The organism is Phenylobacterium sp., from assembly GCF_965284355.1.
Classification (GTDB): Bacteria; Pseudomonadota; Alphaproteobacteria; order Caulobacterales; family Caulobacteraceae; genus Phenylobacterium.
Map to the genome: position 1 here is coordinate 776,047 of NZ_OZ260078.1, position 54,792 is coordinate 830,838.

Sequence of the window (54,792 nt, forward strand, 5' to 3'; positions counted from 1 at the left end):
TCGCCGCCTTCGCCCACTTCGCCGGGCCGGTCCGCGAGACCCTGCTGCTGCTGATCCTGGCGGCCGCCATGGTCTGCGTGGTGTTCACGGCCACCTGGCTGCCCAGCCTGCTGATCGTGGCGCCGGTCGCGGTGGCGGGCCCCCTCATCGCCCTGTTCCTCGACCCCGCCGATCAGCCCACCGCCCGGCTGGCGCTGGGCGCGGCGGCTCTCGGGCTGGCTCTGGCCCTGGTCGTCAACCGCATCCTGCGCCGCCAGTACGCGCTGGCGGCCGAACGCGAGCTGCTGTTGGCCGAGCGCGGCGCCCAGGCCGAGGCGGCCCGCAGGTTCGCCCGGGTGAAGTCCGACCTGGTCGACAGCCTCTCCGACGAGTTGCGCGACGGCCTGACCGGCGTGGCCCATGTGCTGGCCGCCGCCGCCCGCGGTCGCGCCGCCCCCACCCGCCAGCAGATCGGCGTGGCGCTGGACGCGGTGAACGAGCTGCTGGCCATCGTGGGCGACGTCCCGGCCGCGGCTCCCGCCGACGAGCCGGCGCGACGCCTGCGCATCCTGACCGTGGAGCCCGACCCGCTGACCGCGGCGACCCTGCGCGCCAGTCTCGAGCAGCTGGGCCACCAGGTGGTCCACACGTCCAAGGCCGCCCGCGCCGTCGAGCTGGCCCGGATCTGCGACCTCGACCTGGCGGTCTGCGGCGACCCCGCCGCTATCGGCCCGCTGCGCGCCCTGCCCGGCGGCGCCGGCGAGACGCCGATCGTCGCGATCGTAAGCTCCGAGCCCGGCGAGGCCGAAGCGGCCCTGGCCCAGGGCGCCGACGCCCTGGTCCGCCGCCCGCTGGCCATGCCGGCCGTCGCCCGCGCCATCGCCGACGCTCTGTCAGCCACGCCCGCGGCGAACGATCGCCAAGTCGCCTAGGCGCCGCCCCGTCATATCCCGTACCCTGGCTCCCAAAAGAGAACTGGGAGTCTGCTCGTGCTGCTCAAGGGCCTGAAGGTTGTCGATTTCTCCGCCTACATCGCCGGCCCCGGCGCGGCGTGCATCCTGTGCGACTGGGGCGCCGACGTGATCAAGGTGGAGCGGCCCGAGGGCGACAACATGCGCCACATCTTCGCGGACCTCGCGAACGACATCGGCGCGAACCCCACCTTCGAGTTCGACAACCGCGGCAAGCGCGGGATCGTGCTCGACATCACCAAGCCCGCCGCCCGCGACGCGCTCGCCAAGCTGGCGGCCGAGGCCGACGTGTTCCTGACCAACGTGCGGCCGGTGTCGCTGAAGAAGTACGGCCTGGACGACGCAACCCTGCGCGCCGCCAACCCGCGCCTCGTCTACACGGTGATCACCGGCTACGGCCTGGAAGGGCCAGACGCCCATCTGCCCGGCTTCGACGTCACCGCCTTCTGGGCCCGCTCGGGCATCGGCTACATGACCGCGCCCAAGGGCGCCGAACCCTTCATGCGCACCTCCGGGATGGGCGACCACACCACCTCGCTGGCTACGGTTTCGGCGATCCTGGCGGCGCTCTACGAGCGCGAGCGCACCGGCGTGGGCCGCGTGGTGCAGACCTCGCTGCTGGCGTCGGGCGTCTACCTGATGGGCTCGGACATGGCCGTGCAGCTCAAGATGGGCCGACTGGCCTCGATTCGCTCGCGGGACAATCCGATCAACGCCGTGGCCAACCACTTCCGCAGCTCGGACGGGCGCTGGTTCGTGCACAACCCCCGCGGCTCGAGCGGCGGCTGGGAGAAGTTCGCCGAGGCCGCCGGCCGGCCCGATCTGGTCACCGACGAGCGGTTCGCCACCGGCAAGGCGCGCCGCAAGCACGCCCGCGAGCTGTCGGCCGAGCTGGACGCCGCCTTCGCCGCCCTGCCGTTCGACGAGATCGCCCGCCGGCTCGACGCCGCCGACCTCGTCTGGGCGCCGTTCCAGACCCCGGCCGAGGTGGCCCAGGACGCGCAGGCCGATGCGGCAGGCTGCTTCGTGCCGGTCGATGACGGCCAAGGCGGGACCTATCGCTCCCCCGCCGCCCCCGCGGTGTTCCCGGGGCTGGAACAGGAGACCCGTCCGCGCGCGCCCCGCCTGGGCGAACACACCCGCGACGTCCTGGCCGAACTGGGCTACGGGGCGAGCGAGATCGACGCGATGATCTCAGAGGGCGCGGCGGCCTAGAGCGTGACCGCTTCAGCATGGAGCGTATCCGGAGTTGACGAGGTAGTTGGCGCACTCGGCGGCTGAGAAGTGGTCGAGGAGGAGGCCGATGCGTCGCCAGGTGGCTTCGACGGTGCGCTCGGCGGCTTTGCGCAGGAGGGTCTTCAGCTTGGCGAAGACCTGTTCGATGGGGTTCAGGTCGGGGCTGTAGGGCGGCAGGAAAATCAGGTGCGCGCCGGCGCGCCGGATGGCCTGGCGGACGGCCTTGCCCTTGTGGCTGCCGAGGTTGTCCATGATCACCACATCGCCGGGGGCGAGCGTCGGGACGAGGACCTGTTCGACGTAGGCCCGGAACCACTCGCCGTTGATCGGCCCATCCAGGACGAAGGGCGCGTCGATCCGATCGCATCGCAGTGCGGCCAGGAAGGTCAGGGTCTTCCAGTGGCCGTGAGGAACCTTGCCGACCAGCCGCTGGCCACGCGCGCAGCGGCCGTGGGTGCGGGTCATGTTGGTCTTCGCCCAAGTCTCGTCGATGAAGACCAGGCGGCGCGGATCAAGCCGGCCCTGATGGCGTCGCCAGCGGTCCCGCTTCCTGGCCACGTCCGGTCGGTCCTGCTCGATGGCGTGCAGGCTTTTTTTTGAAGGTCACGCCCTGGCGCAGGTAGAAACGCCACACCGCGTCGTAGCTCACAACCACGCCGCGGTCGGCGAGCTCGGCCTGGATCGCCCGGAGCGTCAGGTCCGGCTGCTCCGCGATCCGCGCCAGCAGCCAGTCCCGCTCGCCCGCCAGCACCAGCGGCCGATGACCGCCCATCCGCCGCGCTGCGGCGCTGCCTTCGCTCCGCAGACGCTGCGACCAGCGCACCGCCGTCGCCACCCCGACCCCGAACCGCTCCGCCGCCTCACGGCACGTCCCGCCCGCCACCACGAAGCGCGCCACTCGATCCCGCAGATCAAGCGAGTAGGGTCGACCCATGCGAGCTGGCCTCCCATCCAGCCCACATCTTGAATCATGATCCGCCCAAACCCGGAATCCCGATTCAGCTAAGCGCGGTCACGCTCTAGCTCTCGCGGTTGTCCGACAGGACCTTCAGCATCTCGCTGGTGAACAGCGAGCCGGCCAGGCGGCTGCCGACGCCGGCCTGATCGGCGGGCTGCGAGCCGCGCAGGATCAGCGCGATCAGGGCGTCCTGCTCGCGCTGGCGGACCTGCTGGCGCAGCGAGGCATACTGGACGAAGCCGCCGTCGGCATCGGGCCGTTCCTGCGTGGAGCTGACCGCCTGCTGGGGGCCGCCGGTCTTGGTCAGATTGGCGTAGACTTCACCGACCGAGCGCTCGCGCCCGTCCCGGAAGAAGATCGAGCGGTTCGACCGCGCCGCGTCCGGGAACAGCGAGGCGGCCGAGGCGCCGGGCTGGCTCTCCACCGCCTTGATCAGACGCGCCGAGCCCTGCGGGCCCAGGAAATGGGCGGCGTACAGCTCACCCGCGGTCGGGTCACGACCGACGCGGCCCTTCAGGTACGCGGCATGGTCCGACGTGAGCTCGCCGGCCATGAGCGAGGCCGCGTGGGGATCGAGGCGCAGGTCCATCACCGCCCGGCGCGCTTCCCCGCCCTGCACGCGATAGCGCCCGTCCGACCCCTTTGTGATCAGGTCCGCGTACCGCGCGTAGCCATGCTTGGCGCCGTGCTGTTTCAGCGTGCTGAGCCAGGTCTGCTCGACGAACTGGAAGAGGCCCGCGGCCGACGAAGTCGAGGCCTGGGCGCGGGGGTTGAAGCTCGACTCCCGGCCCGCGGTCTTCATCAGGAATCCGAAGTCGACGCCCGTCGCCTTCGAGGCGCGGTCGATCGCTTGTTCGACGATGGCGCGGATTCCCTGGACGGCCATGGACGCAGGAGTCCGCGATCATGGTTAACGCGGGAATAACCCTGTTCCGACTTTCCCCGGGGCCCCGCCCGACTCCGCCAAATTACCGACGTAATCCGATCCGCAGACTACGCGCGTAACAAAACCGGGAGCCCGAGATGGTCATCCGCCAAGCCCTCCCCTTCGACTTCGCGCCCCGGGGCCGGCGCACACCTGGCAAAACCACCCTCATCGTCACGGTCTCGCTGGGCGTCCATGCCGCCGTGGCCGCCTATCTGGCGATGATGCAGTTCGCGCCGCCCGAGGCGCCTGAAGTCATCGATAGCCCGCCGATGACCGTCGATGTCTGGACGCCGCCGAGGCCGCCCCCGTCCCCCGAGGAGGCCAGACCGGTCACGAAGCCTGTTCAGCTACATGCGCCGACGCCCACATCGGCGCCCACGGACGTCGCGCCCCTCCCGGTCGACCCCAAGCCGGCGCCCGAAGCGCCCATCGGTCCGCTGGCCAGCCTCACGCCCGGCCTGATCGCTCAGCCCTCGCCGCCGGACCCGATCATCCGCAATCCCACCTGGCTGAAGCGGCCCGGCGCCCGGGAGTTCGAACGCTTCTATCCGGACCGCGAGATGCGCATGGAGACCGAGGGCCGCGCGGTGCTGAACTGCATGGTGACCGCCAGCGGTTCGGTCACCGGCTGCAAGGTGGCCTCGCTGACTCCGGCCAACAGTGGCTTCGGCGACGCCGCGCTCAAGCTCTCGCGCTACTTCGTGATGAGCCCGCGCACCGTCGATGGACAGGCCGTCGAAGGCGGCCAGGTCTCGATCCCGATCACCTTCAACCTGAAGTGAGCCCCCTACTCGCTGGGCCTGTCAGTAGCTCTTGGGCAGGCCCAGCACCTTTTCGGCGATGTAGTTCAGGATCATCTCGCGGCTCACGGGCGCGATGCGGGCGATCATCGCCTCGCGGAAGTAGCGCTCGACGTGGAACTCCTTGGCGTAGCCCATGCCGCCGTGCGCCAGCACCGCCGCCTCGCACGCGTTGAAGCCCGCTTCGCCGCCCAGGAACTTGGCCGCGTTGGCCTCGGCCCCGCAGTCGCGCCCGACGTCGTGTAGGGCGGCGGCCTTGAAGGCCATCAGGTTCGCCGCCTCCAGTTCGGCCCAGGCCTTGGCCAGCGGATGGGCCACTCCTTGGTTCTGGCCGATCGGCCGGCCGAACACGACCCGCTCCTTGGCATAGGTCGCCGCCCGCTTCAGCGCCGCGCGCCCCAGGCCCACGGCCTCGGCGCCGATCAGCACCCGCTCGGGGTTCAACCCCTCCAGCAGGTAGTAGAAGCCCCGCCCCTCCTCGCCGACCAGATCCTCGGCCGGCACGTGCAGGTCGTCGATAAAAACGGCATTCGATTCAACGGCCTTCCGTCCCATCTTGGGGATCGGTGTGGCCGTGATCCGGCTGCGATCGAAGTCTGTGTAGAAGAGGCTCAGGCCCTCGGTCGGCCGCTTCACCTGATCCTTCGGCGTGGTGCGCGCGATGATCAGCATCTTGGTCGCGCGCTGGGCGTTGGTCGTCCACATCTTCCGTCCGCGGATGACATAGCCGTCGTTTGTGCGGTCGGCCCGGGTGGTCAGGCTGGTGGTGTCCAGGCCGGCGTCGGGCTCGGTGACGGCGAAGCAGGTCTTGTCCTGGCCGGCGATGATCCGCGGGATGGCCCGCTGGCGTTGCGCGTCGGTCCCGAACTTCACCACCGGCATCAGTCCGAAGATGTTCAGGTGCATGGCGCTGGCGCCCGAGAAGCCCGCCCCGCTCTCGGCGACCGCCTGCATGACGATGGCGGCTTCGGTCAGTCCCAGGCCCGACCCGCCCAGTTCCGTCGGCATGGCCACGCCCAGCCAACCGGCCTCGGCCATCGCGGCCACGAAGGCCTCGGGGAACTCGCCGCTTTCGTCGGTGTGCCGCCAGTAGTCCGCATCGAAACGTTCGCACAGGCGCAGGACCGCATCGCGGATCGCCTGCTGATCGTCCGACAGCCAGAAGCCGCTCATGCCCGTCTCCCAAACCGACTTGGATCCAGCCGCGCCGCCAGGGGGCCGGGATCACGCCCCGTCACGCAAGCGGCCACCACCTGGGCCACCAGGGGCGCCAGCAGCCATCCATTGCGCCGCGCGCCGACGGCCAGCATCACGCCCGTCTCGCCGCCTCGCCCCGCCATCGGCAAGCCGTCCGGCGTCGCCGCGCGAACCCCCGCCGAAATCTGCACCGGCGCGCCGGCGAGGCCGGGGAACAGCTTGAGGCCCGCCGCCAGCAGGGGCCGGCCCTTGGCTTCATCGATGGATGCGTCCGCCTGTCCGGGCTCCATGGTGGCGCCGAAGATCATGCCTCCGCCGGGCGACGCGTAGACACCCTCGGCGCGCACGACGGCGCCACTCGAGGCGCCGGACACCCGCACGATGTGCCCCTTGATCGGCGATAGCGCCGCCAGTTCGGGCGCGACGTCAGCCAGCCCGCCGGCCGCCCCCGTCGCGACGACCAGCACGTCGGCGCCGCCGCGGGCTTGGACAGGCTCGGAAACGAACGCCACTCCAGCCTCCTCGGCGGCCGCCACCAGCGCCGCCAAGGCCGAGGGCACATCGACCCGCCAGTCCTCGCGGGACAGCAAGGCCCGATCGGAGGGCGGCGCCAGACCGGGAGCAAGCGCCCGCGCCGTCGCGCCGCCGATCTCGGTGGGCCGCTCGCCGAGGCGGGCGAAGGCGGCCGCCAGGTCGTCCAGCCAGAGGTCGCGGCCAATCGCCAGCGCGCCCGACCGGTCCAGCGCGATCCCCGCGCGCACCGCCAGTCCTGGCCACAGGTCGCGGGCCGCCAGCAGCAGGTCCACGTGGGGTCGCGCCGTCGCGTCGAGCACCGCCTCGAACACCGGCGCGATCATGCCGGCCGCAACGCTCGAGGCGTTCGGCCCGCCCGGATCGGCCACCGTGACGGCGCAACCCGCGTCCGCCAGCGCCAGGGCGGTCGTCAGTCCCAGGACGCCTGCGCCGGCGACGGTGACTCGTGGGCTTGCGCTCATGCGCCTAACCACCCGTTGGGCTACCGAAAATCAAGGGTCGGAACCACGGGTGCGCGCCTGGGTTCCCGAACCATGGCCGAAGCCCTCGCCCCGCCGTTGCCCGACGATATCGACCGCCTATGCGATGCGGTCCTGACGCTCGCGTGCGACAACGACGTACGGCTGGCGGCGGCCGAGAGCTGTACAGGCGGCCTCCTAGCCTCGCTGCTCACCGACATTCCCGGGAAATCGCACGCGTTCGAACGCGGGTTCGTCACCTACACCGACGAGGCGAAAGTCGAGCTCCTGGGTATCCCGCGCGATCTGATACGTCACGCAGGAGTCGTCTCGGAAGCGTGTGCGAGGGCCATGGCCGAGGGCGCGCTGACGCACTCTCACGCCGACATGGCGGTCTCGATCACCGGCTTCACAGAGGGTGCGCCAGGCCGACCCGCAGGACTGGTTCACTTCGCCTGCGCCAGGCGAGGTGGCGACGATACGCGCCATCGCGTCGAGCGGTTCGGCGACGTCGGCCGGGCCGACGTCCGCTTGAACGCCCTGCGCGTCGCCTTGACTCTGCTTCGCGACGGACTTGAGCGTCCAGCACGCGCGTGATTGCCGCGCCCGCCTGAGGCATTTAGCTTTCCGGCACCGTGTTTCGAAGGCGACGCAATCGGCAATGGACCGGAACGGCGAACGCTATAGAAGCCTCGGTATGTTTGGGGGAGGCGTTCTTTGATCCGCGACGTCCTGGTGTGGCTCGCCACAAAGGTCGGGAAAGGACCCGGCGAATACGATCCATCGTGGAGCGAGGCGCTCGCCAGCACGCTCAACGTCTGGGGCCTGCTGGAAGGCACGCACGTGCTGTCCCTGATGCTGTTCGCGGGGACCATCTTCCTGGTGGACTTCCGCCTGCTGGGCGTCGGCTTCAAGAAGACGCCGATCTCGGTGATCAGCGACCGGGTGCTGCCGCTGACCATCTTCGGCTTCGTGCTGATGGTGGTGACCGGCGTCGCACTCTTCTACGCCAAGCCTCTGCTTTATTACCACAATCTCTGGTTCCGCCTGAAGCTGATCTTCCTGGCGATCGCGGTCATCAACATCTTCATCTTCCACTATCGGGTCCAGAAGGACCGGGATGCGTGGGACACCGCTGAGACGCCGCCGCTGAAGGTTCGCATGTCGGCGACGGTCTCGATCCTGGCCTGGGTGACGGTCATCACCTTCGGCCGCTTCATCGCCTACGACTGGTACGAGTGCGGCAAGCCGCTCCCCCATTGGGCCAACGTCGCCCAGGAGTGCGCCATCTCGGAACGGGGCGCCATCGACCTCTCGGAGGTGTCGCAATGACCATCGCGCCCCAGGACTTCTTCCCGCAGATCGCCGGCTGGGTCGCCCAACTGGACGACACCTTCCCGGGCGCTTGGGTCAAACCCTACTTCGCGCAATGGGAAGTGCTGCACCTGCTCTCGCTCGCCCTGCTGGGCGGGGCCAGCCTGCTGCTCAACCTGCGCCTGATCGGCGCCGGCCTCACCGACGAGCCTCCGTCGGAAGTGCGCCGCGGCGTGCTGCCCTGGCTGAATCTGGGGGTCGTAGGCATCCTCGCCACCGGCCTGCTGATCGGCACGTCGAACCCCGAGCGGCTCTACACGTCCGAGGCGTTCACGGCGAAGATGCTGGGCCTGGCCGCCGCCATCATCCTCACATACGGCGTCAGCCTCCCGGCCGCGAAGGCCGACGGGCGGCTGGGCAGAGGCGCGGCCCTGGCCGCCGCCCTCGGCATGGCGGTGTTCGGTCTGTCGATCGGCGTGTTCGCGGTCGCCAAGCTGGTGAACCCCGGCCTTTGGCACGTGATCATCGCCGGCGCGCTGCTGGTGCTGTTCGTGACCCGCGGTCTGACCCGGATCATCTACCTGGCGGGCCTCGTGGCGCTGATGGTCACCCAGGCAGCGCTGCACCACGTCATCTACAAGCCCGACGACTATGCCCACCTAGATCCGGCCAACAAGATCATGATCCTGGTCTACTTGGCGCTGATCCTGGCGGCGGCGGGCGTGCAGATCGTCAGTTCGGGTCGTGGCCCGCAGGGGGCGGGTCCCGCCACGAAAGCCCTGGCCTACGCCTCGATCCTGGTCTGGGTCACCACGGCCGCGGCGGGGCGCTGGATCGCCTTCGCCTGAACCTACTCAGCAGCCGCCACCGGGTGGCGGCTGCCCCAGCCCTGGTGCCAGGCGGGCTCGCCCGCGTAGCGCTGGGCCAGGAAGTCGACGAAGGCCCGCACCTTGGCCGCGAGATGACGCGCGTGCGGATAGACCGCGTGCACGTAGATTTCCTCTGGCTCATAGTTGCACAGTACCGGAACCAGCCGGCCTGAGCGCAGCTCGTCCGCCGCGGCGAACGCCGGCGTTCGCAGGATGCCCATGCCTCGGACGGCGGCCTCCACGCAGGCCTCGGCCCCGTTGAAGCGCAGCCGGCCGTGGACCCGCACCTCCATGGCCTCAGCCCCCCGCCCGAAACGCCAGACGGTGGCGTCGCGGGCATTGGTGTCCAGGATCGCCTCGTGCGCGGCCAGTTCGCCCAGGGTCAGCGGCGTTCCCGCCCCCGCCAGGTAGGCCGGCGCGGCGCAGGTGACCATGCGGACGGCCGCCAGCTTGCGCGCCACCAGCGACGAGTCCTGCAGGTGGCCGATCCGCACGGCCACGTCGAACCCCTCTTCCACGAGGTTCACCATCCGGTCCGAGAAGCTCACGTCCAGCGACACCGCCAGGCATTGCGAGGCGAAATCCAGGAGCGCGGGCGTAAGCTGGCCCTTGCCGAACGACACCGGGGCCGAGACCTTCAGGTTCCCCGACGGCCCGGCCTGGTCCTTCACAGAGCTCTCCAGGGCGTCGAACTGCTCGATCAGGTCGCGCGCGCGCTCCAGATAGGCCTGACCCGTGTCGGTCAGGGAGACGTCGCGCGTGGTGCGGTTCAACAGGCGCGCGCCCAACCGGTTCTCCAGCCGCGCCACCAGCTTCGACACCTGCGCGCCCGAGACGCCCAGCTTGCGCGAGCCCTGGGTGAAGCTCTTGGCCTCCGCCACCGCGGCGAAGGCCCGGATCTCGTCCAGACGGTCCATGGCATTCTTTCCTATTCGGCGACACTGTCCTTCGAAGCGGCCGGATTATCAACCGCGAGAGAAGCGACCATCTTCCCGTCATCGCCGAGCGATCGGCAACCCGACACCCTCTCGCAAGGACCGCCCCCCAATGACCCAAGTTCGCAACGTCGCCGTCATCCTCGGCTCGCTCCGCAAGGACAGCGTGTCCCGCAAGCTCGCCAAGGCCTTCGGCTCGCTCACGCCCAACCTGAAGTTCAATGTCGTCGAAATCGGCGACCTGCCGCACTTCGACCAGGACCTCGAATCCGATCCGCCGGCGCAATGGGTGCGTTTCCGCAAGGAGATCGCCGCCGCCGACGCCGTGCTCTTCGTGACGCCTGAGTACAACCGCTCGGTGCCCGGCGTTCTGAAGAACGCCATCGACGTGGGCTCGCGCCCCTACGGCTCGAGCGTCTGGAACGGCAAGCCCGGCGCGGTGATCAGCCAATCGCCCGGCGCGATCGGCGGCTTCGGCGCGAACCACCATCTGCGCCAGTCGCTGGTGTTCCTGAATGTGCCGCTGCTGAGCCAGGAAGCCTACCTGGGCAACAGCTTCTCGCTCTTCGACGAGAATGGCGAACTGATCAACGAAGGGACGGCTGAGTTCCTGCGCGCCTACGGCGCCCAGTTCTCGGCCTGGATCGAAACCATCGCCCCGGCGGCCGACACCACGAAGGCCGCCTGACAACCACTTTGAACAGCGTGCGCCCTGCCACCCTCCCCCACCGGGCGGGGCGCATGCGGAGGTCCCAGGTAAAGCCATGACCCTGCCCACCGTCTTCCTCCCCCACGGCGCGGGGCCCTGCTTCTTCATGGAGTGGACAAGGGGTCCGGCCGACACCTGGGACCGAACCGCGGCCTATCTGCGCGGGCTGGTCGCCAGCCTCCCGGAACGCCCGACCGCGATCCTCGTGATCTCGGGCCACTGGGAGGCCCCGGCCTTCACGGTCGGAACGGGCCAGTGGCCGCCGCTCGACCACGACTACGGCGGCTTCCCAGAGCACACCTACCGGCTGGCCTTCGACGCGCCGGGCTCCCCCGGCCTGGCGCGACGGGTCCGCAAGCTCCTCGACGGCGCGGGCTTCGCCACCGCCGAGGATGCCGGCCACGGCTGGGACCACGGCGTGTTCGTGCCGCTGAAGCTGGTGACGCCCGACGCCGATATTCCCGTGGTTCAGCTCTCGCTGAGAGGTGATCTCGACCCGGCCGCGCACCTCGCCGCCGGCCGGGCGCTCCGGCCGCTGCGTGACGAAGGCGTGCTGATCGTGGGTTCGGGCATGAGCTGGCACAACATGCGCGGCTTCTCGCCCGCGTTCACCGAACGCTCCGCCGCCTTCGACCGCTGGCTGGAGGGCGCGATCAGCGATCCCGTCGGTCGTGACGCCGCGCTGGCGAACTGGGAGCAGGCGCCTCACGCGCGTGAGGCTCACCCGCGCGAGGAACACCTTTTGCCCCTGATGGTGGCCGCTGGCGCCGCCCCGGGCGAACCGGCCGTCGTCGCCTTCCGCGACACGGTCATGGATGTGGTGGTCTCGGCCGTGGAGTTCGGCCGGGCGACCTGAGCCCCCTCCGCGAGAGGGACCGGAGGCCTTCTGAGCCCCCCGACGACGGCGCGCACACACCCGCCGTTCGAAGGCCTCCGGATCTCGCCCCTAGAGCCCGTCCCGGTTGGCTTGAATCAAGCCAACCGGGAGAAACGGGCTCGTCGTCATCATGCTGGAGCGCATCCTCATCGCCTGCGGCGCCTCATCCTCGGCGGGATGCGCTCTAGGCGGCCGTCGCCGCCTCGGAGGCGTCATCATCGCCGTCCACCGCCGCCTGCAGCGCGTCGAACAGCCGTCCGGCCTCGATCGGCTTGGCCACGAAGGCGTCCATGCCCGACTGCAGGTACTCGGCGATCTGGTGGCTCATGGCGTTGGCGGTGAGCGCAATGATCGGGGTGCGTCGCCGCCCCTCGGCCCGCTCGCGGGTGCGGATCCGCGCGGTGGCCGTCGGGCCGTCCATCACGGGCATCTGCACGTCCATGAGGATCACATCCCAGCGCTCGCGCTCCCAGGCCTCGACCGCCTGGCGGCCGTCGGCGACGATCTCGGGCTCGACGCCCACCTGAGCCAGCAGGGTGCGCAGCACCAGCTGGTTCATCGCGTTGTCCTCGGCGGCCAGCACGCGCAGCGGACGCGCGTCGCGTGACGTCTGGACCTTGCGCTTGCGCGCCTTCGGCTTGGGCGCGGCGCGCGCGACCTTCTTCAGGGGCAGCGACACCGTGAAGGTCGAGCCCATCCCCGGCGCGCTGGTGGCCGTGATCTCGCCGCCCATCAGTTCGGCCAGCTCGCGACAGATGGCGAGGCCCAGCCCCGTGCCGCCGAACTTGCGGGTGGTGGACGCGTCGGCCTGTTCGAACTTTCGGAACAACCCGCTCAGCTGGCGCGGCGTCATGCCGATGCCGGAGTCGAAGACGGTGATCGAGAGGCGATCTTTCGCCCGTCCGATGCGCACCTTCACGCCGCCCTTTTCGGTGAACTTCAGGGCGTTGGACACCAGGTTCCAGAGGATCTGGCGCACCCGCACCTGGTCGCCCTCGTAGACCCCCTGCGCGGTCTGATCGACGCTGAGCTCGAAGCGCAGGCCCTTGGCGTCGGCGATGGTCTGGAACGTCGCCTGCACGGTCTTGGCGAGCGCATCCACCGCAAAGCGCGAGTCCTCGAGCTCGAGCTTCCCCGCCTCGATCTTCGACAGGTCCAGCACGTCGTTCAGGATGGCCAGCAGGCTCTCGCCCGACTGCTGGATCACATCGATGCGCTCGCGTTGCACCGCGCTCAGATCGTCGCCTGCAGCCATCGCCTGGGCCATGCCCAGCACGCCGTTCAGGGGCGTGCGGATTTCATGGCTCATGGTGGCCAGGAAAGCGCTCTTGGCGCGGTTGGCCGCCTCGGCCTCCTCCTTCGCCTGCACCAGTGCGGCTTCCGCCTGCTTGCGGGCCGTGATGTTCCGCATGGCGCCGACCAGGCGGATCGGGCGACCGTCGTCGTCCTGGATCAGCTTCGCCGCGCCGGTCGCCCAGACCTCCTTGCCGTCGCTGCGGACGACCCGGTACTCGGGCTGGCGCAGATCGCCCTCGCCGTGCCGGACATCCCAGCTGGCCATCAGGTGCGGCCTGTCGCGCGGGTCGATGATCGACCAGATGTCCCGCGCCAGCTCCTCATAGGTCTTGGGCGTCTCGAAGAAGGTGTCCTCGGCGCCCGCCTTGGTCAGCTCCTGGCGCACGTAATCCAGCTCGAACACGTGCAAGTCCGACAGCTCCAGCGCCATCCGCATCAGCTCTTCGGATCGCTTCTTGCGCTCCAGCGCCTCGACGATCTCGGTGATTTCGTACGAGGTCGCGATCAGCCCTCCGACGGCGCCCTCGTCATCGTACCAGGGCGCCAGCAGCACCCTCATCCATTCGTCACCGCCATCGACCCGCGGCGACTTCAACCGCTCGACGGTTCGGCTGTGTCCCTCGAGGCAGTGGCCGATAGCTTCGCGCCACGGCTCGAACACGTCGGGCCGAAGCTCGTAGATGGACCTGCCAACGACCTCCACGCCGTCAAGGCCGCGCCATTCGATCCACGGACGGCTCGCGTAGAGCACGCGCGTCTCCCGATCGATCATGACCATCGATACGGGCATGGCGTCGACGATGGCCGACATGGTGCGCTCGTATCGCGCCTTGGAATCGGCGGCCTTCAGGCGGACCCACTCGTCGGCGACGAAGTCCGCGAGATCCTGCAGGCGGCGCGCAAGGCTGCCGTCGTAGGGGCGCGGATCGTCGCCTGCGACCCACAGTGCGCCCGGCGTCGAACCGTCCTCCAGCCGGATCGGCGCGCCGGCGAAGAAGCGAACGCCCCCCTTGCGGATCACCTCCGGCTCGTCGCGGAAGCGCCCATCCGCCCGCGCGTCCTCGACCCAGACCACCTCGCTGGTTGCCATCACGGCGCGCACGCCGGAGGCCTTGCTGACCTGCTCGATATCGCCTGAACGACTGCGCCAGTAGCCCTCGGCGGTCTTCAGCGTGATCTGGGCGTTGACGTCGCCGAACAGACTCTTGGCGAGCCGTGTGGCGCGATCGAATACGGCCCTGGACTGCTCCAGGCCGGCCGGCGTCGCGCCCGCACCGTTCTCCGTCCCCTGCGCCATGGTCGTTCCACACCGCCGCGTTCGAGCGCGGTCCTGCGGGAGAGTGTTATCGGTCGCCGGTTAAGTCCGCCTTTAAGTCTTTGACGTCGCGGAAGCCGCCAGCGCGTGCAGCACGATGCCGCTCGTCGTGGCCACGTTCAGCGAGTCGAAACCGCCCGCCATGGGGATGCGTACGGTCCTGCACCGCGCCAGGACCGCGGTCGGAAGGCCGGGCCCTTCGGCGCCGAACACCGCCGCCGCCCGCGCCGCCGGCCGCAGGTCGCGCAGGTCGGTGTCGCCCGCGGGCGATAGCGCCACCGTCTCGAAGCCGGCGTCCGCCAGCCGTCCGATCAGCGCCGCGGCGTCGCCGACCCTTGCGAACGGCGTCGTCAAAGCGGCGCCGACGCTGACTCGGATGGCCTTCCGATAGAGCGGGTCGCAGCAGGTGTCATCGAGCAGCACCGCGTCGGCGCCGAACGCGGCGGCGTTGCGGAAGATACCGCCCATGTTGTCGTGGTTGGCGATGCCGACCAGCCCCACCACAAGCGCCCGCGCCGGCAGGCCCGCCAGCAGCGCCACCGCGTCGCGCTCAAGCCGCCGGCCGATCGCCAGGATGCCCCGGTGGATCGGAAACCCGACGACCGCATCCATAGCCGCTTGTGTGGCCGCATAGACCGGCGTGGCCTCGGACAGCCCGGTCAGAACCCCGGCCAGGCTGTCCAGGCGATGCTCGGCGAGCAGCACCGACTGGATGGCCTCCGGCATGGCGACCACCGCCTTCTCCAGCACCACCCGCCCCTCGGCCACAAACAGCCCCTCGCGGCCCACCAGGTCGCGTTCGCGGACGGCGCGGTACGGGGCCAGCCGGGGATCGTCCGGATCGTCGATGCGGACGATCAAGGCGCTACCAGATCTTCACGCGGTCGGCGGGCGCGAGGTACAGCTTCTGGCCTTCCTTGACCCCGAACGCCGGGTACCAGGGATCCTGATTGCGCACGGTCAGCGCCCGCCAGGGGCCGGGCGCGTGCACGTTGGTCACGACTTGCCGCCTCAGCGCCGCCTCACGGAACTTCGAGCGGTAGTTCTGGGCCCAGCCGAAGTAGAAGCGCTGGTCGCCCGTGAAGCCGCCGATTACCGGCGCCGCCTGCCCCTTCAGCGACAGGTGATAGGCGTCATAGGCCGTGGCCAGGCCCGCGACGTCAGCGATGTTCTCGCCCAGCACCTGCTGCCCGTTGAGGTTCAGGCCCGGCAGCGCCTCGTAGGCGCTGTACTGGTCGGCCAGCTTCTTGGTCTCGGCCTTGAAGCGGGCCAGGTCGGCCGGCGCCCACCAGTTCTTTAGGTTGCCGTTCTCGTCGAACTGAGCGCCGAGGTCGTCGAAGCCGTGGCTCACCTCGTGGCCGATCACCCCGCCGATCGCGCCGTAGTTCACCGCCGCGTCCGCGTTGGGATCGAAGAACGTCGGCTCCAGGATCGCGGCCGGGAAGATGATCGAGTTCTGGCTGGGGGCGAACAGCGCGTTCACCGTCTGGGGCGACATGAACCACTCGCCGCGGTCCACCGGCTTGCCCAGCTTGTTCACGTTGCGGCGGTACTCGAACAGGCTGCCGCGCCGCCAGTTGCCGTAGGCGTCGCCGCGCACGATCTCGAGGCCGGAGTAGTCGCGCCACGTGTCGGGATAGCCCACATAGACCCGGAAGTTGGCCAGCTTCTTCTTGGCGCGCGCCTTGGTCTCGGGCGTCATCCACTCCAGCTTGTCGATACGCTGGTCGAAGGCCTTCAGGACGTTGGCGGCCATCTCCTGCGCCTGGGCCTTGGCTTCCGGCGAGAAGTGGCGCTCGACGTAGAGCTTTCCAACGGCCTCGCCCATGGCGGCGGAGGTGTTGTCGACACCGCGCTTCCAGCGGTCCCGCTGCTGCGGCGTGCCGCTGAGCGCCGTGCCGTTGAACGCGAAGTGCTCATCCACGAACGCCCTGGAGAGGAACGGCGCCCCGCGCTCCACGACGTGGAACGCCAGGTAGTCGCGCCACGCCCGTATCGGCTGGTCGCCGGCCAGCTTCGACATGCCGGCAATGGCGGGCGCCTGCCAGGCGCCGAAGCGCGACTGGCCGGCGAGACCGGCGGCGCCCAGGAACGCGTCCCAATCCAGGCCGGGCGCCTTCTTCGCCAGATCGGCCCGGGCCCAGACGGTGTTGGACTTCGCCACGTCCGAGCTCTCGTCCACCGACACGTGCGTCTTCGCGATCGCCGTCTCCAGAGCCATCACGCGCTTGGCCGCGCCCTCGGGGTCGGGATAGCCGGCCAGCTTCAGCATGGCGGCCACGTGGGCCACGTACTTTGCCCGCAGTTCCACGAACCGCGCGCTCTGGCCGAGGTAGTACTCCCGGTCGGGCAGGCCCAGGCCGCCCTGCATCAGGTAGGCGCGGTACATGGTGGTGTCGTCGAGGTCCTCGGCCACCCACAGGCCGAACGGGCGGTCGGTATAGAAGTTCGTGGCGTTCAGGGCGTCGGTGTCGGCCCGGATGCTGGCGCCCAGCACGCGCGCGAGGTCCTTGCGCGTCCGGATCGCGGCGATCTCGTCCAGCTCGGGCTTCAGCGGCGCGGCCCCCAGCTGCTCGATGCGCTCGGCGTCCATGAAGCTGGCGAAGTAGTCGCCGATCTTGCGGGCTTCCGAACCGGCCGGCTGTTCGGTCTTGGCCGTGTCCTCGATGATCGCGCGGGTGCGCTCCGCCGCCTTCTCGGCGATCACCGCGAAGGCGGTGATGTTCGAGCGGTCAGCCGGGATTTCGGTGCGATCCACCCACTTGCCGACCGAGTATCGGAAGAAGTCGTCGCCGGCGGCCGCCGACGCGTCCATGCCCGAGACGTCGAACCCGAACTCTCCCACCTGGGCCCTGGGCTTCGGTGGCGCGGGCGGCGGTGGCGGCGGGGCCTCGGCGAGTGGCGGCGGTGGAGCCGGCGGCGCGGTGGTCGCACAGGCGGAGACCAGGACGGCCGCCGCAGCGGCGGCGAACAGGGACGGGCGAGGCATCATCGGAAACGGGTACTCCCAGGCGGCCCCGAGGGCTCACGACTCTGCCCGCTTCATACACCCGCCGTCCCGCAACGCGAGCTTGACTGCGATCAGCGGTCTTCCGCCGTCTCCCGAACGCGCACGATCAACGACTGGCTGGCCGTGGCCATCAGCTCGCCGTCCTGGGCGAACAGCGACATCGACCCGTGCGCGAAGCCGCCATGGACGCCCGAAATCCGGATGTCGCACAGCACCCACTCGGTCGGCACGATGCGGCGGATGCGCAGCGTGTTGTCCAGGCTGTTGCCGCCGGCGTTCTTGCCCAGCGCGTTGCCCACGCCCTGAGGCACGAAGTCGGCCATCACCGCCAGCATCGCCGCGTCGATCGCCAGGTCTTCCTTGGGCCGGGCCCACAGGATCGTGCGCCCATCCGGCTCGGCCGCCCCGTCCCGGTCGAAGCCCGACCGGCCCTTGGCGAAGCGCACGTCCATTCGCGAATGCACGCCCTCCTCCGACCCGCGCCAATGCTGGCGTCCGGGACAGTCATCGGGCTGAGGCACATCCGGCGCCTCGACCCACTGCTCCGAGAACGGGCTCTCCCGTGAGCCCAGCGCCGCGCTGACGGTGATGATCTCCTTGTCGTCCACGTGGCTGATCGAGCGGGCCTGGGTGTTGTACTTGCCCTCGACCGGCGTCCAGACGTCGATGTCCACCACGCTGCCGGGACGCGCATAGCCCAGGTACTGGGCCGTGGCGCAGATCAGGGGTCGGCCTGTGGTGCGCTCCATGGCCGCCACCGCAGAGGCCATGCCGACGCCGCCGAACATGAACTCGTTGCCGGGCGGGCCGACGCAGATCCTGGGCTCCACGGGCATGTACCAGCGGTGCGGATTGTGGGTGGGCGTCAGGTCGAAGAAGAGCTTTTCCATCGCGCCCTCCAAAAGCGCGACGGGGCTTCAGATGCAAGCGTGGCGCGCACGTGTCCTGCGACGATCTGCAACGTGCGCGAGAAGTCGAAAACCCCTGCCTAACCACACCCGTTAAGCCTGAAGTGAACCCTCAGGTTTACAGTGATCACTCATATGAGCGTTCAACCCGTCCATATCCCGGCCCTTTGGCCCTTGAAGCGCCCGTTCTACATGCCGCTGGCGTTCCTGCTGGGCGTGGTGGTGCTGGGGCTGTCGCTGACACCCTTCGCGCAGGCGTTCCTGCCACGCGTGCTGCTGTTCTATGTCGGCACCAGCGCCGCCTACAGCCTCATGCCCTTCGTGCGCCGGGGCGACATCCCGCTGGTGGCGGCCTGGGTCGTCCTGCTCTCGGAACTGGCGCCCTGCTTCACCGGCCAGCTCCTGTCGCCCGCCAACGTGCTGGCCGACGCCCTGGGCGTCCTGATGGCCACGGCTCCGATCTTCATCGCCCGCCTGCGCCAGGTCCTCCAGGGCGACGTCCGCCCCGGCGGCCGCCGCGCCTCGGAGATCCGCGGCGCCTAGCTGCGCGTAAACACCGGGTCCTTCCGCTCGCGGAAGGCTGCGAGGGCCGCCTTGTGGTCGTTCGACTGGCGCAGCACCCGAAGTTCGTCGTTCCAGATCCTGCCCGACTCCTCCGGCGACAGGTCCAGCGCGCGGTGCGCCGTGCGCTTGGTGGCCTCCACCGACAGCGGCGCGCGGGTGGCGATCCGTTCGGCGATGGCGATGGCGGCGGCCCGCAGGTCGTCCGGCGCGTGCAGGCTGGTCACCAGGCCGTAGCGCTCGGCCGTCTCAGCGTCGTGCGGCAGGCCGGTCAGCAGCATCGACTTGGCCCGGCTCTCCCCGATCAGGCGCGGCAGCCGATAGGTCGATGCCAGCAGCCCGACGTTCACGCCCGCGCAGACAAACGTCGCCTCGGTCGAAGCCAGGCGGATATCGCAGCACAGCGCCAGCTCGAAGCCGCCGCCAATGCACCAGCCGTTCACGGCCGCCACCACCGGAACGCGGCTCTGCTCCAGCCGGTCCAGCAGTCGCGGGAAGCCCGACAGGTCCTCGCCCTTGCCGCTGACGTCCTTTAGGTCGTCGCCCGAGCAGAAGGCCCGCCCCTTCCCCGTGACGATCAGGCAGCGAAGGGCGTCGTTGGCCTCCACCTGGTCCAGCGCGGCCATGAAGGTCTCGCGCATGTCCGCGCCCAGCGGGTTCATGGGCGGGTTGTCGATCGTCAGCAGCATCACCGCCGGACTGATCGTCTCGATGTGCACGGCGCCACTCACGCGGTCGCGGCCCTTCCCGGCGCGCGCGCTCCCGCCATCAGAAGTTGGCCCGCCGCGAGATCGCCCCGTCGACGACCATGTTGATGCCCGTCGTGAACGCCGAGCGCGGGCTGGCCAGGAACACCGTCGCCGCGGCGATCTCTTCCGGCGTCGCCATGCGACCGGTCGGGTTGCGCTTGATCATCTGGTCGAAGAACTGCGGCATGCCGGCCTTCACGTTCCCCCAGACGCCGCCCTCGAAGAACACGGTCCCGGGCGAGACCACGTTGCAGCGGATCTTCTTCGGCGCGTTCTCGCGCGCCACGCCCTTGGCGTAGTGGATCTGGGCCGCCTTCATCGCGCCGTAGGAGCTGGGATTGTCGGCCTCGGCCGCGGAGATCGACGAGGTGATCAGGAACGCCGCGTCGCCGTTCGCCTCGGCCGCCTTGTCCAGGAACGGCTTGGCCGCTTCGAAGGTGCGCACTGCGCCCATGATGTCGACGTCGAACATCGCCTTCCAGCTGGCCTCGTCATTGCCCTGGACCAGGGCGCTGGCGTTGGAGACCAGAATATCGATGCCGCCCAACGCCTCGCCCGCCGCTGTGACGAACGCCTTGATCGCCGGTCCGTCGGCGATGTCGACCGCCTGGCCGAACGCCTTGACGCCCTTGGCTTCCAGCTGCCGCACCGCGTCGGCGACCTGAGCCGGGTTGCGCGCACAGATGGCGACGTTCGCGCCCTCGTCGGCGAAGCACTCCGCGATCGACCAGCCGATCCCGCGGCTCGCGCCCGTGATCACCACGTTCTTGCCTTTGAGCTGAAGGTCCATCGCGCACTCCCATTGTCAACGAGGCGCGACCTTGCCCGAACGGCTAGCTTTCGAACAAGTGTTGGTATGTCTGGCGCAGCAGGTTCTTCTGCACCTTGCCCATGGCGTTGCGCGGAAGCTCGTCCACGAACACGACCCGCTTGGGCGCCTTGTAGGCCGCCAGCTGCCGCCGCGCCTCGGCGATCATGGCGGCCTCGTCGCCGTTCCCCATCACCACCGCCACGACACCCTCGCCGAAGTCCTTGTGCGGCACGCCGATGACCGCGCTCTCGGTGACGCCCGGCAGTTCGTCCAGCACCAGTTCCACTTCCTTGGGATAGACATTGTAGCCGCCCGAGATGATCAGGTCCTTGGCCCGGCCCGAGATCCAGACGCGGCCATCGGCGTCCTGGCGGCCCACGTCGCCGGTGATGAAGAAGCCGTCGGCCGTGAATTCCTCGGCCGTCTTCTCCGGCATCCGCCAGTAGGCCGAGAACACGCTGGGCCCACGGATCTGGATGACGCCCGTCTCCTCGCCGCCGCCGATCCGAAGTTCGACGCCCGGCAGCGGATAGCCCACCGAGCCCGCAATGCGGTCGCCGTCCAGCGGGTTGGTGGTGATGATCACCGCCTCGCTCATCCCGTACCGCTCGAGAATGCGCTTTCCCGTCCGCGCCTCGAACTCGGCGAAGGTGGAGGGCAGGAGCGGCGCCGACCCGCAGACGAACAGGCGCACGCCCTCGGCCTTGGCGCGTGTGAAGCCGGGGTTGTCCAGCAGGCGGGTGTAAAAGGTGGGCACGCCCATCATCACGGTGGCCCGGTCCAGACCCGCCAGCACCTCGGCGTCGGCGAACTTGGGCAGCCAGACCATGGGACAGCCGCTCAACAGGGCGCAGTGCAGCGCCACGAACAGCCCGTGGACGTGGAAGATCGGCAGGGCGTGCAGCAGCACGTCGTCGGGCGTGAAGCCCCAGGCCTCGTGCAGCGCGAACGCATTGGCCGCCAGCGCCCCGTGGCTCAGCATCGCCCCCTTCGAGCGCCCGGTGGTGCCCGATGTGTAGATCAGCGAGGCCAGGTCGCCATCCTCGCGCGGAACGCTCGCCGTCATGGCGGCCAGCGCTCGCGCCTCGGCCACCCAGGCCGGAGGATCGGTGATGAAGACCTTCGGCTCGGCGTCGCCCAGGAAGTAGTCGACCTCGGCGACGGTATAGGCGCTGTTCAGCGGCAGGTAGACCGCCCCGGCCTTCAGGACGCCCAGGTAGACCATGATGGACTCCGGGCTCTTCTCGGCCTGCAGCGCCACACGGTCGCCGGGGGCCACACCCTCGGCCGCCAGCCGCCCCGCCACATGCGCCGCGCCCGATTCCAGCTCGCCGTAGCTGATCGCCCGCCCATCGCTGAGCAGGAAGCAGGGCTTGGAACGGTCGGCCGGAAAGCGGCCGGCGAGAAGGTCGTAGAGGTTCATATCCCTCCCTTAATGGCGAGGCGCGGGACGCGAAAGCGGCTGGGGCAGCGAGGGGGGTCGCCTTCCGTCCAATGCACGTCCCCGCCCTGCTCGCTTTCGCGAGCGGTCCCTCCCCTTTAAGGGAGGGGCATGCGCCCCGCTGAAGCCCTCGCCCGCATCCGCCGCTACGACGGCCGCCTGAAGGCCTTCGTGCAGGTGTTCGACCCGCCGCTGTTCGGCGAGGACGACGACGGGCCCACGGTCGCCATCAAGGACCTGTTCGATGTGGCCGGCGTGCCGACCGGCGGCGGCGCCCAGGTCCCGCTAGACCCCAAGCCTGCCCATCACGCGATCGTCGTCGAGCGTCTGCTGCAGGGCGGCTACTCCGCCGTTGGCAAGACCCACACCGTCGAGCTGGCCTACGGCGGCTGGGGCACGAACCGCGCCGTCGGTGCGCCATGGAACCCCTGGGACGCCAAAGTCCATCGCGCGCCGGGCGGCTCGTCGTCCGGCTCTGCGGTCGCCGTGGCCGCCGGCCTCTGCGATGTGGCCCTGGGCAGCGACACGGGGGGCTCCGTACGCATCCCGGCCGCCACCTGCGGCGTGGTGGGGCTTAAGCCCGGCCGCGGGCTGGTCAGCCTCAAGGGCGTTCACCCGCTCAGCCCGTCGCTGGACACCGTCGGAACCCTGGCCCGCGACGTGACCACGGCCGCCCGCGCGCTCGCGGTGATCTCGGGCCCGGACGGCGACGCCGCCGTGCGGCACCCCTTCGACGCCGAACATGGCTCACTGCAGACGTCCGCGGCCGGCGCCTGGCCGCCATCCCGGGCGAGGGCCTGGGCGAACTCCATCCCGAGGTAGCGCGTCTCTACCTCGAGGCGCTCGAACGGCTCCGCGGGGCCGACGTCGCCATCGAGATGGTCCAGCCGCCACAGGCGCTGGAGACGTCTTTCACCCCCAACGGCCTGCTGATGGGCGGCGAAGGTTGGCGGATCTGGAAGGACCGCATCCTGGCGCACGCCGAGGTCATGGACCCCTGGATCGTCCGGCGCTTCGAGGCCGGCCGCGACGTCTCCGACGCCCGACTGGCGCAAGCCCATGCCGAGCGCGCCGCCGGACAGTCCGAGTTCCACGCCTGGCTTTCCCAGTACGACGGCCTGCTCTCGCCCACCTGCCCGATCCCGGCTCCGCCGCTGGACACGATCGACGAAACCACCTCGCCGCTCAGCCGCCTGACGCGGGCGGCCAATTACCTGGACCTGCCGGGGATCAGCGTGCCCTGCGGCCTGACCGACGAGGGTCTGCCGGTCGGCCTGCAGATTCTGGGACGGCCACAGGACGAGTCCTCGGTGGTGGCGCTAGGCGTCGCCTTCGAGCGCGTATCCGGCTGGAATGGAAGATCGCCCGACCTGAGCGGCTTCGAGGCTTAGCCCGCGCCTCGGGTCTGTCCACCCAGGAGCCGCAGCACCAGCCATCCGACCAGCGCCCAGCCGGCGCCCAGGCACCAGCCGGCCAGCACGTCGCTGGGCCAATGGACGCCCAGGTAGACCCGGCTGAAGCCGACGCCGACGACGACCAGGGCCGCCAGCGTCAGCGCCAGGGCCTTGCTGCGCTGCTTCATCTCCAGGCTGGCGATCAGCATGGCGAGGGTCAGGAACGCCGCCGTCGACATGGTGGAGTGCCCGCTCGGGAAGCTGCCCGAGTAGACGAACACCTCGTGCGGGACGAGATCGGGCCGCGGGCGACTGAACAGGTCCTTGGTTAGGTTGCTCGACAACGACGCCGCCATGACCGCGCCGGCCATCACCAGCGCGTGGATCCGCTTTTTGTGAAACAGGAAAGCCAGGACCGCGACCACGGTCACCACGACGACCAAGGTGGTCCCGCCCAGGGCGGTGATGTCGCGCACAGCTTCCTCGACGCCGTGCGACCCGATGGGATTGTTCAGATCGCCCGGCGTCCGCAGGGCCAGCATCAACTGGCGATCGATGACTTGGGTTTCGCCCTCGACCATCTCGTCGGCGAGGCCGAGGAAGGCCAGCAGGGTCGCGGCCACCAGGAACAGCCCGATCAGGACGCGCGCTTCGAACCGCTTCAGAAACGACCAGAGGCGCGGGAGGAGGTTCGTCATCCGCAGAGACTAGCGGGTGTCGCGATCAGGCCGCCAGTCCGTCGCCTGCGCCGCTCAGCAGCTGTTCCACCGCCGCCTGTGCCGCCGACTGGGTCGGATGCACGCCCCTGGCGACCGTCACGCCCTCTTCGTCATAGACGCTCCATCGCCAGACATCGTCGTCATGGCTGAGCGAATACGCGAACGACTGACTCTCAAGCATGCCCGTCCTCCGATGGCCCGGCGGGATGAACTCGCAGGAAACCAAACGGTTTCGCACTGCACAATCGCATTCGCGTCATCGGCGAATCCGGGCGGTCGCCGCCTGCCGAACCGTCAGTCCCGGTCCAGCAGGGCCTTTCCGGCCGTCGTCACATCGGCGCAACCGGTCAGGATCATGGCCACGGCCAGCTCGGCCCGCAGGGTGCCCAGCATCTTCTCGATCGCCTTTTGGCCCCCTGCCCCCAGCGCCCAGGCCCAGGGCCGGCCGACGAAACAGGCCCGCGCGCCCAGCGCCAGGGCCTTCAGCACGTCGAGTCCTGAACGGATGCCGCCGTCCATGTAGACCTCGAGGTCGCCGCCCACCGCATCGGCGATCCGCGGCAGCGCTGAGATCGAGGACTTCACGCCGTCCAGCTGGCGACCGCCGTGGTTGGACACCACCAGCCCCTGGGCGCCCGCCTTCACCGCGTCGCGGGCGTCCTCGACGTCCAGCACGCCCTTGATGACGATCGGGCCGTCCCAGTTCTCGCGCACCCAGTCCATGTCCTTCCATGTGACCGAGCGGTCGAAGTTGCGCGAGATCCAGGCCAGGAAGTCGGTGACCCGCCGCCCCTCCTTCACCGCATCCTGCACGGTGCCCAGCGTGTGGGGTCGGCCGTGGACAAACAGGTCCCAGGTCCAGGCCGGGTGCGTGATCCCCTCCCACGCCTGGGTCATCATCGCCTGCAGCGGTGTGGCGCCGGTGAAGCCCGAGCGGATGTCGCGGTAGCGAGAGCCCGGCAGCGGCAGGTCTACCGTAAACACCAGCACCGGGCAGCCGGCGGCTTTCGCCCGGCCCAGCAGGTCCTTCATGTAGCCCCGGTCCTTGAGCATGTAGAGCTGGAACCAGGGCGGCGTGCCCGTCGCGGCGACCTCCTCGATCGAGCAGACGCCGACGGTCGACAGGCAGAACGGCACGCCGGTCGCCGTCGCCGCCCGGCTGGCTTGGACCTCGCCGCGATGGCCGTACATGCCGGCCATGCCCACGGGAGACAGCCCGACCGGCATCTTCAGGGTCTGGCCCAGGGTCTCGACCGCCATGTTCAGCTGGGTCATGTCGCGCATCACCCGCTGGCGCAGCGCGATGGCCTCCAGGTCGGCGACGTTGCGGCGTAGCGTCTCCTCGGCGTACGAGCCGCCGTCGATGTACTCGAAGAAGATGTTGGGCAGCCTGCGCCGCGCCAGCTCGCGATAGTCCGAAACCGAAGCCGCCCGCATCCGCATGGTCCTCCCCGCCGGGAGGTTGTGGAGCGCTATGGACGGGCGTGCAAGGTCAGGCGCAAGGCGCTTCGCGGGCCGGGCCGTAGCGATCATCCCACCAGGACTTCCAGCGCGCCTCAAGCGCCGAGAACTCCGCGTCCGACAGCCCGTACGTGGTCAGGATCAACGCCCCGCGGCCGTCCGGCGAGGTCTCGGTCATCGACTTGTCCGTGACGATCAACATGCCGTCGCCCCATTGCGGGACCGTGAAACCGAACTGCCAGGGCGTGCGATGCCAGGCCTGGCCCTGCACAGCCTCGCCCGTCGGCAGGGTCACGTTCAGGGGCTGGCCTGGCGCCGTGTCGGACACCCTGGTCAGCCCTAGCGCCGCCATGGGCGCCTGGCCGCCCGCCTTGGCCGCCCCTTCCAGGTAGAGCGTGCGCCGCGGACCTAGCGCGTGCTGCTCCATGGCCAGCTTCAGTTGCTGCACGAAGCTGATCCAGCCCTCGGTCATGTCCTCGTAGACGCCGTCCCAGCTGTCGGTCTCGGCCACGGCCCGGACCACCCGCAGCACTGTCTGGCCGCCCTGGTCGATCAGTTCGAAGCGGTCGTTCACGCCTTCGAAGAACAGCACCCTGTTCGCCTCGTCCCGCTTGGCGTGGGAGACGAAGATGAACTCCACTTCGTCCTTGAGTCCGGCGGCGTCCCAGCCGAACCAGTTGTAGATCTTGGCCGGGTCGCCGATCGCGTCCCACACGGCGTCGGCCGGCGCGGCGATGGTCAGTTCCACGAGCAGGCGATCGGGCATCGTGCGTTCCGTCAGTTCAGGGGTTTGGGTTCGGTCAGGGCGGCGACGGCGGGATGGCCCGCCGCGGTGAGGCGGTAGCGGCGGCGGGCGCCCTCGGCCGGGTAGGCCTTCGCAATGTCGGCCACGGCTTGCGCCAGCTGCTGCGTGAAGGCGTCGTATTCGGCAGGGCTCGCAAAGCCGACGTCGGCTTCGACAGTCACGGTCAGCAGACGGCTGCCTTCCCGCTCGGCCTCGCCGCGCATCCGGCCGACCTCATGCACCAAGCGCGCCGCCGTCCGCACCAGATGCTCGGCCGAGTGCTGGTCCTGGGCGCTCACGGCGGCCGGCGCGTGCTCGCCGACCAGCATCGGATCGATCAGCAGCGAGCGCGCCCGCGCCAGGTAGAGGGTCTCGGTGAAGCCGCGCTTGCGTCTCGCGCCGACTTCGACGATCAGCCCCGCCGCCTCCAGCACTTTGAGATGGTGACGCACCTGCTGACGCGGCAGATCCAGCGCCTCACCCAGCCCCGCGGCCGACATCGGTTCGGTCAGGCGCGCCAGCAATTGCCGGCGCAGGGGCGACAGCGCCACACGCGCGGCGGCCGCCTGATCCACGAAGTCCATCGCATTTCGCGCGTCGGGCTGAGCGTCCGTCATGCCCCAAATCTCCAATAGACAGTTTAATTTGTCAATTGGACCAGTCGCAATGCGTCGGTCTCGGCCGCAACTCCAAAGCGATCAGGCCTTGGCGGCTTCCTCCGCCGGCGCAGCCGCGGGGAACCGGGGCGCCATGGTGATCCAGACCTGGTGGCCGCGGGCCATCAGCCGCCCTTCGCCGTCGAACAACGCGACGCCGGCGATCTCCTTGCGGCCTTCCCGAACGATCGGCCAGGCGAGCACGACGTAGTCTTCGCCCGCCCGCGGGGGGACCAAGACCTCGCCGGTCATGGTGCCCAGCAGCGCGCCGTGGCGGCCCTCCTTCTCGACCCAGGCGAAGAAGCCGGGGCAGTCGAGCGCGGCCCAGACGACCTCCGTCGGGATCGTGCCGTCCGCCTGGGCGAACGCCGCGTGGGGCGTCCAGACGCAGGCGACGACACCCGGGTCGGCATCCGCCAGCTGGCCCGGAAACACGCGCAGGCCGTCGCCCTCCTCACGCGCGTTCCCGCAGGTGAAGCACACGGGATGGACCCGCTGGGTGTGGCCCATGTACCCGGCCATCGCCGCGCGCGCCTGCTCCAGCGTGGGCGTGACGGGCGGATGGGGCAGCTCCTGGGTCGAGGGCCCGCCCTGGGCGATCAGCGTGTCGTCGGCGCCGGTGAGGACCCGCGCGCCGTCGCGGATCTCCAGGTCGAGCTCTGTGTCCAGCGGGACCAGGGACCGGATGACCGCGGTGACGGGACCGTCGAAATCCCTCGCCAGGACCCCGCAGACATAGCCGCCATTGCCGGAGTTGGGCGGGCCACGAAATTGGCCGCCGATGGTGATCTTGCTCAAAATTCGAAGCTCACTCGAAATGGATCAGGTTCAATGAGGCGTGCTTTCCCACGCTGACGCAGCGCCAGGAAAGTCAAAAACCGTCATCGCGGCGTTGGACGCGGCGGTCGGTCGCGCTAAAGGCAGGGGATAGGCCGCGCGCAACGCGGAATCGGACACCATCGACGGAGACACTTGGTGAGCGACCGGATCGAACGCCCCTGGGCCCTGATGCGTCACCACGCGGGCTGGGCCGATGTCTTCCACATCGACAGCGAGTCGAACGATTCGATCACGGGCTTCTATCCCGACCGCGAGACGGTGGGCCCGCCGGTGAACTACTCGACGCGCGCGGTGCTCGCCCGCTACCCCACCCTGGAAGCCGCCCGGTCGGCGCGCGAGGGCGCGGTCTCGGAATGGCGCAAGCACGACGCTGCTGTCCGCGACGCCGAGACCAAGCTGCGGGAAGCCGAGAAGCTGCGCGAAGACGCCTGGCTCAACTCGCTCCGCGACGCCGCCGACCGCAGCTAAGCGCTTTCCGGCGATGCAGCGCCGTAAACACACCAAGTAGGCGTTCTGGAGCGCCCTCGCGGCGCTCTAGAAGCGCAGCCCTCTCGACAGCGCCCAGGCGATCGCGCCCGCCAGCGCAACCCCCAGGATCAGACGCCACCACGGCGCCCCGGCAAGCCCGGGGTCGCTGGGCAGCGAACGCCTGCCGGTGATCATCGGGCCGATCAGGTCGGTGCGCTTCCAGACCAGATAGAAGAGCACCGCCAGGACGTGCAGGACCACCAAGCCCTGCAGCACCCGGAAGCTGAGTTCGTGGATCTCGGCGATCTGGCGGCCCAATTCGAAGCTGACGCGGTCCGACATCGGGCCCGCCTCGAAGGCGTCGATGTCCACGGCGAACAGCCCGGTGCCCACCTGGACCAGCAGCACGACCAGGAACGCCAGCACGCTGAGCGCCCCCAGCGGGTTGTGGCCGGGCATATCCGAGCGGTCGCGACGGCCCACGGTCTTCAGGTAGGCGAGGATCGTCCCCGGCCCGCGGACAAAGCTCGAGAACCTCGCGGCCCCGCCGCCGGCAAAACCCCACCAGATACGGAACACCACCAGGCCGATGATGGCGTATCCGCTCCAGCGGTGCCAGTTCAGGTGATCCTCGGACGACCACCAGGAAAAGGCGATCAGGCCGACCAGCAGCCAGTGGACGAGCCGGACGGGCCCGTCCCAGAGCTTGTAGCGGCCGGCGGCTGACGGATCGGGCAAACTTAGCCCTTCTTCTCTTGCCGGAACTTCTCGTGGCAGCCCTTGCAGGCCATGAAGGTCGGCCGCACCTGGGCCTTGATGGCGTCGATGTCGCCGCCCGCCGCCACGGTGTTGAGCTTGCCCGCTTCGGTGCGGAAGTTGGACGCCGCCGCGGTGAAGCCGGCCGCATCCGTCCAGATCTCGGCCTTGGCCTCGCTCATCGGCCGCGCCTGAACCCCGCTGCCGCGGGGGAACCAGGTGGGCAGCGCGCCGGCCGCGGCGTTGATCGCCTTGGCGTTCGACGCCAGAACCGCCTTGTCGGGCGAGCCTTTGCGCAGCTCGTCGTTCAGTCCCTTGAAGGCCGCGCCCAGCTTCTCGAAGCTGGCATGCCGGGCGTACGCCGCCTTGGTGGCCGCGTTGGCGTTCGCGGGCAACTTGTCGTCGTGGGCGAACGCACCGCCGGCGGCGATGACCGCCCCGATCCCGAACGCAGCGGCCACGGCCGCACCTTTGCTCATCATCGCCGCAGGCCTTCCTGTTCCTACCGTTGCAGTGGAGATTGACCGGGTCAGCGCTTGGCCGTCAACGGCTTCGCTGCGACAGACCTGACGGGCGCACCGTCCGCGCGAGCCTCGGCCACCAGTGCGGCGCATTTGGCGTTCTTGGCCAGGCCGGCGTCCACAAACGGCAGAATGGCGGCCAGAGGCGTGAGCAGGGTCCCAAGCGCCACCGCCGCGCCGCCCTGCGCCACCGCAGAGCCAGGCTGGACGCCCACCTCCGGCGCCATGATAGGCCCCTTGGCGGTAAGGGGGAGAAGCACCCGCACCAGCCGGAACTTTTTGTCCTGCCCGCGGAAGGTCAGGTCGATCTGTTCGGCGCCCAGGTCGACCGTCCCCTTGCCCCGCACCACGACCGGGCCGGTGTCGAGCACGATGTTCTGGGCGTACATCACGCCGTTGCGCGCCTCGAAGTTCGCCACGCCGCACCGGATGGGCGTCATGTCCTGCTTGTTCAGCAGGCCCAGCCCCTTGATCACGTTCACGCCCATCAACTCCGCCAGCGCCTTGCGGATCTCACCGTCCGCGGCGACCAGGGTCAGCGTCCCGTTGGCGCTGGCGAAGGCGGCGTGCACGCTGGCGCCCGACCCGACCAGCTTGGCGCGACCGACGAGGGGACCCGTCACGGGCGAGCCGCCCTGGAACTTCACGGGAATGATCGTCTCGATCCGCGAGTTCGACAGGCGCAGGTCCAGCTCGGTCCGCGGCGTCGCCTTGCGGGCGTCGAGGGTCACGAACCCTTCGACCCGACCCCGGGGCAGGTCAAGCCGCACCGGCTGGGCGCGCAGCAGCCCGTTGTCCAGCCGCACGCGCGCCTCCGCCGAGCCGAGCTGGATCGGCGTGTCGCGGATCGAAAGCGCCTTGAACGTCACGTCGGCGTCCATCGCGCGGATCCGGGTCACGTCCAGGGGCGTGTCGGGGAACAGGCGCTGCCGGGCCTCCATCTTGCGGCTCGTCACAGCCTGCTCGGCCGAGGCGGTCTCGCCGGGGCCGGCCTTCGGCGCGCCGCCGAACACCGCGCCCAGGTCGTCGAAGTCGAGGCTGCGTGACGTCAGGTCGGCGCGCAGGAACAGCCGCTCGCCGGCCGTATCGACCGAGATCTTGCCCGAGATATCGCTGTCGCCGACCCGGCCGCCGAACCCGTCGACCCGCCACAAGAGCTGGTCACGCACCACCCGACCGCGGACGCTGTAGGGCGGCGTATTGGGCAGGGCGAGGCCGGTGAGCGGGAACAGCTCTGCCAGATCGGGACCGCGCGCCGTGGCGTCCATGTAGAACCTGGCCATGTCGAACGGCTTGGGCACCGCCCCCTTGGCGGTGATCAGGGTGCGGCCGGCGCGGATCTCGGCGTTGAACGGATAGGGTTTGTTGCGTTCGATGTTCAGCAGCGGCCCGCCTGCGACCTCGGCGCGGAACGGCGCGCCGTTGATCGTGCCGCGCCCCAGGACCTCGAAGCCACGCGTGGCCGAGCCCAGCTGTTCGCGCGCGTTGATCGTTCCCTCGAAGCGGACGTCGCGCCGGGCGTCGAGATAGGTGAGGCGACCGTCCTCGATCAGGAAGTGCTGGATCGGGGGCAGGTTCACTGGGGTCTTGTCGCGGCCGTCCGAGAAGTCCCAGTTCCTGCGGCCCTTGGCGTCGGCCAGCAGCTTGAAGTCGGGCCGCTCGACGGCCAGCACCCGGATATCGGCCTTGCCCCACAGCAGCGGCACGAGACGCACGCGCACGCACAACCGCTCGATCGTGCCCAGCTTCCCCTGCCCGGCCCAGGCCGGGTTGGCGATGGCGATGCCGTCGACCGTCGCGCTGGGCTGCCAGGACCAGATCTCGGCGTTGAGGTCTCCGCTGATCGTGACCTGTCGGTTCAGTCGCGCCGACGCCGTGCGCTCCAGCGGCCCACGAAACCAGTTCCAATCCCAGATGGCGATCAGGACCGCGATTGCGACCGCAAGCACGACCAGGATCGCGCCGGCCCAACCCAGGGCCTTTCTTTGCGGCGGCGTCAGGTTGGACGGTTTGAACGGTGCGGACGACAACCGTTGGCGCAGCGGCCGACGCACGCCGGGCGTATCGCGGCGCAGTGGCCGGCGCGGCGGCGGGCTCTGGATGGGGTTTTCGCTCACGGGTGGTCTCCGGGAGCCCACAGAACGCGTGGCCTCCCGGTCTGTTGCCCCGGAAAATTAGTGACTTACGCCCCGGCCCGTCAGCGCGACACGCGCCGTGGCCAGGATGATCGCGAGGTCGAAGGCGAGCGACATCCGGTCAAGATACTCTGCGTCCAGCTTCACCTTCTCGGGGATAGGAAGCTCGTCTCGCCCGTTCACCTGCGCCCAGCCGGTGACGCCCGGGCGCAGGCGGTGCACGCCCGCCGCGGTGCGCAGGCCCACCAGATCGTCCTGATTGAACAGCGCCGGCCGGGGCCCGACCAGGCTCATGTCGCCCACGAGGACGCTCCAGAGCTGGGGGAGCTCGTCCAGGCTGGACTTGCGCAGGAACCGGCCCAGCGGGGTGATCCACTGACCCGGGTCCTCCAGCAGGTGGGTGGCGACGTCGGGCGTATCGGTCCGCATGGAGCGGAACTTGGGCATCGCGAAGATGCGGTTGCCCCGCCCCACACGCCGCGACCAGTGGATCGCCGGCCCCGGACTGGTCAGCCGAACCGCCAGCGCAAGCGTCAGCAGCACGGGCCAGCCGAGGGCGAGGCCCGCCAGCGCGATCACGATGTCGAAGGTCCGCTTCAGCACCACCCGTTGTTAGCGCCGGGCGGCGCCGAGCGCTACGTCAGCCTTCGAGGCCCTTGGCGGGCGGCGTCTTGCGGGCCCGCGGCTTGGCGACCGGCGCCGGCAGGGGGTCCGCGGTCGCTTCCACCATCGGCGGCGCCTCGGGTTCGGGGGTCGGCGCCGTTTCGACCTCGGGCTCAGGTGTGGCTTCGACGACAGCCTCGGGCGCGGGCGCGGCTTCGACCACCGGCTCCGGCGCGATCTCCAGCGCCGGTTCGGGCGCAGCCTCGACCACCGGCTCGGGCGCCGGCTCGGGTTCAGTCGCCGCCAGGACTTCGGCCAGCGGGGCGATCGACGCGACTTCACCACCGACGGCGGCGTCAGGCAGGGCCTCGGGAATGGCTTCTGCTTCCGATGCGACGTCCGTCATGGCCTCAGAGGCCTCGATGACCGCCTCTGCGGTCGCCGCCACGACGGTCTCGGCAACATCGGCGCCCGCCTCGACCGCTTCGGTCACCAGCTCGGCGACGGCTTCGATTGAGGGCGCCTGCACCGGCGCCGACTGGGCGATCCCGCCGAACAGAGCCTCGATGTTCACGGGCCGGGTCCAGCGGGTCATCCACCAATAGGCCACGCCACCCGCCGCAGCGGCGCCAAAGTAGGCCCAGAGCGGGGACACGGCGCCCAGCATCAGCTGCCGGGGCGCCCGGGGCTCAGGCCATTCGGGGAGATCGAAGGTCGCCATGGGAAGGTTCCTGTGCGGCACGGAATTGTGCATCGCAACATAACACGCGCGCCACCTTCGCAGTTGCGAAACTATTGTGGCGACAGCGCGTAGACCTTCGATCCGCCGCCGGCGCCCAGAGCCTCGGCAGCCCAGCCGCAGATCGCGGCACACGGCGCGGCAAGGTCGGGTCCGCCGACCAGCACCAGCGCGCAGCCGTTCATCTTCATAGGATCGCTCAAGGGCCTCACACGGGCCTCGGCCACCAGCATCGGGGCGGCCACCTCGTCCTCCAGATCGCGGAGGAACGAATCCAGCGTCTCAAGGTCCTTGATCGGCAGCCAGACGAGCGCCTGGGCCGTGGGGTTCCGGGCGCGCAGCGCGGCGACCGTCTCGACGATGCGCGCATAGTCGTCGGCTCTCTCGAACGGCGGATCGATCAGGACCAGGACTCGACCGTGCGCGGGACACTCGGCCACGGCTGCGGCATAGCCGTCGGCGTTGAGGGTCCGCACCGCCTCCCGCCCGCGCATCGCCGTGCGGAGCGCATGATGCTCTTCCGGCCGCAGTTCGCAGGCGATGTAGCGGTCGCCCGGCCTCAGAGCCTCGGCGATGAGCCACGGTGAGCCCGGATAGCGCCGCACGGCGTCGCCGCCGTTCAGATCGGCCACCGCCTGGCGCAGCGCCACGATTTCGGCCGGCGCATCGCGGGCGGTTCGGAGCTTCAACGCGCCCGCCTCGGCCTCGCCCGACCGCTTCGCCTCCGCGCCGCCCAGGTCGTAGAGGCCGCGGCCGGCGTGGGTGTCGATCACGGTCAAAGGGCCGCCCGTGGCGGTCAGCTCAGACAGCAGCCGCAGAAGGCCCGCATGCTTCACCAGATCGGCGAAGTTCCCGGCGTGAAAGGCGTGGCGATAGTTCAAGGCAATCCGTGGGCTGCAGGGGGAACCTGCCTGGCCATATCACGTTGCGGGCCTGCCAGTGGAGGTCGGGATGGCGAAGGACGTTGCCGAAGCGGAGAAGACCGCGCCGTTGCCCGCCGGGCTGTCGTATGCCTCCGACCAGGATCCCGGCATCCGCCGCACGGCCGCCCGCCACGGGTTCGCCTACGCGGGCCCCGACGGCAAGGCCATCACCGACGCCAGGACGCTCGAGCGCATCCGCGATCTCATGATCCCGCCCGCCTGGACCGACGTGTGGATCAGTCCGAGGGCGAACGGTCACATCCAGGCGGTGGGCCGCGACCAGCGGGGCCGCAAGCAGTATCTCTACCACGCACGCTGGCGTCAGGCCCGCGACGGCCACAAGTACGACCGGCTCCTGGCCTTCGGCCGAGCCCTGCCCCGCCTGCGCGCCCGCGTCGACGCCGATCTCGCCCGCCGCGGCCTGCCCCGCGACAAGGTGCTGGCCGCCGTGATCCGCGTGATGGAGACCACGCTGATCCGTGTCGGCAACGAGGAGTACGCGCGGACGAACAAGAGCTTCGGTCTCACGACCCTCCGCGACCGTCATGTGAAGATCGGCGCCGCGAAGGCGGTCTTCGAGTTCCGCGGGAAGAGCGGCAAGTCCCACTCGACCGGGTTCAACGACCGCCGGCTCGCCCGCGTGGTGAAGGCCTGCCAGGACCTGCCCGGCCAGCGCCTCTTCCAGTACCTCGACGAGGACGGCCAGCGCCACGCCGTCGAGAGCGCCGACGTCAACGCCTACATCCGCGAGGCCATCGGCGAGGACTTTTCGGCCAAGGACTTCCGCACCTGGGCCGGCACCGTGGCCGCGGCCCGCGCCCTGACCATGCCCGAATGCGCCGATCTCTCGGCCTCGAAGCGCAACCTCAACACCTGCGCGAAAGCCGTCGCCGGCCTGCTGGGAAATACCGCCGCGGTCGCCCGCAGCGCCTATATCCACCCGGCCATCCTGGAGGCCTATGCCAAGGGCGAACTCGACCTGCGCGGCCGTGAGGGGCGACCGTTCGAGCTGGCGGTCCTCAAGTTTCTGGAGAGTCGCTAACACCCAGGCCCGGCGGCCGGACAGCGCAAGCGGACTGGGGACGTCAGCCAAATCGGCCCTGGTGAAGTCTTGGCGCGGCGCCTAGGTCTTCGGGCATGGACCTCCAACTCTACCTCGACCGCATCGGCTTCATGGGCGTCCCCCGGCCGGATCTCGCCACCCTGAAGGCTCTGCACCGCGCCCATGCGCTGGCGATCAGCTACGAGAACCTGGACGTCCAGCTGGGGCGGGCGCTGACCACCAGCCCCGCCGAGGCCTTCGACAAGATCGTCCGGCGCGGCCGCGGCGGCTGGTGCTACGAGATGAACGGCCTGTTGGGCGCCGCCCTGGAAGAGATCGGCTTCAAGGTCACCCGCCTGGCCGGCGGCGTGCATCGCATGGTCCGCGGCGACGACGCGGTGGGCAATCACCTGGTGCTGCTGGTCGAACTGCCCGAGGGCCTGTGGATCGCCGACGTCGGGTTCGGCGACGGATCGCGCGACCCCTTCCCGCTCCAGGACGGCCCGATCCGCTCCGACGGTTTCGAATACCGTCTTCAAAAGCTCGAAGGCGGCTGGTGGCGGCTCCACAACCACGAGGCCGGCGGCGCGCCCAACTTCGACTTCAACCTGGACCCCGCGGATCCGGCTCTGCTTTCGGCCAAGTGCCTGGAGCTGCAGACGTCGCCCGCGTCCGTCTTCGTCATGACCGCCATCGCCCAGCGACACATGGGCGACGAGATCCGCCTGCTCCGCGGCCGCGCCTTCCGCCGCCTCCGGCCGGGCGTGAAGGAGGACAGCCTGATCGACACGGCGGCGGAATTCGTCGCCCTGCTGCAGCGCGAGTTCGAGCTGGACGTCCCGGAGGCCGCGACGATCTGGGACCGCGTCTATGCGCGGCATGAGGAGCTGTTCCCTAAGACCCCGGCCTAGATAGCGGGCGAGCAGGTCCCGCGCTACTGGCGGTACGTGAAGCCGATGCGGATGGTCTTGGGCGCCGCAAAGCTCTCGACGCCGTCCGCGGTCTCTCCCACTTCGAGCTTCGCGTCGAACGGGTTCTCAGCGGCCACGAAGGCCTCGACGTTGTCGGTGAACCGCCACGCGGCGCGCGCATCCAGCTGGACCCCGGCCGACAGCCTGCGGCTGTTGAGGTCGTCCTCCCAGCGGGGGCTCTCGTAGCGCAGGTCAGCCGACAGCTCGACGGGAACCTCGCTCGGGCGGAAGGTGGCGCCCGCCGTGGCCGTCCACTTCGGCGTCTGAGCCGGGCGCAGGCCCGAAAGCTGCGGGGCGCTGCGGCCGCCGTTCACTTCGGCGTCGGTATAGGCCGCCGCCGTGCGCCAGACGAAGGCGTCCGAGAGCCGGCCCGACGCCTCGCCCTCCAGGCCCCACGCCTCGATCTCGCCGGCGTTCTGGCGCTGGCGCAGCGTGCCGCCTGCCGGAACGAAGCCCGCAGTCGGGAACGTGCCCGGTCCTACGCCGATGGTGACGTTGGTGATCGGATCCTTCAGCAGGCTGTAGAACGCCCCCGCGCTCCAGCGGACCGCCCCCTCGCCCGCCATGCCGACTTCAAAGCCCTGCAGGGTTTCCGGCTTGAGGGTCGGGTTAGCCTCGGTAATGTCGTTGCCCACCCGGAACGGCCGGTGCAGCTCATTCAGGGTCGGCGCGCGGAATCCGGCATAGGCGGCCGCCCGCAGAAAGAGGTCGTCGGCTGCCTCGTAGCGCACGCCGATGCGCCCCGTCGGGGTCGTGTCGGACCGATCGGCTGCGCCCTGGTTCAGAAGCACCGCGCCGGTCTGGCGGTCGCGCTCGATGCGCACCGCGTTGAACGCCCGCGAGCGGTCCAGCCGCACGCCGCCGGTCAGCAGCCACGGTCCCTGATCCAGCACACCTTCGGCGTAGGCGCCGTAGACCAGCGTCTCGCCGCCGGCGGTCCGGTCGCGGGTGAAGACGCCGCCTTGGAAGCGGAACAGCTCCTGCTCCTTGCCATCCGCCGCGCGCACGTCGGCGCCGATCTCCCAGGCGAAGGGGCCCTCCTTGCCCTGCAGAGCCGCGTTGAACCCGTAGCCGACGGCGGGAGTGTCGTACTGGTCGTTGGCCGGGGTGGTGGTCGCCCGTCCCGCGGCGACCGCCACGGAACTGTTCTCCAGGTCGCTGGCCCGCGCCCAGGCCTGCAACCGCCAGCCGCCGACGCCCTCGCTGGCCGGCTGGGCCACCGTCACGGTCGCCGACGCGCCTGAAGTGTTCGACCGCGCCCCGCGCAGGCCGGCCTGCTGGTTGACCTGGAAGGCGGATACCCGCGCCGCCGTCTGGACCGACCCGAACTCGTGCTGCACCCGCAGCGCCACCGACGCGTCGTCCAGGCGCAGCCGGGTGTCGGCCGCGCCACGACGTGGGCCGCGCACGGCATAGTACCCGTCCGTCCGCGAGCCGGACGCCGTCAACAGCACGCCCGGCAGACCGGCGGCGATCGCCGCACGATACGAATCCCGCTCGCCCGCCGAGACCTCGGCGACCGCGATTCCGTCCGGCGTCGCCCGCTCGGTCAGCGCCACCACGCCAGTCAGCGCGCCCGCGCCGTAGGGCCCCGAGCCCGCGCCGCGCACCACGGTCGCCCCCGCCAAGCCTTCCGAGGGCAGGCCGCTCCAGATCACCCAGCCGCCGAAGGGATCGTTCTGCGGCGCTCCGTCCAGGGTCACCAGCGCCCGGCCGGCGCCAGACGGCGCGATCGCGCGCAACGACAGACCCTGGGTCGTGGGGTTGGCCGCCCCGCTGCCGGTGCGGCGGAACAGCGACACCCCCGGCGCGGTCTTCAGCGCCTCGTCCAGGCGCGGCTCGGTCTTCAGCACCTCCGGCGAGATCTGAACGGCGCTGAACACCGCCTCGCCGCCCAAGGGGGCCAGTCGCGGCGCATAGACCACGACGGCCTCGACTTCCGGGGATGGCGGCGGCAAATCGGGCATGGAGCTCTCGTAAGGCGGGTACGTCGAAGCGACACGAGGGCTTATCAGCGTCGAGGGAGATCACAATGGCGAAGGTCGCTATCGTTACGGGAGCCGGCAGCGGTATCGGCCGGGCTGTGTCCCTGGCGCTACTCCAGGACGGCTGGAGCGTGGCGCTGGCGGGCCGGCGCGAGGCCGAGTTGGCGGCGACCGCGGCGCTGGGCGAAGGCGCGCCCTGCCTGGTCCGGCCCACCGACGTCTCTGACGAAGGGTCGGTCGACGCCCTGTTCGCCGCGACCAAGGCCCGCTTCGGCCGCCTCGACCTGGTGTTCAACAACGCCGGCACGGGCGCCCCGCCCACGCCCCTGGAGGATCACAGTCTCGAGCACTGGAAGCGGGTCGTGGACATCAACCTCACCGGCGCCTTCCTCTGCACCCGCGCCGCGTTCCGCCTGATGAAGGACCAGGACCCGCGCGGGGGCCGGATTATCAACAACGGCTCGATCTCGGCCCATGTCCCGCGGCCCCGCTCGATCGCCTATACCGCCGCCAAGCACGCCATAACCGGCCTCACCCGCTCCACCTCTCTGGATGGGCGCGCCTACGACATCGCCTGCGGCCAGATCGACATCGGCAACGCCGGCACCGAGATGACCCGCCAGATCGCCAAGGGCGTGCCCCAGGCCGACGGAACGCTGAAGCCGGAAGCGGTCATGGACGTGAAGGCTGTCGCGGACGCGGTCATCTACATGGCCGGCCTGCCGCTCAGCGCGAACGTCCAGTTCATGACCGTGATGGCCACCCAGATGCCCTTCATCGGGCGCGGTTAGCCGCAACTGCGAGAAAAGGTCGCGACCCGCGCTCTGCGACTGCAACACGTTGAAACAGCTGGAAAGAGAGCTCTGCCCTAGGAAAATCACGCGCCTAGGTTATCAGCGATCACCGTCTATTCATCTCGCATCGCAACATTGTTGCTGCACCGCGACAACTTAACGCTTGCGTCAAGGTCAAGATCGCGGAATCAAGGACGCACCAGACGGCGAGCCCGGCGCGCAAGTCACCGGCAGCGGTCTGAGAGGAACGCCGGAACGGGGTTTTGTATGAACCCACACCGACGGAATTTCATCGCCATGATCCGCATCCTGACCGTCGCGGCTGTCGCCGCCCTGATCGCCGCCCCCGCTTCGGCGCAAACCACGCGCATCAGCCTGTCCGGCAAGACCAACGACCAGATCCAGGCCGACATCGCCAAGGCCGCCAAGAAGGTCTGCACGCAGGCCGTCGTCGGCGCGTCGTTCCCGCGCGAGATGTACGCCTCGTGCTTCAAGTTCGCCGTCAATGACGCGAAGGCCCGCCTGGGCGCCCAGACCCAGATGGCCGTCAGCAACTAAAGCCAACGCCTGTCACGGTCCGATCAGGCGGCTGCGCCTGATCGGAACCGGATACGAGATCTAGCCGCCGAACACCGGCGCCGGAGGCTCCACCTCGACCTCGGCGAAGTGGGCCGCCCGCTTTTCCATGTTGGCCTTCACGGCCTCGACCTGGTTCGGCGAACCGATCAGCGCGGTCTGTTCCCGGCTCTCTTCGAGCAGAACCTCGCGCTGGTCGGCCTCGGCCGCGAGATTGAGCAGGCGCTTGGCGGCCCGGATGGCGTGCGGGTTCTTGCCGGCCACATCCCTCGCAAACGCCAGGGCCTCGGCCCGCGGGTCCTCGACGCAGCGGGTCGCCATCCCGATCCGCACCGCTTCCTCGCCGTTGAAGATCCGGCCCGAGTAGGTCAGCTCACGCGCGATGTCGTCGCGCACCAGCTGGCGCATGAGCACCAACCCGGCCATGTCCGGGACCAGGCCCCACTTGATCTCGAACACCGAGAGCTTCACGTCGGGCGTCACGAACCGCATGTCGGGCCCCAGCGCGAGCTGGAAGCCGCCGCCCAGCGCCACGCCGTGGACGGCCGCGATGACTGGCACGGGCACCTCGCGCCACACCATCACCGCATGCTGCGCCCGGTTCGAGCCGCCGGGGGTGCGGTTGCGGGTGACCAGCGCGTCTCCCGTGCTGCTCTGGCCGCCCGATCGGGCGCCCGAGGCCATCGCCCCGAAGTTGGAGGTGTCGAGCCCGGCGCAGAACGCCTTGCCCTCGCCCGACAACACCACAGCGCGGACGCCGCTCTCGCCTTTCAGCCGCTCGCCGGCCTGGATCAGGGCGTCGAACATGGCGTTGTCCAGCGCGTTCATCTTGTCGGCCCGCACCAGCCGCACGTCGGCGACGCCGTCGGTGATGTCGATCTGTACGCGGTCGTTCATCTCTCGTTCCTTCCCTACTTACCCTTTGACCAGCACGTAGCCGGCGCGCGGGAAATGCACATGGCACACGTCGATTTCGCCGCATTCGCGGGCGAGCGTGATCCGGTCTCGCGTCAGGCCCACCAGCACGCCTTCGACGGGATCGCGGCCATAGTCGTCGGCCTGGACCACCACCTTGTCGCCCTGTTTCAGGCCGGACGGGTCGTTCGCGTCGATCCCCAGATCAGGCGCGGGCTCGCTGGCATGCGCGACCTTCACCGCCTCGGCGGGCGCCATCTCGGTGCGCTGGCCGTGGCCGATGGCCCGGATCCGGTCGCGCCAGGCCTGTGTGCGGTCCAGTCCGCTCAGCAACTCGTCGGCGATCTTCGGCGAGGCGCCCGACAGCCACCAGACATTCATCCAGGCGGCGACGTCGGCCAGCGAAGGGGTCGCTCCGCCCAGGAACTCATCGCCGGTCTGGAGGCCGTCCTCGAGCCACGCCGCATACGCCCGCCACTGCGGCCGCATGAACGGCGCCGCGGCCTTCATCGCGCCCGTATCGAAGGGCCTGCCCGACAGCTTCTCGCGGTCGGCGATGAACTCCTTGGGCACCGCGTCGCCCATCTCGGCGAAGATCACCACCACCGTCGCCTGGAACCACAGCCGGTCAGCCCAGAGATTCACCGCCCAGTCGGCGCCGCGCACCACTGGCGGCGTCGGATGACGCCGCTCGATCTCGGCCAGGATCACCTGGCTGTCGCAATAGATGTCGGCCCCGATCTGCAGCACCGGGATGCGCCGGTAGCCGCCGGTCAGCGGGATCAGGTCGGGCTTGGGCATGATCACCGGCTGGATCACCGAGCGCCAGGCCAGCCCCTTGATCCCCAGCATCAACCGCACCTTCTCCGAGAACGGCGAGGTGTCGTAGTGGTGAAGGATGATGTCGCTCATATCCCGCTGCTCCTAGGCGCCGCGCGTCGGCCCAACGCCCCCTCCACCCCTTCGGGGTCCCCCTCCCCCATTGGCATGGGGGAGGAACTCGGGCGGATCGATCGTCTATTGTTCCTCACCCGCCTGCGGGGGAGGGGGACCGCGAAGCGGTGGAGGGGGCGCTGCGACCGCACGGCGCTCAAACCTCCACCACGCCGGGTCCCGGCGGGTTCGCATACAGCGCCTTCACCAGGGCGCCACGACGCTCCAGGGTGGCGCGCTGGTTCACATAGCCCTTGTCGGTGATTTCGCCGGCGTCGATCGAGGGCGGCTCGGCCATGATCGTGAAGCGTGCGATCCGCCGCGAAGAGCCCCCTGCGGTCGCGTTGAACGCGGCGATCTTCGCCTTCAGCACTTCGGTGAGCTTCTCCAGCGGATTGTCGCCCAGGGTGGGCAGTGCGGCCGGCGACGGCCAGATCAGGGCGGTGGCGTACGGCTTGTCCTGCCCCGCGATCACCATGTCGAAGGCGTAAGGCGTGCACGCCGCCACCAGGTCGGGCCGCAGCGTGCCGACCGAGACCCAGGTGCCCGAGTCCAGCTTGAAGTCCTCGGTCACGCGGCCGTCGAACACCAGGCCCAGCTCGGGCTTCTCGGGGTCCAGGAACCGGCAAGCGTCGCCCAGCTTGTAGAAGCCCTCCTCGTCGAAGGCGGCGGCGGTCTTCTCCGGATCGTTGTGGTAGCCGCTCGTCACCGTCGGCCCCTTCACCCGGACCTCCAGCTTCGAGCCGTTGGGCACGAGCTTCAGCGTGATCCCCGGCAGCGGCAGGCCGATCAGACCCACCAGCTCGGTGATCCAGTGGACAACCGTGATCCCCTGCGTCTCGGTCGCGCCGTACATGGTGGTCAGCGGGATGCGGTAGCCCGTCTCGGCGATCGCCAGCTTCTGTAGCCGTTCCGAGACGTCGTTCGACAGCGTCGCCCCGCCATAGCCGCAGCTGCGCAGGTTCTTGAAGAAGCTGGCCCGCAGGCGCGGATCGTTCTCCATCGCCTCGACCAGCATGCCGAACGCCACCGGCGCCGAGCCGAAGCCCATCGGCGAGATCTCGTAGAGGTTCTTGATGGTGGCCTCGAACATGCCGGGGATCGGCTTGCCCTCGTCGAGGTGCAGAGTGGCCCCGCCCCACATCGCCCCGTTGAACCCGATGTTGCCTGCCGAGATGTGGCTCCAGGGCATCCAATCCAGCACCTGCGGGATCACGTCCGGATCGGCCGGCTCGTCGCGCAGCCCCTCGGTGCCCGCGATCACGCCCGCGAACATCCCATGCGTCTGCGGCACGCCCTTGGGCATGCCCGTCGAGCCAGATGTGAACAGGTACTTGGCGACCGTCGCGTGCGTCAGCCCCTCGCGCGCGGCGTGGACCGCGGCGGTGGGCTCGGTCGCGGTCAGCTCGGCCAGCGCTGTGGTCCCCTCCCCGCCGTCGACGGTCACGAACCTCAGCGTCGGATCCAGCGCCTTCAGGGTCTCGAAGGCGCGCGCGAACATCGCGCTGTTCTGCGCGAACACCACCCGCGGCTTCACGGTGGCGAAGCAGTGCTTCAGCTTGGCGTGGTCGGTCGAGATCAGGCTGTAGGCCGGGCTGATCGGCGCGATCGGGACGCCCGCCGTGTAGCAGCCCAGCATGATGAGGGCGTGCTCCACCGAATTGGCCGAGAGCACCATCACGCTGTCGGCGCCGGTCAGTCCCTCAGCCAGCAGCCACTGGGCGATGCCGTCGGCGGCCCGCTTGGCCTCGCCATAGGTCACACCCTGCCACGGCCCGTGGCCCGGCGCGCGCTGCAGGATGTAGGGACGGTCGGGGTGCGCGGCGGCCTTGTCGGCCAGCAGGTGGGCGATCGAGCGCGGCCCCTCGGCCGGCGGATGGTTCGAGCGGACGTAGTAGGTCCCGTCGGGCGTCTTCTCGATCGAGACGTCCGGCGCCTTCTGCGGCAGCGGCTTGAACGGCGGCAGGGCGCGGGCGGCCGCGTTCACCAGCGGGGCGTGATCGTCGGCGGGGCTCATTGGCCGATCCTCCCTGTCGTCGTTGGGGCAGACCCTACGCGAGCGCCGGCCCGGTTCAACGGGGACGCCACGTCAACGCGCGCGCCACGAGGGACGTAGCGTGAGGCCACCGGCCTCGCCTAAGCTCGCCGACAGCCGCGCCATGCTCGTGCGGCCACGGGGGTTCCGATGTCGTCACCACGCTGGCTTGGCCTGATCCTGACCGCTGCCCTCGTGGCTGCCGCCCTGCCCGCCGCCGCCCAGTCTGCGAAGACGCCGACCATCCGCCAGTCCATCGACATGGTCGCGGTCAACGCCCCGAAGATCTCCCCCGACGGCCGCCGCGTGGTCTACGAACAGGCGCGCACCGACTGGGACGCCAACGCTTTCGAGACAGACCTCTGGATCGCTGACACGGCCACCGGCGAGCGCCACCTGCTGACCGCCGCCAGCAAGTCGAGCACCGACGCCGCCTGGTCGCCCGACGGCCGCTGGATCGCCTTCATCTCCGATCGGCCCGGCGTGCTGCCGAAGTCGCCCGCCGACAAGCGGCAGGTCTATGTGATGCCGGCCTCGGGCGGCGAGGCCCAGCAGGTCACCAAAGCCGAGAAGGGCGTCAACGCCTTCGAGTGGGCGCCCGACTCCCGCCGCATCGCCTTCACCGCCGAGGGCCCCGAACCCAAGGCGCTGAAGGATCGCAAGGAGACCTTCGGCGACTACCGGGTGATCCGCGCCGACTACGGCATGGTCCAGCTCTGGCTGCAGGACCTTCCGACCATGGACCCCGCCGGCCGCCTGGCGCCGCCGGCCGAGCCCAGGGCGCTCACCAAGGCCGACGCCTTCAGCGTCCTGAACGGTTTCTCGTTCTCCCCGGACGGAACCCGCATCGCCTTCGCCGCCCAGCGGGCAGCCCGGCCTGATTTCCTCCCACACCAGCCAGATCCACGTCGTGAGGGTCGCCGACGCCACGGTCAGCCTGCTGGTCGGCGGGGCCGGCCCGAACAGTGAACCACGCTGGTCGCCCGACGGCTCACAGATCGCGTTCGAGACGTCCGGCGGCGACAAGTTCTTCTTCTATGCGAACCAGAAGATCGCGGTGGTCCCGGCCGCCGGCGGCGCCTCACGGATCGCCAATCCGAACTTCGACGAGGACGCCGACCTGCTGGGCTGGGGCCCGGACGGCATCTACTTCGGCGCCCGCGCCAGGACCGAGTCCGGTCTCTGGCGGCTAGACCCGAAGAGCGGCGCGGCGACCCGCCTCGCCTTCGCGGGCCTGCCGATCGGCCAGCGCTTCAGCCTCTCCTCGGACTTCCGGCGCGCCGCGTTCCAGGGCTCGGCGGCCAACCGCTATCCCGAGATCTACGCCGCCGACCTGGCGGGCTCAGCGCCGGTGAAACTCACCGACGCCGGCAGCCAGACCCAGCCCTTCGACACCGGCAAGCGCGAACTGGTCACCTGGAAATCCAAGGACGGCACGCCGATCGAGGGCGTGCTGCTCACCCCGCCCGGCTTCGACCCGTCGAAGAAATACCCGTTGCTGGTGGTGATCCACGGCGGCCCCACCGGCATCGACGTGCCCTGGGTCACCGCCGACCGCATCTATCCGACCGAGCGGTTCCTGGCGAAAGGCGCGGTGATCCTGCGGCCGAACTACCGCGGCTCGGCGGGCTACGGCGGCAAGTTCCGGGCGCTCAACGTGCGGAACCTGGGCGTCGGCGACTATGCCGACGTGATCTCGGGCGTCGACGCCCTGATCGCCAAGGGCTTCGTGGACAAGGATCGCGTGGCGGCGATGGGCTGGAGCCAGGGCGGCTACATCTCGGCCTTCATCACCACCTCGTCCGACCGGTTCAAGGCGGTTTCGGTGGGCGCCGGCATCTCGGACTGGATGACCTACTACGCCAACACCGACATCACGCCCTTCACCCGGCAGTATCTGAAGGGCACGCCCTGGGACGATCCCGAGATCTACCGGAAGACCTCTCCGATCAGCTACGTCGCCAAGGCCAAGACCCCCACCCTGATCCAGCACGGCTCGAACGACCGCCGCGTGCCGATCGCCAACGCCTATGAGCTGCGCCAGGCGCTGGAAGACAAGAACGTGCCGGTGAAGATGGTCGTCTACGAAGGCTTCGGCCACGGCATCAACAAGCCGCGCCAGCACCGCGCCCTGATGGAAGAAAACGAGGCCTGGTTCAGCCACTACATCTGGGGCGAGCCCCTGCCGACCGCGCTGCGACCCGACACACCGGACCTGAAGGTGGAAGAGCCAGGCGCGAAGCCTCCCGCCGACCGGACCGCAGAGGCCGCGAAGCTGGTGGCCGAGGACTAGCAGGGCGCCGGCCGCTGCCTCTCAGCCCGCGCGCAACGGTCGGCTTTCGGGTGCGAAGCCAGGGAACGGTCCCGACCCGTTGCGGAAGTTGCCGCTGCTGGCCATACAAGCACGACGATGCTCGAAACAGCGCTAGATGATCCTGTCGCGATCCTGAACGACTACGAGAAGAATCTCGTAGCGATGATCCGGGAGCATGGATGGCAGACCACATCGGTGGGCGAGTACGATGACGACCCGGCGTTCAGCTACACGACGGGCTTCTGGTGGAGCTCGCAGGGCGCCGAGGTCCTGGTATTCGATTTCCCGCCCGACCTGGCGCACAATGTGTTCGGGCAGATGATGGCCGAGCTTCGGTCGGGTCGGACGTTTCCCGTGATGGAGCCCGTTCCGCGCATCCTAGCCGGCGAGGACGTCTACCTGTTCCCCGTGAGGCCGGAAGCGGTCGCCACGCACCTGCTGTCAAGCCGCTGGTTCTACAAGCAACACGACTTTCCCGTCGTCCAGCTCGTGTGGTCCGATCAGGGCCGCTTTCCCTGGGAAACCGGGTTCGACGCGACTCTGCTGAACCGCCAGCCAGACCTGTCGCCACGGGGCTGGGCCGCCGAGCTTCGCGGCTGAGGCCTGTTGGCCACCGTTGCTGACGTTCGGCGAGTCAGATCGGCGAACCTCCCCCGCACCTCAGTCGAAGCTGATCCTCTGCGCCCCGTCGCCCAGCCGGAACAGTGCGGTCTTCGTCACCTTCCCGCGCCGCACGTTGACCTGGTTCTCCTGGTCGTCGTGGGCGTCCTCGAAGAGGTTGGAGTCCACGGTCACCGCCTTCGCGGGCGCCGGGAGCTGGGCGGTGTAGACCAGCTCGACGCTGTCGCCGGCCAGGATCGTGTCGCGGTGCGTCAGGCTCACCCGGTTGCCGTCGGCGTCCCACACCTGGAAGGCGCGCCCGGCATAGGCTTCCAGCGCCTTCACGGCGGCCGGGTCGTCCAGGCTCTGCTGGTCGTCGGGGGCGATCACCGACAGCGCCGGCTCGACGTCGTGAGCGGCCATGCGGTGGCTGATCTTCACCGTCCCGCTCGCCGCGTCGATCTCCATCACCGTGAGCGAAGCATGCCCCCGGTGCGCCAACGCCGCCGCCGGGACGACGAGCATCGCCGCCCCGATCAACGTCGCGAACAGCCTCACTTGGGCGGGTCCGCGGGCTTCGTCGCGGGCAGCGGCGCCAGGCTGTCGGGCGCGACGCGCAGCTCGTTGTCCTTCAGCTTGTTCTCGTCCTCGGGCCGCCCGGGCGACAGCTTCAGCACCTTGGCCGCGCCCGAACCCTCGAAGAGGTTGTTGTCGCGGTCGGCGTCGGCCGTTTCCCACAGGGGGTCCAGCTCGGCGCGCTTCAGGGTCTTGGGCGTCACATACTGCCAGGTCACCTGCTTGGAGTTCCGCCGCCAGATCTCGGCCGGGATGCGCACGGTCTCGGTGGAGCCATCGGTGAAATCCAGCTTCACGATCACCGGCATCACCAGCCCGCCCACGTTCCTGAACGAGAAGCGGTAGAAGGTGTCGGTCTGGTTGCGCGCGACGCGCTCTTCGGTCGTGAGGTCCTCGTCGGCGGACTTTGCCTTCTTGCGCCCCGCGACGGTCGCGTCGTTGCGGTTGATGCTGTCGTAGTAGTCACGGACCTTGGGGTCGCGCTCGGCGTAGGTCGGCTCGGTGTTGCGGCTCTCGGTCAGGCTCGGCGGCTCGGACGCGACGCGGTCGCGTCGCGACTTGGCCAGCGCCTCGGCGTCGGCCGGTTCAAGCTTGGCCGCGACCACGCCGTCCAACGCGATGTCCACGTGGTCGGTCGAGTAGAACCAGCCTCGCCAGAACCAGTCGAGGTCGACGCCGCTCGATTCCTCCATGGTGCGGAAGAAGTCGTAGGGCGTCGGGCCCTTGAAGCGCCAGCGGGTGGCGTAGTCCTTGAACGCCTTGTCGAACAGCTCGCGCCCCAGCACCGTCTCGCGCAGGATCACCAGCGCGGTCGCGGGCTTGCTGTAGGCGTTCGGACCGAACTGCAGCAGCGAGTCCGACTGGGTCATCACCGGAACCTGGTTCTGGCTGACCATGTACTCGACGATGTGGCGCGGCTCGCCGTCGTAGGCCGGGAAGTCCTTGGACCAGCGCTTCTCGGCCTGGAACTCGAGGAAGGTGTTCAGGCCCTCGTCCATCCAGGTCCACTGGCGCTCGTCCGAGTTCACCACCATCGGGAAGTAGGTGTGCCCGATCTCGTGGATCACCACGCCGATCAGGCCGGCCTTGGTGCGCTCGGTGTAGGTGATGTCGCCCGTCTTCTTGTCCTTCACCGGGCGCGGCCCGTTGAAGGTCATCATCGGGTACTCCATCCCGCCGTTGATCGAGTTGATCGATTGGGCCTTGGAGTACGGATAGGGGAAGGCGAAGTCGTTGTAGGTGTCGATCGTGTGGGCGATGGCCTTGGTCGACCAGGCGTCCCAGAGCGGCCGGGCCTCCTTGGGGTAGAAGCTCATCGCCATGACCAGCGGCTGTTCGGCGCTGTCCTGCTTCACGCCCATGGCGTCCCACACGAACTTGCGGCTCGAGGCCCAGGCGAAGTCGCGGACGTTGTTGGCGCGGAACACCCAGGTCTTCACGCCCGTGGCCTTGCCCTTCTCGGCGGCCAGCGCCTCGTCGGGGGTCACGATGTAGACGGGTTCCTTGGCGTTGCGGGCCTGCGCCAGCCGCGACTGCTGTGCCGACGTCAGCACAGCGCCGGGGTTCAGGAGGTCGCCGGTCGAGGCCACCACGTGGTCGTTCGGCACGGTCAGCGCGACCTCGTAGTCGCCGAACTCCAGCGTGAACTCGCCCGAGCCCAGGAAGGCCTTGTTGTGCCAGCCCTCATAGTCCGTGTAGCGCGCCAGACGCGGGAACCACTGGGCGCCCAGGAACAGGCAGTTGCCGTCCTCGCCGGGCTTGGTGAAGCACTCATACCCGTCGCGGCTGCCCACGACCTTGTTCTCGTTCAGCGCATACGACCATTCGACGGTGAAGGTGGTGGACGCGCCCGAGGCCAGCGCCTGCGGCAGGTCCACGCGCATCAGGGTGTCGACCACCGTGTGCGGGATCGTCCGGCCCGAGCCGTCCTTCACCGAGATCAGCTTGAAGCCGCCCTCCCACTCCTTGAACTTCTGCACGCGGCGCAGCTGGTTCAGGCTGATTTCGTTGGCCGAACCCACCGTCGCCGTCCGCTCGGCGATCGAGTCGCGGCGGAAGATGTTCTGGTCCATCAGGAGCCAGAGGTAGGTCAGTCGGTCGGGCGAGTTGTTCTTGTAGGTGATCGTCGCCTTGGCGGTGACGGTCTTGGTCGGCTCGTCCAGGCGGGCCTGGATCTTGTAGTCGACCTTCTGCTGCCAGTAGCGATGGCCCGGGGCCCCGCTGGCGCTGCGATAGTCGGTGGGCGTCGGCCACTCCTCGCCTTCCAGCTGGCGGAAGGCGTCCTTCCAGGGCGCTTTGGTCTGCTCGACCGGGCTCGCCGCCGCCGGCGACACCAGAAACGCGCCGACCACAGCGGCCAACGCGAGCGCAATAATCTTGTTCATGAACGCCCCGAACTGTCGTGATCGTCCATCCCGCCTTTCGGCGAGCTTGGCAAGATCGACCCAGCTCGTGCACGCGCCGTGCGCGACGAACGGGCGTCCGGTGTTCGCGTGACGGGTGCGTTTGGTTGTCCGTAAGGCCTTTCCACGTATCGTCGTTCCATGCCGCGGCTGGCCCGACAATCTGACCCTGGGGGCGAGGCCGACCGGATCCTCGCCAGCATCGGCGCGGCGGTCCATCCGGCCGACGACGGGAGCGGCGGCGCGCCCGTGACGGTGCCGGCCGGCGCGCTGGCTTTGGCGGTCCTCGACGGCGACGGCGGCGTTCGCGGCCATGACGAGCGCTTCGGGCGCTGGTTCGACGCCGGCGACGTCACCCACGCGATCCAAGGCTGGCTCCGCGGCCCCCGCGCGCCCGCGCTCGTTCCCGTCGCCGCCCGCGGCGGGGCCAGTACGGTTATATTGCTGGGCCGTAGCGAGGACGCGCAGGCCTGGAGCCTGCCGCCCGACATGCTGGCGGCCCACGCTCCGGGCGCCTTCGCCGCGCTCGCCTACCGGCCGTTCGAGCAGCGCGACCTGGCCGACCGGGCCCTGGCCAGCTGGCGGCTCACGCCCGTCGAGGCGCGCACCGTCCAGGGTCTGATCTCGGCCGGCGACCTGATCGAGGGCGCCAAGCTGGCCGGCGTGGGCTACGAGACCGCCCGCAAGGCGTTGAAGTTCGCGATGCGCAAGGCCGGCGCGAGCCGCCAGACCGACCTGGTGCGCCTGCTGCACGCCGCGGTCGGCGGCGGCGACCTGCAGCTGGCCCAGGCCGATCAGCTGCGCGAGGCCCTGGGCCTGTCCGAACGCGGCGCCGGCGCCTGCGTTCTGCTGGCCGTGGGCCTGACCCGCGGCGAGGCCGCCGCCACGCTGCGCATCAGCGAGCACGCCATGAAGGACGAGCTCAGCGCCCTGTTCGACCGCTTCGGCCTGCGCAGCGCCACCGACCTGTCGCGGCTCACCACCGAGGCCGTCGTGCTGCTGGGCGTCGCCGGCAATCGCAACCTGACGGCGGGCGCCTCCTGGGGCGCGCTGCGCCCCCTGCGCTTCGTCAATCGCCGGGACCAGGCGGGCCGGATCGCGCTCTCCGACTTCGGCCCCGCCAGCGGCCGGCCCACGCTGCTCTTTCACAGCGCCGCCACGGGCTCGCTGCTGGACCGTCGCCTGGTCCACGCCCTGCAGTCGCGCGGCCTGCGCCCCATCGCCGTCGAGCGCCCCGGCTATGGCCTCACCGACGCGCCCGAGCGCGATCCCGACAACGCGGCGCTCTCTGACCTGCTGACCGTGATGGACGCCTTCGGGCTCAAGAAGGTGCGGCTGCTCTGCCGCGGCGGCGAGGACGCGGCCCTGCGGCTGGGCCTTGCCCATCCCGAGCGGATCGAGCGCGCCGTCCTGATCAACCCCTTCACGCCCTACGCCGTCGACAGCCGGTGGGACGGGTTCATGAACGGGGCCAAGTGGCTGTTCGTGCGCCAGCCGCACATGATCGACGTCCTGGCCCGCTTCCTCGGCAGCCGGCTCAGCCCCCAGACCCTGGAGCGCCTCCTCCGCAACTCGCTGAGCAACAGCGCCGCCGACACCGCCCTGCTGACGGATCGCACCGTCGTCGACGACTATGTGGAGTCCGCCCGCCTGGCGGCCCTGCGTTCCACCTGGGGGTTCACCCACGAACAGCGGGCCTATCTCTCGTGGACGCCGCCCCGTCTTCCCGACGGCTCGGCCTGGACCCGACTGATCGGCGAGCAGGACGTGCTCTACCGCCCGGGCGACGCCGACGCCCTCTGGAACGCGGCCCTGCCCGGCCACCGCCTGATCCGCCGCCCCGACGCCGGGCGGATGCTCCACGCCTCGCACCCCGACCTCGTGGCCGAGGCGCTGCTGGCCTAGCTGAAGGCCGGCGCGAAGCGGATGTTGTCGCGCTCCAGGCCCTTCAGGACCACGTCGATGCCGCCCGACTTGATCATCCACTCCAGGCGGTGGTCGCGGTACTCGCGCTTGAACAGGCCCTGCTCCACCAGTTCGGCGACGTTGGTCATCGAGGCGCCGGCCGAGTTCAGCGCCGCGATGTCGGCCACGCAGGCGGCCACCGACGGCCTCGCGTTGGCCCGCGCCAGCCAGGCGGCGAGCTTGGAGCCTTCGGGCGGCGGATGGCCGTGGCCCACTGAGCCGTTCAGGTACGGGACCACCGACAGGTCGCCCCAGCCGAACGTCTCGCCGTTGAACCACTCGCGCTCGCCCAACTGCTGCTCCAGCCAGGCGAAGAAGCCGTCGGTCTGGGCTTTGGCCGCGGCGAACAGCGCCTCGGCCTTCTCGCCTTCGGCGCGGCGGAACCAGCGGATCTCCGAGAGCCCCCAGTTGATCGCCTCGAAGTGGGTGTCCATCACCTCTTCCAGCATCCGCACGCGGGCCCGCTCGGCCGCAGACTTCGGGCGCATCGCGGGCTCGGGATAGGCGTCGTCCAGGTACTCCAGGATGATGGTGGAATCGAAGATGCGGACGTCGCCGTCCACCAGCGCGGGCACCTCGGCCCGCGGGCTGGCCTCCACGAACGCCCCCTGCGCGCCGCCCGCGCCGAGCCCGCCGGGCATGGGCGCCTCATAGGCCAGCCCCTTCTCCCGCAGCGAGATCTTGACCTTCTGGGCGTAGGGCGAAAACGGGTGGTCGTAGAGCGTGATCATGTCGACAGCGCCTCCGAGAGATCCATCTTCTGCGCGGCCTTCGCCGCCTTGAAGCCCGGGCGGTTCTTCAGCCGGTCCCAGTAGGCCTGGATGGCCGGAGAGAACTTGCCGTCCAGCTTCAGCTGTTTCGCGAGAAGCAGCGCGTAACCCACGGAAATATCAGCGCCGGTGAACCGGCCCGCGCAGAGCCACTCCCGCCCGTCGCCGAGCGCCCGGTCTACGTGGCGCAGGCGGCTGAGGAACCACTGGGCGTAGTCGTCGGCCACCACCTCGGCCTTCCCCGGCTCGAACTGGCGGTAGCGCAGCACCAGGGTCTGCGGGAACGTCAGCGTCGCCTCGCCGAAGTGCAGCCAGTTCAGCCACGCGCCATAGGCCGGATCGTCCACCGCGACGGCGAGGTCGCTGGGACCGTGGCGCGTACAGAGGTACTGCACGATGGCCGCGCTCTCCGACATGAAGGTGTCGCCGTCCTTGAGCGCCGGAATGGTGCCCAGCGGATTGATCTCCAGGTAGCCCGGCTCGCGGACCCTCGGCGGGAAGGGCAGCAGGTGCAGCTCGTAGGGCAGCCCCAACTCCTCCAGCGCCCACAGCGGCCGGAATGAGCGCGCGTCGGGACAGTGCCAGAGCTCGATCACGGTCAGGCGTCCCGCTTGGAGTAGTTCGGCTTGCGCTTCTCCAGGAACGCCTGGACGCCCTCCTGGAAGTCGCCGTCCGAGCTGGCCAGGATCTGGTTGCGGTCCTCCATCGCGATGGCCGCCTCCAGGCCCCCCGCGTCGATGGCGTGGTTCAGCGCCTCCTTCGTCAGGCGCAGACCCAGCGGGGTCGCGTGCAGCATGTCCTCGACGAAGCCCCTGGCCTCGGCCTCCAGCTGGTCAGGCTCGACCACCCGGCTCACCAGGCCCAGCTGATAGGCCCGCTGCGCATCGATGAACCGGCCGGTCAGCATGTACTCGGCGGCCACCGACGAGCCCACCATGCGCGGCAGGAAGTAGCTCACGCCGATATCGCAGGCCGAAAGGCCGATGCGGATGAAGGCCGCGTTCATGCGCATCTTCGGCGTCGCGATCCGCACGTCCGACGCCAGCGCCAGCGCGAAGCCGCCCCCGGCCGCCGCCCCGTTCACGCAGGCGATGATGGGCTGCGGACAGCGGCGCATGGCGATGACGATCTCGCTGATCTCGCGCTGCCGGGTCAGGCCCGCGCCGATCGAGCGGCTGCCCTGCGGGTCGCCGCGCTCCTTCAGATCGAGCCCGGCGCAGAAGGCGGCGCCAGCCCCCTGCAGCACCACCACGCGCACGTCGCGGCGCCAGTAGAGCCCCACGAAGAACTCCCGCAGCTCGGTCACCAGGTTGCGGCTGAGCGCATTCAGCCGTTCGGGCCGGTTCATGGTGGCCCAGACCACCTCGCCTTCTTGGCGCAGTTCCAGGTCGGCCATGATCAGAGTCCTTTCAGCCAGTCGAGCAGGAGGGCGGTCACCTCGTCGGACCGCTCCTGCTGGGTCCAGTGCCCGCAACCGGGCAGGATGTGGACGCCCCGCAGGTCGGTCGCGAACGCCCGCATCAGCGCGCCCGGGTCGGGGATGCGGCCAAACCCGTTGAACGCCGGGTCGCGGTCGCCGCCGATCAACAGCGTCGGCATCTCCAGCTTGCGGTCCTTGAACTGCTGCAGCCAGGCGAAGTCGCGCTCGTGGTTGCGATAGCGGCTGATCGGCCCGCGGAAGCCGGACTGCTCGAACTCGGCCACGTAGTAGTCCAGCTCCTCCTCGGTCAGCCACGCGGGGAACTCGCCGGGATCCATCATCCCTTCCAGCAGGCTGGCGCCGTGCTTCTTGGCCGGCCACGAGCCGTCGGGCGCGTCGCCCGAGATGCCGAAGTAGAACTTGCGCAGGAAGTCGCGGACGTCCTTCTCGGCCTCGGCCTCGGGCGGCCCCACCTCCTGGAACCAGGCCTGGTAGAAGAAGTGGCCCTTGTCGGTGAAGAGCTCCTTGAAGACCTCGCTGAAGGGCTTGTGCGGCACGCCCGTGAAGGGCACCGACAGGCCGGCCACCGCCCTGATCTTGTCGGGCCGCGACAACGCCGTGTTCCAGACGATGGGCGCGCCCCAGTCGTGCCCCATCAGGATCGCCTGGCCGTCGTCCGACAGCGCGTCGATCACACCGGCCACGTCGCCGGTCAGGGCCTCCATGTCGTAGGCCTCGATCGGGTGCGGCTTGTCCGACCCGCCGTAGCCCCGCACGTCGATGGCGGCCACCTGGTAGCCGGCTTTTGCCACAGGCCCGATCTGGTCGCGCCACGAGTACCAGCTCTCGGGGAAGCCGTGGACCATGACCACCAGCGGCCCTTCGCCCTCCACGGCGGCGCGGATCCTGACCTTGCCGGCGTCGACGGTGCGGAATTCCGGCATGGCCTCTGCGCCTCCCAAACAGCTGTTGGGCGCCATGCTTCGTCCGCCCGCGGAGGGCTGGCAAGACTGACCATGCGGCAGGGTTGCATGGGAGTATCGATGGGGGGCGAGCAAGGGAGACGCCGATGAAGACGGTGCTGGTCGCAGGCGCGACAGGCCTGGTGGGCGAGGCGGCCGTGGCGGCCTTCGCGGCGGCCGGGTGGCGGGTGCTGGCCACCTCGCGACGGACGCCCGATCCCATGCCGGACGGCGCGCGCCACATCGCCGTCGATCTCACCGACGCCGACGCCTGCCGCGCGGCGTTCTCGGGGCTGAAGGACGTGACCCACGTCGTCTACGCGGCCCTCTACGAGAAGCCGGGCCTCCTGGCCGGCTGGCGCGAGGCCGACCAGATGGCGACCAACCGCGCTATGCTGCGCAACCTGATGGAGCCGCTGGCCGAGGCGGCCGATCTGCAGCACGTCACCCTGCTCCAGGGCACAAAGGCCTATGGCGCGCACATCCACGCCGTCCCGATTCCCGCGCGCGAACGGGCGCCGCGCGAGGACCACGCCAACTTCTACTGGCTGCAAGAGGACGATCTGAGGTCGAAGGCCGCCGAGCGCGGCTTCGCCTGGACCATCTTCCGGCCCCAGATCATCGTTGGCGCCGCCTGGGGCGCGGCGATGAACCCGCTATTGGCGATCGGCGCCTGG

At 69.7% G+C, this 54,792-nt stretch carries 55 protein-coding genes (2 of these 55 cut by a window edge); 21 read left to right on the forward strand and 34 right to left on the reverse strand.

What is annotated here, in order from left to right:
* Together ACQ66R_RS03885 and ACQ66R_RS03890 are read left to right on the forward strand one after the other, a co-directional pair.
* Positions 1–911 carry the 3' portion of a response regulator gene (locus ACQ66R_RS03885; RefSeq protein WP_430419400.1) on the forward strand. Its footprint begins 310 nt before the window's first position, so 911 of the gene's 1,221 nt are visible here — the last part of the coding sequence; its start codon lies off the left edge, out of view; it ends in the stop codon at positions 909–911.
* A 57-nt stretch (positions 912–968) separates the two neighbouring features.
* Complete coding sequence (locus tag ACQ66R_RS03890; protein WP_430419402.1) at positions 969–2,165, forward strand: CaiB/BaiF CoA transferase family protein; 1,197 nt, start codon at positions 969–971, stop codon at positions 2,163–2,165.
* A 12-nt stretch (positions 2,166–2,177) separates the two neighbouring features.
* On the opposite strand, the gene ACQ66R_RS03895 is transcribed toward ACQ66R_RS03890, so the two are convergent.
* Positions 2,178–3,120, reverse strand: a protein-coding gene (locus tag ACQ66R_RS03895; protein ID WP_430419033.1) for an IS630 family transposase whose coding sequence is annotated in 2 segments (ribosomal slippage) — positions 2,178–2,783 and positions 2,785–3,120 — 942 coding nt in all. Because the reading frame shifts where the segments join, the coding sequence is not laid out codon by codon here.
* 85 nt (positions 3,121–3,205) lie between these two features.
* Entirely contained in the window at positions 3,206–4,030 is an 825-nt protein-coding gene (locus tag ACQ66R_RS03900) for a transglycosylase SLT domain-containing protein (protein WP_430419404.1), read from the reverse strand.
* Between the two features lie 137 nt (positions 4,031–4,167).
* Between ACQ66R_RS03900 and ACQ66R_RS03905 the strand changes: the two genes are divergently transcribed.
* A complete protein-coding gene (locus ACQ66R_RS03905) occupies positions 4,168–4,854 on the forward strand; it encodes a TonB family protein (RefSeq protein ID WP_430419406.1) in 687 nt (228 codons plus the stop codon).
* Positions 4,855–4,875: 21 nt separating this feature from the next.
* Here the strand turns inward: ACQ66R_RS03905 and ACQ66R_RS03910 are convergent, their stop codons facing one another.
* Together ACQ66R_RS03910 and ACQ66R_RS03915 are read right to left on the reverse strand one after the other, a co-directional pair.
* Entirely contained in the window at positions 4,876–6,045 is a 1,170-nt protein-coding gene (locus ACQ66R_RS03910; RefSeq protein ID WP_430419408.1) for an acyl-CoA dehydrogenase family protein, read from the reverse strand.
* Positions 6,042–7,064, reverse strand: a complete 1,023-nt coding sequence (locus tag ACQ66R_RS03915) for an NAD(P)/FAD-dependent oxidoreductase (protein WP_430419410.1) — start codon at positions 7,062–7,064, stop codon at positions 6,042–6,044. The genes ACQ66R_RS03910 and ACQ66R_RS03915 overlap by 4 nt, the downstream gene beginning before the upstream one ends.
* A gap of 72 nt (positions 7,065–7,136) precedes the next feature.
* Here ACQ66R_RS03915 and ACQ66R_RS03920 point away from each other — a divergent pair, with 72 nt between their 5' ends.
* The 3 genes from ACQ66R_RS03920 (at position 7,137) to ACQ66R_RS03930 (ending at position 9,223) form a co-directional block, all read left to right on the forward strand.
* Complete coding sequence (locus tag ACQ66R_RS03920; protein WP_430419411.1) at positions 7,137–7,658, forward strand: CinA family protein; 522 nt, start codon at positions 7,137–7,139, stop codon at positions 7,656–7,658.
* 120 nt (positions 7,659–7,778) lie between these two features.
* Positions 7,779–8,393 carry a DUF6644 family protein gene (locus ACQ66R_RS03925; RefSeq protein ID WP_430419413.1) on the forward strand — a complete coding sequence of 205 codons (615 nt, stop codon included), beginning with the start codon at positions 7,779–7,781 and terminating at the stop codon, positions 8,391–8,393.
* A complete protein-coding gene (locus ACQ66R_RS03930) occupies positions 8,390–9,223 on the forward strand; it encodes a DUF6644 family protein (RefSeq protein WP_430419415.1) in 834 nt (277 codons plus the stop codon). The genes ACQ66R_RS03925 and ACQ66R_RS03930 overlap by 4 nt, the downstream gene beginning before the upstream one ends.
* A gap of 2 nt (positions 9,224–9,225) precedes the next feature.
* On the opposite strand, the gene ACQ66R_RS03935 is transcribed toward ACQ66R_RS03930, so the two are convergent.
* On the reverse strand, positions 9,226–10,161 hold the full coding sequence (locus ACQ66R_RS03935) for a LysR family transcriptional regulator (RefSeq protein ID WP_430419417.1): 936 nt from the start codon (positions 10,159–10,161) through the stop codon (positions 9,226–9,228).
* A gap of 130 nt (positions 10,162–10,291) precedes the next feature.
* On the opposite strand from ACQ66R_RS03935, the gene ACQ66R_RS03940 reads away from it, so the two are divergent.
* Positions 10,292–10,867: an NADPH-dependent FMN reductase gene (locus ACQ66R_RS03940; RefSeq protein WP_430419419.1), complete on the forward strand. Its 576-nt coding sequence runs from the start codon at positions 10,292–10,294 to the stop codon at positions 10,865–10,867.
* A 76-nt stretch (positions 10,868–10,943) separates the two neighbouring features.
* Positions 10,944–11,744 (forward strand): DODA-type extradiol aromatic ring-opening family dioxygenase, encoded by an 801-nt coding sequence (locus ACQ66R_RS03945; protein ID WP_430419421.1) that lies wholly within the window; start codon positions 10,944–10,946, stop codon positions 11,742–11,744.
* Between the two features lie 205 nt (positions 11,745–11,949).
* Here the strand turns inward: ACQ66R_RS03945 and ACQ66R_RS03950 are convergent, their stop codons facing one another.
* The 4 genes from ACQ66R_RS03950 to ACQ66R_RS03965 all read right to left on the reverse strand — a co-directional run bounded on the left by ACQ66R_RS03950 (position 11,950) and on the right by ACQ66R_RS03965 (position 18,276).
* Positions 11,950–14,358, reverse strand: a complete 2,409-nt coding sequence (locus tag ACQ66R_RS03950; RefSeq protein WP_430419423.1) for an ATP-binding protein — start codon at positions 14,356–14,358, stop codon at positions 11,950–11,952.
* A 72-nt stretch (positions 14,359–14,430) separates the two neighbouring features.
* Positions 14,431–15,237 (reverse strand): TrmH family RNA methyltransferase, encoded by an 807-nt coding sequence (locus tag ACQ66R_RS03955; RefSeq protein WP_430419424.1) that lies wholly within the window; start codon positions 15,235–15,237, stop codon positions 14,431–14,433.
* 4 nt (positions 15,238–15,241) lie between these two features.
* Positions 15,242–17,365: a M13 family metallopeptidase gene (locus ACQ66R_RS03960; RefSeq protein ID WP_430419425.1), complete on the reverse strand. Its 2,124-nt coding sequence runs from the start codon at positions 17,363–17,365 to the stop codon at positions 15,242–15,244.
* 92 nt (positions 17,366–17,457) lie between these two features.
* Positions 17,458–18,276, reverse strand: a complete 819-nt coding sequence (locus tag ACQ66R_RS03965) for an acyl-CoA thioesterase (RefSeq protein WP_430419427.1) — start codon at positions 18,274–18,276, stop codon at positions 17,458–17,460.
* A 153-nt stretch (positions 18,277–18,429) separates the two neighbouring features.
* Here ACQ66R_RS03965 and ACQ66R_RS03970 point away from each other — a divergent pair, with 153 nt between their 5' ends.
* Positions 18,430–18,837 carry a hypothetical protein gene (locus ACQ66R_RS03970; RefSeq protein WP_430419429.1) on the forward strand — a complete coding sequence of 136 codons (408 nt, stop codon included), beginning with the start codon at positions 18,430–18,432 and terminating at the stop codon, positions 18,835–18,837.
* Here ACQ66R_RS03970 and ACQ66R_RS03975 read toward each other — a convergent pair.
* From ACQ66R_RS03975 to ACQ66R_RS03985, 3 genes are read right to left on the reverse strand one after another with little or no spacing between them, the layout of a single operon-like run.
* Positions 18,834–19,574: an enoyl-CoA hydratase/isomerase family protein gene (locus tag ACQ66R_RS03975; protein ID WP_430419431.1), complete on the reverse strand. Its 741-nt coding sequence runs from the start codon at positions 19,572–19,574 to the stop codon at positions 18,834–18,836. The genes ACQ66R_RS03970 and ACQ66R_RS03975 overlap by 4 nt on opposite strands.
* A 49-nt stretch (positions 19,575–19,623) precedes the next feature.
* Positions 19,624–20,394: an SDR family NAD(P)-dependent oxidoreductase gene (locus ACQ66R_RS03980; RefSeq protein WP_430419433.1), complete on the reverse strand. Its 771-nt coding sequence runs from the start codon at positions 20,392–20,394 to the stop codon at positions 19,624–19,626.
* Positions 20,395–20,437: 43 nt separating this feature from the next.
* Entirely contained in the window at positions 20,438–21,838 is a 1,401-nt protein-coding gene (locus tag ACQ66R_RS03985) for an AMP-binding protein (protein WP_430419435.1), read from the reverse strand.
* Positions 21,839–21,967: 129 nt separating this feature from the next.
* On the opposite strand from ACQ66R_RS03985, the gene ACQ66R_RS03990 reads away from it, so the two are divergent.
* A complete protein-coding gene (locus ACQ66R_RS03990; RefSeq protein WP_430419437.1) occupies positions 21,968–22,678 on the forward strand; it encodes an amidase in 711 nt (236 codons plus the stop codon).
* Positions 22,654–23,247: an amidase family protein gene (locus ACQ66R_RS03995; RefSeq protein WP_430426202.1), complete on the forward strand. Its 594-nt coding sequence runs from the start codon at positions 22,654–22,656 to the stop codon at positions 23,245–23,247. Before ACQ66R_RS03990 ends, ACQ66R_RS03995 begins: the two co-directional genes overlap by 25 nt.
* Here ACQ66R_RS03995 and ACQ66R_RS04000 read toward each other — a convergent pair.
* The 6 genes from ACQ66R_RS04000 to ACQ66R_RS04025 all read right to left on the reverse strand — a co-directional run bounded on the left by ACQ66R_RS04000 (position 23,244) and on the right by ACQ66R_RS04025 (position 27,668).
* Positions 23,244–23,948 (reverse strand): phosphatase PAP2 family protein, encoded by a 705-nt coding sequence (locus ACQ66R_RS04000; RefSeq protein ID WP_430419439.1) that lies wholly within the window; start codon positions 23,946–23,948, stop codon positions 23,244–23,246. The genes ACQ66R_RS03995 and ACQ66R_RS04000 overlap by 4 nt on opposite strands.
* 25 nt (positions 23,949–23,973) lie before the next feature.
* Positions 23,974–24,150 (reverse strand): hypothetical protein, encoded by a 177-nt coding sequence (locus ACQ66R_RS04005; RefSeq protein ID WP_430419441.1) that lies wholly within the window; start codon positions 24,148–24,150, stop codon positions 23,974–23,976.
* 113 nt (positions 24,151–24,263) lie between these two features.
* On the reverse strand, positions 24,264–25,406 hold the full coding sequence (locus tag ACQ66R_RS04010) for an L-lactate dehydrogenase (RefSeq protein WP_430426204.1): 1,143 nt from the start codon (positions 25,404–25,406) through the stop codon (positions 24,264–24,266).
* A 55-nt stretch (positions 25,407–25,461) separates the two neighbouring features.
* Positions 25,462–26,196, reverse strand: a complete 735-nt coding sequence (locus ACQ66R_RS04015; protein ID WP_430419442.1) for an SRPBCC family protein — start codon at positions 26,194–26,196, stop codon at positions 25,462–25,464.
* Positions 26,197–26,207: 11 nt separating this feature from the next.
* Positions 26,208–26,831: an ArsR/SmtB family transcription factor gene (locus ACQ66R_RS04020; protein WP_430419444.1), complete on the reverse strand. Its 624-nt coding sequence runs from the start codon at positions 26,829–26,831 to the stop codon at positions 26,208–26,210.
* An 81-nt stretch (positions 26,832–26,912) separates the two neighbouring features.
* On the reverse strand, positions 26,913–27,668 hold the full coding sequence (locus tag ACQ66R_RS04025; protein ID WP_430419446.1) for a hypothetical protein: 756 nt from the start codon (positions 27,666–27,668) through the stop codon (positions 26,913–26,915).
* A gap of 177 nt (positions 27,669–27,845) precedes the next feature.
* On the opposite strand from ACQ66R_RS04025, the gene ACQ66R_RS04030 reads away from it, so the two are divergent.
* A complete protein-coding gene (locus ACQ66R_RS04030) occupies positions 27,846–28,178 on the forward strand; it encodes a hypothetical protein (protein ID WP_430419448.1) in 333 nt (110 codons plus the stop codon).
* Between the two features lie 66 nt (positions 28,179–28,244).
* Here the strand turns inward: ACQ66R_RS04030 and ACQ66R_RS04035 are convergent, their stop codons facing one another.
* The 6 genes from ACQ66R_RS04035 to rlmJ all read right to left on the reverse strand — a co-directional run bounded on the left by ACQ66R_RS04035 (position 28,245) and on the right by rlmJ (position 33,813).
* Positions 28,245–28,916 (reverse strand): cytochrome b/b6 domain-containing protein, encoded by a 672-nt coding sequence (locus ACQ66R_RS04035; protein WP_430419450.1) that lies wholly within the window; start codon positions 28,914–28,916, stop codon positions 28,245–28,247.
* 2 nt (positions 28,917–28,918) lie between these two features.
* Entirely contained in the window at positions 28,919–29,416 is a 498-nt protein-coding gene (locus ACQ66R_RS04040) for a c-type cytochrome (RefSeq protein ID WP_430419452.1), read from the reverse strand.
* 47 nt (positions 29,417–29,463) lie between these two features.
* Positions 29,464–31,572 (reverse strand): AsmA family protein, encoded by a 2,109-nt coding sequence (locus tag ACQ66R_RS04045; RefSeq protein WP_430419454.1) that lies wholly within the window; start codon positions 31,570–31,572, stop codon positions 29,464–29,466.
* Between the two features lie 57 nt (positions 31,573–31,629).
* Positions 31,630–32,190: a sugar transferase gene (locus tag ACQ66R_RS04050; RefSeq protein WP_430426206.1), complete on the reverse strand. Its 561-nt coding sequence runs from the start codon at positions 32,188–32,190 to the stop codon at positions 31,630–31,632.
* A 40-nt stretch (positions 32,191–32,230) separates the two neighbouring features.
* Positions 32,231–32,914 (reverse strand): hypothetical protein, encoded by a 684-nt coding sequence (locus ACQ66R_RS04055; RefSeq protein WP_430419456.1) that lies wholly within the window; start codon positions 32,912–32,914, stop codon positions 32,231–32,233.
* A gap of 71 nt (positions 32,915–32,985) precedes the next feature.
* The gene (gene rlmJ, locus ACQ66R_RS04060; protein WP_430419458.1) at positions 32,986–33,813 is read right to left on the reverse strand and encodes a 23S rRNA (adenine(2030)-N(6))-methyltransferase RlmJ; all 828 of its coding nucleotides are present in this window, start codon (positions 33,811–33,813) and stop codon (positions 32,986–32,988) included.
* A 70-nt stretch (positions 33,814–33,883) separates the two neighbouring features.
* On the opposite strand from rlmJ, the gene ACQ66R_RS04065 reads away from it, so the two are divergent.
* Together ACQ66R_RS04065 and ACQ66R_RS04070 are read left to right on the forward strand one after the other, a co-directional pair.
* Positions 33,884–34,897, forward strand: a complete 1,014-nt coding sequence (locus ACQ66R_RS04065) for a DNA topoisomerase IB (RefSeq protein WP_430419461.1) — start codon at positions 33,884–33,886, stop codon at positions 34,895–34,897.
* Between the two features lie 95 nt (positions 34,898–34,992).
* Positions 34,993–35,808, forward strand: coding sequence for an arylamine N-acetyltransferase family protein (locus tag ACQ66R_RS04070; RefSeq protein ID WP_430419463.1), 816 nt, complete (start codon positions 34,993–34,995; stop codon positions 35,806–35,808).
* A gap of 23 nt (positions 35,809–35,831) precedes the next feature.
* On the opposite strand, the gene ACQ66R_RS04075 is transcribed toward ACQ66R_RS04070, so the two are convergent.
* Entirely contained in the window at positions 35,832–37,835 is a 2,004-nt protein-coding gene (locus ACQ66R_RS04075; protein ID WP_430419465.1) for a TonB-dependent receptor, read from the reverse strand.
* A 65-nt stretch (positions 37,836–37,900) separates the two neighbouring features.
* On the opposite strand from ACQ66R_RS04075, the gene ACQ66R_RS04080 reads away from it, so the two are divergent.
* Positions 37,901–38,644, forward strand: a complete 744-nt coding sequence (locus tag ACQ66R_RS04080) for an SDR family oxidoreductase (RefSeq protein WP_430419466.1) — start codon at positions 37,901–37,903, stop codon at positions 38,642–38,644.
* Positions 38,645–38,944: 300 nt separating this feature from the next.
* Positions 38,945–39,205 (forward strand): hypothetical protein, encoded by a 261-nt coding sequence (locus tag ACQ66R_RS04085; RefSeq protein WP_430419468.1) that lies wholly within the window; start codon positions 38,945–38,947, stop codon positions 39,203–39,205.
* A gap of 60 nt (positions 39,206–39,265) precedes the next feature.
* On the opposite strand, the gene ACQ66R_RS04090 is transcribed toward ACQ66R_RS04085, so the two are convergent.
* From ACQ66R_RS04090 to ACQ66R_RS04100, 3 genes are all read right to left on the reverse strand, one after another.
* Positions 39,266–40,120, reverse strand: coding sequence for a crotonase/enoyl-CoA hydratase family protein (locus ACQ66R_RS04090; protein ID WP_430419469.1), 855 nt, complete (start codon positions 40,118–40,120; stop codon positions 39,266–39,268).
* Between the two features lie 18 nt (positions 40,121–40,138).
* Positions 40,139–41,050, reverse strand: coding sequence for a glutathione S-transferase family protein (locus tag ACQ66R_RS04095; protein ID WP_430419471.1), 912 nt, complete (start codon positions 41,048–41,050; stop codon positions 40,139–40,141).
* Positions 41,051–41,228: 178 nt separating this feature from the next.
* Positions 41,229–43,088, reverse strand: a complete 1,860-nt coding sequence (locus tag ACQ66R_RS04100) for an AMP-binding protein (protein ID WP_430419473.1) — start codon at positions 43,086–43,088, stop codon at positions 41,229–41,231.
* A gap of 168 nt (positions 43,089–43,256) precedes the next feature.
* Between ACQ66R_RS04100 and ACQ66R_RS04105 the strand changes: the two genes are divergently transcribed.
* The 3 genes from ACQ66R_RS04105 to ACQ66R_RS04115 all read left to right on the forward strand — a co-directional run bounded on the left by ACQ66R_RS04105 (position 43,257) and on the right by ACQ66R_RS04115 (position 46,020).
* The gene (locus ACQ66R_RS04105) at positions 43,257–44,075 is read left to right on the forward strand and encodes a TolB family protein (RefSeq protein ID WP_430419475.1); all 819 of its coding nucleotides are present in this window, start codon (positions 43,257–43,259) and stop codon (positions 44,073–44,075) included.
* A complete protein-coding gene (locus tag ACQ66R_RS04110; protein WP_430419477.1) occupies positions 44,017–45,399 on the forward strand; it encodes a S9 family peptidase in 1,383 nt (460 codons plus the stop codon). Before ACQ66R_RS04105 ends, ACQ66R_RS04110 begins: the two co-directional genes overlap by 59 nt.
* A 117-nt stretch (positions 45,400–45,516) precedes the next feature.
* Positions 45,517–46,020, forward strand: a complete 504-nt coding sequence (locus ACQ66R_RS04115; RefSeq protein ID WP_430419479.1) for a DUF4262 domain-containing protein — start codon at positions 45,517–45,519, stop codon at positions 46,018–46,020.
* A 60-nt stretch (positions 46,021–46,080) separates the two neighbouring features.
* Here the strand turns inward: ACQ66R_RS04115 and ACQ66R_RS04120 are convergent, their stop codons facing one another.
* Both ACQ66R_RS04120 and ACQ66R_RS04125 read right to left on the reverse strand, forming a co-directional pair.
* On the reverse strand, positions 46,081–46,578 hold the full coding sequence (locus ACQ66R_RS04120) for a DUF6702 family protein (RefSeq protein ID WP_430419481.1): 498 nt from the start codon (positions 46,576–46,578) through the stop codon (positions 46,081–46,083).
* Positions 46,575–48,980, reverse strand: coding sequence for a M1 family metallopeptidase (locus ACQ66R_RS04125; protein WP_430419483.1), 2,406 nt, complete (start codon positions 48,978–48,980; stop codon positions 46,575–46,577). Before ACQ66R_RS04125 ends, ACQ66R_RS04120 begins: the two co-directional genes overlap by 4 nt.
* Before the next feature lie 159 nt (positions 48,981–49,139).
* Between ACQ66R_RS04125 and ACQ66R_RS04130 the strand changes: the two genes are divergently transcribed.
* Positions 49,140–50,903, forward strand: coding sequence for an alpha/beta fold hydrolase (locus tag ACQ66R_RS04130; RefSeq protein ID WP_430419485.1), 1,764 nt, complete (start codon positions 49,140–49,142; stop codon positions 50,901–50,903).
* Here the strand turns inward: ACQ66R_RS04130 and ACQ66R_RS04135 are convergent.
* Genes ACQ66R_RS04135 through ACQ66R_RS04150 form a run of 4 tightly spaced genes read right to left on the reverse strand, consistent with a single transcriptional unit; the run spans position 50,900 to position 54,097 of the window.
* Positions 50,900–51,694, reverse strand: a complete 795-nt coding sequence (locus tag ACQ66R_RS04135) for a glutathione S-transferase family protein (RefSeq protein WP_430419487.1) — start codon at positions 51,692–51,694, stop codon at positions 50,900–50,902. The genes ACQ66R_RS04130 and ACQ66R_RS04135 overlap by 4 nt on opposite strands.
* Positions 51,691–52,329: a glutathione S-transferase family protein gene (locus tag ACQ66R_RS04140; protein ID WP_430419489.1), complete on the reverse strand. Its 639-nt coding sequence runs from the start codon at positions 52,327–52,329 to the stop codon at positions 51,691–51,693. Before ACQ66R_RS04140 ends, ACQ66R_RS04135 begins: the two co-directional genes overlap by 4 nt.
* A gap of 2 nt (positions 52,330–52,331) precedes the next feature.
* Positions 52,332–53,129, reverse strand: coding sequence for an enoyl-CoA hydratase/isomerase family protein (locus tag ACQ66R_RS04145; protein WP_430419491.1), 798 nt, complete (start codon positions 53,127–53,129; stop codon positions 52,332–52,334).
* Positions 53,130–53,131: 2 nt separating this feature from the next.
* Complete coding sequence (locus tag ACQ66R_RS04150) at positions 53,132–54,097, reverse strand: alpha/beta fold hydrolase (RefSeq protein ID WP_430419493.1); 966 nt, start codon at positions 54,095–54,097, stop codon at positions 53,132–53,134.
* A gap of 125 nt (positions 54,098–54,222) precedes the next feature.
* Between ACQ66R_RS04150 and ACQ66R_RS04155 the strand changes: the two genes are divergently transcribed.
* Positions 54,223–54,792 carry the 5' portion of an SDR family oxidoreductase gene (locus ACQ66R_RS04155; protein ID WP_430419495.1) on the forward strand. It continues 519 nt past the right edge of the window, so only the first 570 of its 1,089 coding nucleotides appear in the window; its start codon is at positions 54,223–54,225; the stop codon falls past the right edge of the window.

Excerpts from the sequence above, each read along its gene's own strand:
- ACQ66R_RS03905 (WP_430419406.1), top strand. The coding sequence starts at position 4,168 with ATGGTCATCCGCCAAGCCCTCCCCTTCGACTTCGCGCCCCGGGGCCGG.
- ACQ66R_RS03965 (WP_430419427.1), bottom strand. The coding sequence starts at position 18,276 with ATGGAAAAGCTCTTCTTCGACCTGACGCCCACCCACAATCCGCACCGC.
- ACQ66R_RS04105 (WP_430419475.1), top strand. The coding sequence starts at position 43,257 with ATGTCGTCACCACGCTGGCTTGGCCTGATCCTGACCGCTGCCCTCGTG.
- ACQ66R_RS04070 (WP_430419463.1), top strand. The coding sequence starts at position 34,993 with ATGGACCTCCAACTCTACCTCGACCGCATCGGCTTCATGGGCGTCCCC.
- ACQ66R_RS04055 (WP_430419456.1), bottom strand. The coding sequence starts at position 32,914 with ATGGCGACCTTCGATCTCCCCGAATGGCCTGAGCCCCGGGCGCCCCGG.
- ACQ66R_RS03990 (WP_430419437.1), top strand. The coding sequence starts at position 21,968 with ATGCGCCCCGCTGAAGCCCTCGCCCGCATCCGCCGCTACGACGGCCGC.
- ACQ66R_RS04020 (WP_430419444.1), bottom strand. The coding sequence starts at position 26,831 with ATGACGGACGCTCAGCCCGACGCGCGAAATGCGATGGACTTCGTGGAT.
- ACQ66R_RS04065 (WP_430419461.1), top strand. The coding sequence starts at position 33,884 with ATGGCGAAGGACGTTGCCGAAGCGGAGAAGACCGCGCCGTTGCCCGCC.
- ACQ66R_RS03970 (WP_430419429.1), top strand. The coding sequence starts at position 18,430 with ATGAGCGTTCAACCCGTCCATATCCCGGCCCTTTGGCCCTTGAAGCGC.
- ACQ66R_RS03930 (WP_430419415.1), top strand. The coding sequence starts at position 8,390 with ATGACCATCGCGCCCCAGGACTTCTTCCCGCAGATCGCCGGCTGGGTC.
- ACQ66R_RS04150 (WP_430419493.1), bottom strand. The coding sequence starts at position 54,097 with ATGCCGGAATTCCGCACCGTCGACGCCGGCAAGGTCAGGATCCGCGCC.
- ACQ66R_RS04085 (WP_430419468.1), top strand. The coding sequence starts at position 38,945 with ATGATCCGCATCCTGACCGTCGCGGCTGTCGCCGCCCTGATCGCCGCC.
- ACQ66R_RS03945 (WP_430419421.1), top strand. The coding sequence starts at position 10,944 with ATGACCCTGCCCACCGTCTTCCTCCCCCACGGCGCGGGGCCCTGCTTC.
- ACQ66R_RS03960 (WP_430419425.1), bottom strand. The coding sequence starts at position 17,365 with ATGCCTCGCCCGTCCCTGTTCGCCGCCGCTGCGGCGGCCGTCCTGGTC.
- ACQ66R_RS04125 (WP_430419483.1), bottom strand. The coding sequence starts at position 48,980 with ATGAACAAGATTATTGCGCTCGCGTTGGCCGCTGTGGTCGGCGCGTTT.
- ACQ66R_RS03940 (WP_430419419.1), top strand. The coding sequence starts at position 10,292 with ATGACCCAAGTTCGCAACGTCGCCGTCATCCTCGGCTCGCTCCGCAAG.
- ACQ66R_RS04015 (WP_430419442.1), bottom strand. The coding sequence starts at position 26,196 with ATGCCCGATCGCCTGCTCGTGGAACTGACCATCGCCGCGCCGGCCGAC.
- ACQ66R_RS03910 (WP_430419408.1), bottom strand. The coding sequence starts at position 6,045 with ATGAGCGGCTTCTGGCTGTCGGACGATCAGCAGGCGATCCGCGATGCG.
- ACQ66R_RS04115 (WP_430419479.1), top strand. The coding sequence starts at position 45,517 with ATGCTCGAAACAGCGCTAGATGATCCTGTCGCGATCCTGAACGACTAC.
- ACQ66R_RS03980 (WP_430419433.1), bottom strand. The coding sequence starts at position 20,394 with ATGGACCTTCAGCTCAAAGGCAAGAACGTGGTGATCACGGGCGCGAGC.
- ACQ66R_RS04130 (WP_430419485.1), top strand. The coding sequence starts at position 49,140 with ATGCCGCGGCTGGCCCGACAATCTGACCCTGGGGGCGAGGCCGACCGG.
- ACQ66R_RS03985 (WP_430419435.1), bottom strand. The coding sequence starts at position 21,838 with ATGAACCTCTACGACCTTCTCGCCGGCCGCTTTCCGGCCGACCGTTCC.
- ACQ66R_RS03900 (WP_430419404.1), bottom strand. The coding sequence starts at position 4,030 with ATGGCCGTCCAGGGAATCCGCGCCATCGTCGAACAAGCGATCGACCGC.
- ACQ66R_RS04040 (WP_430419452.1), bottom strand. The coding sequence starts at position 29,416 with ATGATGAGCAAAGGTGCGGCCGTGGCCGCTGCGTTCGGGATCGGGGCG.
- ACQ66R_RS04000 (WP_430419439.1), bottom strand. The coding sequence starts at position 23,948 with ATGACGAACCTCCTCCCGCGCCTCTGGTCGTTTCTGAAGCGGTTCGAA.
- ACQ66R_RS03920 (WP_430419411.1), top strand. The coding sequence starts at position 7,137 with ATGGCCGAAGCCCTCGCCCCGCCGTTGCCCGACGATATCGACCGCCTA.
- ACQ66R_RS04080 (WP_430419466.1), top strand. The coding sequence starts at position 37,901 with ATGGCGAAGGTCGCTATCGTTACGGGAGCCGGCAGCGGTATCGGCCGG.
- ACQ66R_RS04090 (WP_430419469.1), bottom strand. The coding sequence starts at position 40,120 with ATGAACGACCGCGTACAGATCGACATCACCGACGGCGTCGCCGACGTG.
- ACQ66R_RS04010 (WP_430426204.1), bottom strand. The coding sequence starts at position 25,406 with ATGCGGGCGGCTTCGGTTTCGGACTATCGCGAGCTGGCGCGGCGCAGG.
- ACQ66R_RS04095 (WP_430419471.1), bottom strand. The coding sequence starts at position 41,050 with ATGAGCGACATCATCCTTCACCACTACGACACCTCGCCGTTCTCGGAG.
- ACQ66R_RS04075 (WP_430419465.1), bottom strand. The coding sequence starts at position 37,835 with ATGCCCGATTTGCCGCCGCCATCCCCGGAAGTCGAGGCCGTCGTGGTC.
- ACQ66R_RS04005 (WP_430419441.1), bottom strand. The coding sequence starts at position 24,150 with ATGCTTGAGAGTCAGTCGTTCGCGTATTCGCTCAGCCATGACGACGAT.
- ACQ66R_RS03950 (WP_430419423.1), bottom strand. The coding sequence starts at position 14,358 with ATGGCGCAGGGGACGGAGAACGGTGCGGGCGCGACGCCGGCCGGCCTG.
- ACQ66R_RS04135 (WP_430419487.1), bottom strand. The coding sequence starts at position 51,694 with ATGATCACGCTCTACGACCACCCGTTTTCGCCCTACGCCCAGAAGGTC.
- ACQ66R_RS03915 (WP_430419410.1), bottom strand. The coding sequence starts at position 7,064 with ATGAGCGCAAGCCCACGAGTCACCGTCGCCGGCGCAGGCGTCCTGGGA.
- ACQ66R_RS04145 (WP_430419491.1), bottom strand. The coding sequence starts at position 53,129 with ATGGCCGACCTGGAACTGCGCCAAGAAGGCGAGGTGGTCTGGGCCACC.
- ACQ66R_RS04100 (WP_430419473.1), bottom strand. The coding sequence starts at position 43,088 with ATGAGCCCCGCCGACGATCACGCCCCGCTGGTGAACGCGGCCGCCCGC.
- ACQ66R_RS03935 (WP_430419417.1), bottom strand. The coding sequence starts at position 10,161 with ATGGACCGTCTGGACGAGATCCGGGCCTTCGCCGCGGTGGCGGAGGCC.